This window comes from Palleronia pelagia, assembly GCF_900110115.1.
Taxonomy (GTDB): Bacteria; Pseudomonadota; Alphaproteobacteria; order Rhodobacterales; family Rhodobacteraceae; genus Palleronia; species Palleronia pelagia.
In genome coordinates, this window is the sequence record NZ_FOCM01000001.1 from 1 (window position 1) to 55,841 (window position 55,841).

56 protein-coding genes, 1 tRNA gene and 1 pseudogene (1 of these 58 running past the window's edge) are annotated in these 55,841 nt (G+C 67.9%); 45 read left to right on the forward strand and 13 right to left on the reverse strand.

Annotation, left to right across the window (positions count from 1 at the left end; translation table 11 throughout):
• Positions 1-47 precede the first annotated feature (47 nt).
• Positions 48-131, reverse strand: a tRNA-Tyr gene (locus BMX96_RS19485).
• An 86-nt stretch (positions 132-217) separates the two neighbouring features.
• Here BMX96_RS19485 and BMX96_RS00005 point away from each other — a divergent pair.
• Entirely contained in the window at positions 218-1,000 is a 783-nt protein-coding gene (locus tag BMX96_RS00005; RefSeq protein WP_091842820.1) for a TrmH family RNA methyltransferase, read from the forward strand.
• A gap of 160 nt (positions 1,001-1,160) precedes the next feature.
• Positions 1,161-1,625, forward strand: a complete 465-nt coding sequence (locus BMX96_RS00010) for a CoA-binding protein (protein ID WP_091842823.1) — start codon at positions 1,161-1,163, stop codon at positions 1,623-1,625.
• Between the two features lie 138 nt (positions 1,626-1,763).
• Here the strand turns inward: BMX96_RS00010 and BMX96_RS00015 are convergent, their stop codons facing one another.
• Together BMX96_RS00015 and hisF are read right to left on the reverse strand one after the other, a co-directional pair.
• The gene (locus BMX96_RS00015; RefSeq protein ID WP_091842825.1) at positions 1,764-2,072 is read right to left on the reverse strand and encodes a phosphoribosyl-ATP diphosphatase; all 309 of its coding nucleotides are present in this window, start codon (positions 2,070-2,072) and stop codon (positions 1,764-1,766) included.
• On the reverse strand, positions 2,069-2,830 hold the full coding sequence (gene hisF / locus BMX96_RS00020; RefSeq protein WP_091842828.1) for an imidazole glycerol phosphate synthase subunit HisF: 762 nt from the start codon (positions 2,828-2,830) through the stop codon (positions 2,069-2,071). Before hisF ends, BMX96_RS00015 begins: the two co-directional genes overlap by 4 nt.
• A gap of 100 nt (positions 2,831-2,930) precedes the next feature.
• On the opposite strand from hisF, the gene BMX96_RS00025 reads away from it, so the two are divergent.
• Together BMX96_RS00025 and BMX96_RS19490 are read left to right on the forward strand one after the other, a co-directional pair.
• Positions 2,931-3,374 carry a DUF302 domain-containing protein gene (locus tag BMX96_RS00025; protein ID WP_091842830.1) on the forward strand — a complete coding sequence of 148 codons (444 nt, stop codon included), beginning with the start codon at positions 2,931-2,933 and terminating at the stop codon, positions 3,372-3,374.
• Between the two features lie 112 nt (positions 3,375-3,486).
• Complete coding sequence (locus BMX96_RS19490; protein ID WP_175481614.1) at positions 3,487-3,642, forward strand: hypothetical protein; 156 nt, start codon at positions 3,487-3,489, stop codon at positions 3,640-3,642.
• Positions 3,643-3,672: 30 nt separating this feature from the next.
• Here the strand turns inward: BMX96_RS19490 and hisA are convergent, their stop codons facing one another.
• Positions 3,673-4,389: a 1-(5-phosphoribosyl)-5-[(5-phosphoribosylamino)methylideneamino]imidazole-4-carboxamide isomerase gene (gene hisA / locus BMX96_RS00030; RefSeq protein WP_091842833.1), complete on the reverse strand. Its 717-nt coding sequence runs from the start codon at positions 4,387-4,389 to the stop codon at positions 3,673-3,675.
• Between the two features lie 132 nt (positions 4,390-4,521).
• Between hisA and BMX96_RS00035 the strand changes: the two genes are divergently transcribed.
• The 3 genes from BMX96_RS00035 (at position 4,522) to BMX96_RS00045 (ending at position 6,094) form a co-directional block, all read left to right on the forward strand.
• Positions 4,522-4,911 (forward strand): DUF2147 domain-containing protein, encoded by a 390-nt coding sequence (locus BMX96_RS00035; RefSeq protein WP_091842835.1) that lies wholly within the window; start codon positions 4,522-4,524, stop codon positions 4,909-4,911.
• A gap of 79 nt (positions 4,912-4,990) precedes the next feature.
• Positions 4,991-5,806 carry an alpha/beta fold hydrolase gene (locus BMX96_RS00040; RefSeq protein ID WP_091842838.1) on the forward strand — a complete coding sequence of 272 codons (816 nt, stop codon included), beginning with the start codon at positions 4,991-4,993 and terminating at the stop codon, positions 5,804-5,806.
• Between the two features lie 45 nt (positions 5,807-5,851).
• The gene (locus tag BMX96_RS00045) at positions 5,852-6,094 is read left to right on the forward strand and encodes a hypothetical protein (protein WP_091842840.1); all 243 of its coding nucleotides are present in this window, start codon (positions 5,852-5,854) and stop codon (positions 6,092-6,094) included.
• Positions 6,095-6,122: 28 nt separating this feature from the next.
• Here the strand turns inward: BMX96_RS00045 and hisH are convergent, their stop codons facing one another.
• Together hisH and hisB are read right to left on the reverse strand one after the other, a co-directional pair.
• Positions 6,123-6,764 carry an imidazole glycerol phosphate synthase subunit HisH gene (gene hisH, locus BMX96_RS00050; RefSeq protein WP_091842843.1) on the reverse strand — a complete coding sequence of 214 codons (642 nt, stop codon included), beginning with the start codon at positions 6,762-6,764 and terminating at the stop codon, positions 6,123-6,125.
• A 4-nt stretch (positions 6,765-6,768) separates the two neighbouring features.
• Positions 6,769-7,356: an imidazoleglycerol-phosphate dehydratase HisB gene (gene hisB / locus BMX96_RS00055; protein ID WP_091842846.1), complete on the reverse strand. Its 588-nt coding sequence runs from the start codon at positions 7,354-7,356 to the stop codon at positions 6,769-6,771.
• Positions 7,357-7,681: 325 nt separating this feature from the next.
• Here hisB and aceE point away from each other — a divergent pair, with 325 nt between their 5' ends.
• The 5 genes from aceE (at position 7,682) to BMX96_RS00080 (ending at position 15,590) form a co-directional block, all read left to right on the forward strand.
• Positions 7,682-10,336 carry a pyruvate dehydrogenase (acetyl-transferring), homodimeric type gene (gene aceE, locus BMX96_RS00060; protein WP_091842849.1) on the forward strand — a complete coding sequence of 885 codons (2,655 nt, stop codon included), beginning with the start codon at positions 7,682-7,684 and terminating at the stop codon, positions 10,334-10,336.
• Positions 10,337-10,367: 31 nt separating this feature from the next.
• Positions 10,368-11,705: a 2-oxo acid dehydrogenase subunit E2 gene (locus BMX96_RS00065; RefSeq protein WP_091842851.1), complete on the forward strand. Its 1,338-nt coding sequence runs from the start codon at positions 10,368-10,370 to the stop codon at positions 11,703-11,705.
• 15 nt (positions 11,706-11,720) lie between these two features.
• On the forward strand, positions 11,721-13,484 hold the full coding sequence (gene lpdA, locus BMX96_RS00070; RefSeq protein WP_091842854.1) for a dihydrolipoyl dehydrogenase: 1,764 nt from the start codon (positions 11,721-11,723) through the stop codon (positions 13,482-13,484).
• Positions 13,485-13,693: 209 nt separating this feature from the next.
• On the forward strand, positions 13,694-14,191 hold the full coding sequence (locus BMX96_RS00075; protein WP_073128838.1) for a phasin family protein: 498 nt from the start codon (positions 13,694-13,696) through the stop codon (positions 14,189-14,191).
• Positions 14,192-14,309: 118 nt separating this feature from the next.
• Complete coding sequence (locus tag BMX96_RS00080; RefSeq protein ID WP_073128839.1) at positions 14,310-15,590, forward strand: DUF3422 family protein; 1,281 nt, start codon at positions 14,310-14,312, stop codon at positions 15,588-15,590.
• A gap of 4 nt (positions 15,591-15,594) precedes the next feature.
• Here BMX96_RS00080 and BMX96_RS00085 read toward each other — a convergent pair whose 3' ends face one another.
• Positions 15,595-16,977, reverse strand: a complete 1,383-nt coding sequence (locus BMX96_RS00085; RefSeq protein WP_236736899.1) for an MATE family efflux transporter — start codon at positions 16,975-16,977, stop codon at positions 15,595-15,597.
• Positions 16,978-17,098: 121 nt separating this feature from the next.
• Here BMX96_RS00085 and BMX96_RS00090 point away from each other — a divergent pair, with 121 nt between their 5' ends.
• A complete protein-coding gene (locus BMX96_RS00090) occupies positions 17,099-18,262 on the forward strand; it encodes a M20 aminoacylase family protein (protein WP_091842860.1) in 1,164 nt (387 codons plus the stop codon).
• Positions 18,259-18,999, forward strand: coding sequence for a glutamine amidotransferase (locus BMX96_RS00095; protein WP_091842863.1), 741 nt, complete (start codon positions 18,259-18,261; stop codon positions 18,997-18,999). The genes BMX96_RS00090 and BMX96_RS00095 overlap by 4 nt, the downstream gene beginning before the upstream one ends.
• A gap of 54 nt (positions 19,000-19,053) precedes the next feature.
• On the opposite strand, the gene BMX96_RS19780 is transcribed toward BMX96_RS00095, so the two are convergent.
• The 3 genes and pseudogenes from BMX96_RS19780 to moaA form a co-directional block, all read right to left on the reverse strand.
• Complete coding sequence (locus BMX96_RS19780) at positions 19,054-20,109, reverse strand: glycosyltransferase family 4 protein (RefSeq protein ID WP_236736949.1); 1,056 nt, start codon at positions 20,107-20,109, stop codon at positions 19,054-19,056.
• Positions 20,110-20,715: 606 nt separating this feature from the next.
• Positions 20,716-21,342, reverse strand: a pseudogene (locus BMX96_RS19785) (3-deoxy-D-manno-octulosonic acid transferase); the annotation flags it as partial.
• Positions 21,339-22,343, reverse strand: coding sequence for a GTP 3',8-cyclase MoaA (gene moaA / locus BMX96_RS00105; RefSeq protein WP_091844356.1), 1,005 nt, complete (start codon positions 22,341-22,343; stop codon positions 21,339-21,341). The pseudogene BMX96_RS19785 and the gene moaA, both read right to left, overlap by 4 nt.
• Before the next feature lie 86 nt (positions 22,344-22,429).
• Between moaA and BMX96_RS00110 the strand changes: the two genes are divergently transcribed.
• On the forward strand, positions 22,430-22,924 hold the full coding sequence (locus BMX96_RS00110; RefSeq protein WP_091842869.1) for a hypothetical protein: 495 nt from the start codon (positions 22,430-22,432) through the stop codon (positions 22,922-22,924).
• Positions 22,924-24,534 carry an AMP-binding protein gene (locus BMX96_RS00115; protein WP_091842872.1) on the forward strand — a complete coding sequence of 537 codons (1,611 nt, stop codon included), beginning with the start codon at positions 22,924-22,926 and terminating at the stop codon, positions 24,532-24,534. Before BMX96_RS00110 ends, BMX96_RS00115 begins: the two co-directional genes overlap by 1 nt.
• 4 nt (positions 24,535-24,538) lie before the next feature.
• Here the strand turns inward: BMX96_RS00115 and glmS are convergent, their stop codons facing one another.
• Positions 24,539-26,350, reverse strand: a complete 1,812-nt coding sequence (gene glmS / locus BMX96_RS00120) for a glutamine--fructose-6-phosphate transaminase (isomerizing) (RefSeq protein WP_091842875.1) — start codon at positions 26,348-26,350, stop codon at positions 24,539-24,541.
• 1 nt (position 26,351) lies between these two features.
• Positions 26,352-27,701 (reverse strand): bifunctional UDP-N-acetylglucosamine diphosphorylase/glucosamine-1-phosphate N-acetyltransferase GlmU, encoded by a 1,350-nt coding sequence (gene glmU, locus BMX96_RS00125; RefSeq protein WP_091842878.1) that lies wholly within the window; start codon positions 27,699-27,701, stop codon positions 26,352-26,354.
• A 99-nt stretch (positions 27,702-27,800) separates the two neighbouring features.
• Here glmU and BMX96_RS00130 point away from each other — a divergent pair, with 99 nt between their 5' ends.
• From BMX96_RS00130 to ndhC, 8 genes are all read left to right on the forward strand, one after another.
• Positions 27,801-28,475, forward strand: coding sequence for an HAD-IA family hydrolase (locus tag BMX96_RS00130; protein ID WP_091842882.1), 675 nt, complete (start codon positions 27,801-27,803; stop codon positions 28,473-28,475).
• Positions 28,476-28,554: 79 nt separating this feature from the next.
• Positions 28,555-29,718, forward strand: coding sequence for an acyl-CoA dehydrogenase family protein (locus tag BMX96_RS00135; protein WP_091842884.1), 1,164 nt, complete (start codon positions 28,555-28,557; stop codon positions 29,716-29,718).
• Positions 29,715-29,999 carry a hypothetical protein gene (locus BMX96_RS00140; protein WP_139209888.1) on the forward strand — a complete coding sequence of 95 codons (285 nt, stop codon included), beginning with the start codon at positions 29,715-29,717 and terminating at the stop codon, positions 29,997-29,999. The genes BMX96_RS00135 and BMX96_RS00140 overlap by 4 nt, the downstream gene beginning before the upstream one ends.
• 244 nt (positions 30,000-30,243) lie before the next feature.
• Positions 30,244-31,848, forward strand: coding sequence for a carboxyl transferase domain-containing protein (locus BMX96_RS00145; RefSeq protein WP_091842890.1), 1,605 nt, complete (start codon positions 30,244-30,246; stop codon positions 31,846-31,848).
• A 139-nt stretch (positions 31,849-31,987) separates the two neighbouring features.
• The gene (locus BMX96_RS00150) at positions 31,988-32,965 is read left to right on the forward strand and encodes an NAD(P)H-dependent flavin oxidoreductase (protein ID WP_091842892.1); all 978 of its coding nucleotides are present in this window, start codon (positions 31,988-31,990) and stop codon (positions 32,963-32,965) included.
• Positions 32,947-34,881, forward strand: coding sequence for an acetyl/propionyl/methylcrotonyl-CoA carboxylase subunit alpha (locus BMX96_RS00155; RefSeq protein ID WP_091842896.1), 1,935 nt, complete (start codon positions 32,947-32,949; stop codon positions 34,879-34,881). The genes BMX96_RS00150 and BMX96_RS00155 overlap by 19 nt, the downstream gene beginning before the upstream one ends.
• Before the next feature lie 69 nt (positions 34,882-34,950).
• The gene (locus tag BMX96_RS00160; RefSeq protein WP_073128853.1) at positions 34,951-35,616 is read left to right on the forward strand and encodes a glutathione S-transferase family protein; all 666 of its coding nucleotides are present in this window, start codon (positions 34,951-34,953) and stop codon (positions 35,614-35,616) included.
• A gap of 112 nt (positions 35,617-35,728) precedes the next feature.
• Positions 35,729-36,097 (forward strand): NADH-quinone oxidoreductase subunit A, encoded by a 369-nt coding sequence (gene ndhC, locus BMX96_RS00165; protein WP_073128967.1) that lies wholly within the window; start codon positions 35,729-35,731, stop codon positions 36,095-36,097.
• Between the two features lie 54 nt (positions 36,098-36,151).
• On the opposite strand, the gene BMX96_RS00170 is transcribed toward ndhC, so the two are convergent.
• Positions 36,152-36,874 (reverse strand): hypothetical protein, encoded by a 723-nt coding sequence (locus BMX96_RS00170; RefSeq protein ID WP_139209890.1) that lies wholly within the window; start codon positions 36,872-36,874, stop codon positions 36,152-36,154.
• Positions 36,875-37,045: 171 nt separating this feature from the next.
• On the opposite strand from BMX96_RS00170, the gene BMX96_RS00175 reads away from it, so the two are divergent.
• From BMX96_RS00175 to BMX96_RS00275, 21 genes are all read left to right on the forward strand, one after another.
• Positions 37,046-37,594 carry a NuoB/complex I 20 kDa subunit family protein gene (locus BMX96_RS00175; RefSeq protein ID WP_073128855.1) on the forward strand — a complete coding sequence of 183 codons (549 nt, stop codon included), beginning with the start codon at positions 37,046-37,048 and terminating at the stop codon, positions 37,592-37,594.
• A 10-nt stretch (positions 37,595-37,604) separates the two neighbouring features.
• Positions 37,605-38,213: an NADH-quinone oxidoreductase subunit C gene (locus tag BMX96_RS00180; protein ID WP_073128856.1), complete on the forward strand. Its 609-nt coding sequence runs from the start codon at positions 37,605-37,607 to the stop codon at positions 38,211-38,213.
• Between the two features lie 79 nt (positions 38,214-38,292).
• On the forward strand, positions 38,293-39,510 hold the full coding sequence (locus tag BMX96_RS00185; RefSeq protein ID WP_091842901.1) for an NADH-quinone oxidoreductase subunit D: 1,218 nt from the start codon (positions 38,293-38,295) through the stop codon (positions 39,508-39,510).
• Positions 39,510-39,992 carry a hypothetical protein gene (locus tag BMX96_RS00190; protein WP_091842904.1) on the forward strand — a complete coding sequence of 161 codons (483 nt, stop codon included), beginning with the start codon at positions 39,510-39,512 and terminating at the stop codon, positions 39,990-39,992. Before BMX96_RS00185 ends, BMX96_RS00190 begins: the two co-directional genes overlap by 1 nt.
• Positions 39,993-40,009: 17 nt before the next feature.
• Complete coding sequence (locus tag BMX96_RS00195) at positions 40,010-41,311, forward strand: NADH-quinone oxidoreductase subunit E (RefSeq protein WP_091842907.1); 1,302 nt, start codon at positions 40,010-40,012, stop codon at positions 41,309-41,311.
• Positions 41,312-41,373: 62 nt separating this feature from the next.
• Complete coding sequence (locus BMX96_RS19790) at positions 41,374-42,147, forward strand: endonuclease (RefSeq protein WP_236736900.1); 774 nt, start codon at positions 41,374-41,376, stop codon at positions 42,145-42,147.
• 48 nt (positions 42,148-42,195) lie between these two features.
• Positions 42,196-42,429, forward strand: coding sequence for a DUF5337 domain-containing protein (locus BMX96_RS00205; RefSeq protein ID WP_091842910.1), 234 nt, complete (start codon positions 42,196-42,198; stop codon positions 42,427-42,429).
• A gap of 79 nt (positions 42,430-42,508) precedes the next feature.
• A complete protein-coding gene (nuoF, locus tag BMX96_RS00210) occupies positions 42,509-43,807 on the forward strand; it encodes an NADH-quinone oxidoreductase subunit NuoF (RefSeq protein WP_091842913.1) in 1,299 nt (432 codons plus the stop codon).
• The gene (locus BMX96_RS00215) at positions 43,804-44,283 is read left to right on the forward strand and encodes an EF-hand domain-containing protein (protein WP_091842915.1); all 480 of its coding nucleotides are present in this window, start codon (positions 43,804-43,806) and stop codon (positions 44,281-44,283) included. The genes nuoF and BMX96_RS00215 overlap by 4 nt, the downstream gene beginning before the upstream one ends.
• 143 nt (positions 44,284-44,426) lie before the next feature.
• A complete protein-coding gene (locus BMX96_RS00220) occupies positions 44,427-44,717 on the forward strand; it encodes a hypothetical protein (RefSeq protein ID WP_091842918.1) in 291 nt (96 codons plus the stop codon).
• A gap of 121 nt (positions 44,718-44,838) precedes the next feature.
• The gene (locus tag BMX96_RS00225) at positions 44,839-45,246 is read left to right on the forward strand and encodes a DUF5333 domain-containing protein (RefSeq protein ID WP_091842921.1); all 408 of its coding nucleotides are present in this window, start codon (positions 44,839-44,841) and stop codon (positions 45,244-45,246) included.
• 181 nt (positions 45,247-45,427) lie between these two features.
• Positions 45,428-47,446 (forward strand): NADH-quinone oxidoreductase subunit NuoG, encoded by a 2,019-nt coding sequence (gene nuoG / locus BMX96_RS00230; protein ID WP_091842924.1) that lies wholly within the window; start codon positions 45,428-45,430, stop codon positions 47,444-47,446.
• A 5-nt stretch (positions 47,447-47,451) separates the two neighbouring features.
• Entirely contained in the window at positions 47,452-47,865 is a 414-nt protein-coding gene (locus BMX96_RS00235) for a hypothetical protein (protein ID WP_073128867.1), read from the forward strand.
• A 21-nt stretch (positions 47,866-47,886) separates the two neighbouring features.
• The gene (gene nuoH, locus BMX96_RS00240) at positions 47,887-48,924 is read left to right on the forward strand and encodes an NADH-quinone oxidoreductase subunit NuoH (protein WP_091842927.1); all 1,038 of its coding nucleotides are present in this window, start codon (positions 47,887-47,889) and stop codon (positions 48,922-48,924) included.
• Between the two features lie 181 nt (positions 48,925-49,105).
• Entirely contained in the window at positions 49,106-49,606 is a 501-nt protein-coding gene (gene nuoI / locus BMX96_RS00245; RefSeq protein WP_073128869.1) for an NADH-quinone oxidoreductase subunit NuoI, read from the forward strand.
• Positions 49,607-49,637: 31 nt separating this feature from the next.
• Positions 49,638-50,252 carry an NADH-quinone oxidoreductase subunit J gene (locus BMX96_RS00250; protein ID WP_091842931.1) on the forward strand — a complete coding sequence of 205 codons (615 nt, stop codon included), beginning with the start codon at positions 49,638-49,640 and terminating at the stop codon, positions 50,250-50,252.
• Between the two features lie 82 nt (positions 50,253-50,334).
• Complete coding sequence (gene nuoK / locus BMX96_RS00255) at positions 50,335-50,640, forward strand: NADH-quinone oxidoreductase subunit NuoK (protein WP_073128871.1); 306 nt, start codon at positions 50,335-50,337, stop codon at positions 50,638-50,640.
• A 4-nt stretch (positions 50,641-50,644) separates the two neighbouring features.
• Positions 50,645-52,828, forward strand: coding sequence for an NADH-quinone oxidoreductase subunit L (gene nuoL / locus BMX96_RS00260; RefSeq protein ID WP_091842934.1), 2,184 nt, complete (start codon positions 50,645-50,647; stop codon positions 52,826-52,828).
• Positions 52,828-54,381, forward strand: a complete 1,554-nt coding sequence (locus BMX96_RS00265; protein ID WP_091842937.1) for an NADH-quinone oxidoreductase subunit M — start codon at positions 52,828-52,830, stop codon at positions 54,379-54,381. The genes nuoL and BMX96_RS00265 overlap by 1 nt, the downstream gene beginning before the upstream one ends.
• Positions 54,382-54,393: 12 nt before the next feature.
• A complete protein-coding gene (gene nuoN, locus BMX96_RS00270) occupies positions 54,394-55,833 on the forward strand; it encodes an NADH-quinone oxidoreductase subunit NuoN (protein WP_073128874.1) in 1,440 nt (479 codons plus the stop codon).
• Positions 55,823-55,841 carry the beginning of a biotin--[acetyl-CoA-carboxylase] ligase gene (locus BMX96_RS00275; RefSeq protein ID WP_091842940.1) on the forward strand. Its footprint extends 719 nt past the window's final position, so the window shows 19 of its 738 coding nt (coding positions 1-19); its start codon is at positions 55,823-55,825; its stop codon lies beyond the right edge, outside the window. Before nuoN ends, BMX96_RS00275 begins: the two co-directional genes overlap by 11 nt.

The following is a 55,841-nucleotide window of genomic DNA, read 5'->3' on the forward strand; positions in this document are numbered from 1 at the left end:
GCAAGCGGACAGGCTCGGTGCGGCGGTTGATCGTGTAAGGGGGAGGTTGGTGGGCGACCCTGGAATCGAACCAGGCGTGCGTCTCCGCGAGGGAGTTACAGTCCCCTGCCACACCTTGCGGCCTGTCGCCCAACGTGCGCCGAGGTATCGCCGCGCCGCGGGAGGGTCAAGACGAAATTCTCTTGTCATCGCTGCGATTGGCCCGCATCACCGCGCCATGGCCAGGAAACCCCAACGCATCATCGAGAAGGAGCGGGCGCGGCGCGACGCGGCACGCTCCACCCTGTGGCTTTTCGGGCTGCACGCGGTGCGCGACGCGCTGCTGAACCCCGCGCGGCAGAAGCTGCGGCTGGTGGTCACGCGCAACGCCGAGGACCGGCTGGCCGACGCCATCGCCGCGTCGGAAATGACGCCCGAGATCGCGGATCCGCGCAAGTTCCCCGCGCCGCTCGATCCCGGATCGGTGCACCAGGGCGCGGCGCTCGAGGTGCGTCCGCTGGACTGGGGGCCGCTCGACGATCTGCTGGCGCGGGCCGGGGGGCCGCCGCGCCTAGTGCTGCTGGACCGGGTGAGCGACCCGCACAACGTGGGCGCCATCCTGCGCTCGGCCGAAGTGTTTGGGGCGACGGCGGTGATCGCACCCGCCCGCCACGCGGCGCCGGAAACCGGGGCGCTGGCCAAGACGGCGTCGGGCGCGTTGGAGCGCCAGCCCTACCTGCGTGTGGGCAACCTGGGCAACACCATGACCGCGTTGGCGAAATCCGGCGTGATCCTTTTGGGGCTGGACGGGGAGGCCGAGACCTCAATCGCCGATGCGGCGGCGCAGTATCACGACCGGCCGCTGGGCCTGGTGATGGGGGCCGAGGGGCCCGGGCTGCGCGCACGCACGCGCGAGCTGTGCCATGGGCTGGTGCGGATCGACGCGGCCGGAGGCTTCGGCTCGCTGAACGTGTCGAACGCGGCGGCCGTGGCGCTCTATGCCACGCGAATCGCGCGGTGATCACACTCGCGCGACCGGATCTGGTGCAACCAGGCGGTGATTCCCAAGTTTATTCCCGTGGCACCCGATCCGGAACTTCGGGTGACCTGTCACTGTCCCTCGTTCCGAAACTCGCGCCCGGGCCTTGCGCCACGGGCGCTTTTTTGTCGAAGGTGCGGCCATGGATGACAGCGACCTAAAACGGATCCTGACCGGCACGAAGACCGTCGCCTGCCTCGGCGTCTCGCCCAACCCGGTGCGCCCCAGCTATTTCGTGGCCCGCTACCTGAGCTTGCGCGGCTTCACCGTGCATCCGGTGAACCCGGTGGCCGCGGGGCAGCGGATCTTCGGGCGCGAGGTCCTGTCGAGCCTGTCGGACCTGCCCGCGGGGGTGCAGATGCTCGACGTCTTCCGCCGCTCGGAATTCGTGCCCGAGATCGTCGACGAGGCGCTGGAGGTCATGCCCGATCTCAGCGTGATCTGGATGCAGATCGGCGTGCAGAACGAAGAGGCCGCCGCGAAGGCGCGGGCGCGGGGGATCGAGGTGGTGATGAACCGCTGCCCCAAGATCGAGTACCAGCGCCTGTTCGGCGAGTTGCGCATGGGCGGCTTCGCGACCGGGGTGATCTCGTCCAAGCGGCGGTAGGGTGCCGGACCGGTCACGGGGGCGCCGCCCCCGTCCGCTGCGCGGACTCCCCCGAGGTGTTTCGGGAAAGATGAAGTCGGGGTTGTTCCTGGCTTTGCGACATGGGCAGTTGCTGGCGCCGCGGTCCTGATCCGGCGTTCAGCGCGCGGCTTTTTCGGCGAGTCCGGATTGCGACTGGCGCCGGGCGAGTTCGGCCTCGATATCGGCCAAGCTCACGTCGCGGGCGGCGCACATGACCAGCAGGTGATAGAGCGCGTCGGCGGCCTCGGATGCCAGGCGGTCGCGGTCGCCCTTGACGGCCTCGATGATCGCCTCGACCGCTTCCTCGCCGAACTTTTCGGCGCATTTCTCGGGACCCTTCGACAGGAGCCGCGCGGTCCACGAGCTGTCGGGATCGGCCTCCTTGCGGGCGGCGATGGTGGCGGCGAGATCGTGCAGCGCGCTCATGTCAGCCTCATGGGGATGCCGGCGGCGGCCATGTGGGCCTTGGCCTCGGCGATGGAATAGTCGCCGAAATGGAAGATCGAGGCGGCCAGCACCGCCGACGCGCCCCCCTTGGTCACCCCTTCGACCAGGTGGTCGAGCGTGCCCACCCCGCCCGAGGCGATGACCGGCACCGAGACCGCGTCGCTGATCGCGCGGGTCATGGGCAGGTTGAACCCGGCCCGCGTGCCGTCGCGATCCATCGAGGTCAACAGGATCTCGCCCGCGCCCTTGGCCACAACGGTGCAGGCGAATTCCACCGCGTCGATGCCGGTGGGGCGGCGGCCGCCATGGGTGAAGATCTCCCACCGGTCCTCGGACACCGCCTTGGCGTCGATGGCCACGACGATGCATTGCGAGCCGAAGCGGTCGGCGGCTTCGGACACCACGTCGGGGTTCGCCACGGCGGCCGAGTTGAAGCTGACCTTGTCGGCGCCCGACAGCAGCAGGTTGCGCACGTCGTCGGCGGTGCGCACGCCGCCGCCGATGGTCAGCGGCATGAAGCAGTGCTCGGCCGTCCGGGTGACCAGGTCGAACATCGTGCCGCGGTTCTCGTGCGTGGCGTGGATGTCGAGGAAACACAGCTCGTCCGCGCCGGCCGCGTCATAGGCGATGGCCGCGTCCACCGGGTCGCCCGCGTCGCGCAGGTCGACGAAGTTCACGCCCTTGACCACGCGGCCATCGGCGACATCGAGACAGGGGATGATCCGGGTCTTGAGCATGGCCCGCTTCTAGCGCGGGCATCACGTTTGTGCCAGTGGCCGATCGACGGGCCGGGCGCGGGCTATGTTCCGGGCAATACAGCAATCCGGAGGAGCAATCATGCGCAGACTTATCCCGGTCCTTGGGGCCCTGCTGGCCGCGACGCCCGCCCTGGCCGACTACCAGCGGATGCAGGCGGAGGGCTCGGTCCCGGACGCCATGGCGCGCCTGACCGCCGCTGTGGAAGAGGCGGGGGCGACCGTGTTCGCCACCATCGACCACGGCGCGGGCGCGGCGTCGGTGGACATGGAGTTGCCCGACAGCCAGCTTTTGATCTTCGGCAACCCGATGCTGGGCACGCCCGCCATGCAGGCCGACCCGCTGGCGGGGCTGCATCTGCCGCTTAAGATCCTGGTCTATTCCGATGGCGACGGTCAGACCTGGGTCGCCTACGAGGAGGTCGACGACACGTTCGATGAGCTGGACGCCGTGGAAGACCTGGAGGTTCTCGAGCAGATGGAAGGCGCGCTCGGCAAGTTTTCGTCGGCCGCGGCGGGCGAATAGGCGCCTCTGTGCCGATGGCGTGGCGGGGGCCTCGTCCGCCGGGATCGATGCCCCACCTGAACGTCAGACCGCGCCATTTCCGGCGCGGCGCATGACCGGAAAGGATGCCGCCATGACTCTGCGCACGATTCCCCTGATCCCCACGATGGCGCTTGCCGCCTTCCTCGGGCTGGCCGCCTGCCAGGAAGAAGAGGCCGAAACCGAAGACACCGGGGCCGAGACCGGCCAGATGGAAGAGACCGGAGAGGGTGAGGCCGAGACCGAATAGGTCCGGCCGGCCTGTCGCGGCGTGGGGCCCTCAGCCCAGCGCCGCGATGGCCTGCGACAGGTCCAGCGCGCCGTCGTAAAGCGCGCGGCCCGAGATCGCGCCCGCGATGACGCCCGTGTCGCGCAGGGCCAGAAGATCGTCCATGGACGACACCCCGCCCGAGGCGATGACCGGCATCTCGACCGCGCGCGCCAGCGCCGCAGTGGCGGCCACGTTCGGCCCCTGCATGGCGCCGTCACGGTCGATATCGGTGTAGATGATCGCGGCGACGCCCGCGTCTTCGAAGGATTTCGCCAGGTCGGTCACCTGCATGTCAGTCTCGGTCGCCCAGCCCCGCGTGGCGACGCGGCCATTGCGCGCGTCGAGCCCCACGGCGACCTTGCCCGGGAAGGCGCGCGCCGCCTCGCGCACAAGGTCGGGGTTCTCGACCGCCACGGTCCCGAGGATCACGCGCGCCAGGCCGCGGTCGAGCCACGCCTCGATGGTCGCCATGTCGCGGATGCCGCCGCCCAGCTGCGCGGGGATGTCGACGGCGGCGAGGATCGATTCGACCGCCGCGGCGTTCACCGGCCGGCCCTCGAACGCGCCGTTCAGGTCGACGAGGTGAAGCCATTCGCAACCGGCGGCCACGAAGCTTTGGGCCTGCGCGGCCGGATCCTCGCCGAAGACGGTCGCCGCCTCCATGTCGCCGCGCAGAAGCCTTACGCAGGCGCCGTCCTTCAGGTCGATGGCGGGGTAGAGGATCATGGCGCGGGCTCCTGTGGCGATTTCACCGCGCTTTTGCCCGCAGCGGCGAAGGCATGCAACAGACCCAACGTCAGTGTTGCGTGGCGCGCGGGTGCTGCGCATCGTCGGCGCAGTCTTTCGGGAGGAGATACCATGAAAAAGACCATTCTCGCCGCCATCGCCACGCTGGGCCTGGCCGGGGCCGCGCATGCCCAGGATGTCAGCGGCCAGTGGCGCACGCAGGCCGACGACAACGGCAACTTCGCGGTCGTGACGATTTCGCCCTGCGGTGGCGATTATTGCGGCGTGATCTCGGCGGCCTACGGCCCCGACGGCCGCCAGATCCAGTCGCCGAACGTGGGCCGGCGCATCGTCTGGGACATGACGCCCCAGGGCGGCGGGTCCTTCACCGGCGGCAAGATCTGGGCCCCGGACCGCGACAAGACCTACAACTCTAAGATGCAGCTTTCGGGCAATTCGCTGAAGGTCGAGGGCTGCGTCCTGGTGGTCTGCCGCGGACAGACCTGGGCCCGGGCGAACTGAGCAAGGCTGGCTGAGACCCGGCACGGGGCTAGGTCGTTCTTCAAGCGCGACACAGCGAAGGAGGACGCCACCCGTGCCGATGATCCAGACTGCCGACAAGATCGACCTTTACGTCAAGGACTGGGGGTCGGGCCGCCCGGTCATCCTGATCCACGGCTGGCCGCTGAACGCTGACGCGTGGGAGGCACAGGCACTGGCCCTGCTCGAGGCCGGCTTCCGCGTCATCAGCTACGACCGGCGCGGGTTCGGCCGGTCGGGCCAGGCCTGCAAGGGCTACGACTACGACACCATGGCCGATGACCTGGCGTCGATCATCCGCACGCTCGACCTGCGCGACGTCACCATCGTGGGCTTTTCCATGGGGGGCGGCGAGGTCGCCCGCTACATGACCCGCCACGGTACCGCGCGCCTGCGCAGCGCCGCGCTGATCGCGTCCATCGTCCCATACATGGCCAAGACCGGAGACAACCCCAAGGGCGTTCCGGCCGACGCGTTCCAGGGGATGAAGGACGGCGTGCGCGCAGACCGCCCGCAGTTCATGCGCGACTTCTTTCCCAACTTCTTCGGCAACGGGACCGATGCGGGCGGGGTCAGCGACGGCATGCTCGACTGGACCTTCAACATGGCGATGATGGCCAGCCCCAAGGCCACGATCGACTGCATCGACGCGTTCGGGACCACGGACCTGCGCGAGGACGCGCGCAAGATCGACGTGCCCGTGCTGATCGTCCACGGAACGGGGGACGAGATCGTGCCCATCGACGTGTCGGCTCGACAGGCGGCCGAACTGATCGAGCAGTCCACCCTGAAGGAATACGAGGGCGCGCCCCACGGCCTGACGGCGACGCATGCCGAGCAGCTGAACGCCGACCTGCTGGAGTTCCTGAAGGACTGAGGTCGCGTTCACCCATCGTAAGGGATCGCGGGGCAGGATGGGGTCATGCGATGCGCCCGTTCTGCCCTGCTGCCGTTGATCATTCTTGCCGCCTGCGGGTCCGGTGACGGCACCGAGGCGGGTAACACGGTGATGGTCGACACCTACCTGTCCACGCCGGATCCGGGATCGGCCAGCCGGGACGCGGCTGCGCGCAGGTGCCGGGCGCGGGGGCAGGGCGGTGCGACCCATATCGCGACGCGGGACACCGCACGCAGGACCGTGCGCCACGTCTTTCGCTGCGGCTGAGGGTCTGGGGACCAGCCCCGCGCGGGGGTCAGGGGGTCCAGGCCAGGAAATTCGCGATCAGGCGCAGCCCGGCCGATTGGCTTTTCTCTGGGTGGAACTGCGTGCCGACCCGGGTGCCATGGGCGACCACGGCGGTAATGTCGGTGCCGTAATCGCAGTGGGCCAGCCGCTGCGCCGGGTCGCGCATGGCCATGTGATAGGAGTGCACGAAATAGGCGTGATCGCCGGTCTCCAGCCCGTCCAGTACGGGGTGGGGCCGGTCGATGACCAGGTCGTTCCAGCCCATATGCGGCACCTTCAGCGCGGCGTCGCCGGGATCGATCGCGACGACGTCCGCGTCGATCCAGCCCAGGCCCTCGGTCTCGCGGTACTCGAACCCGCGCTGCGCCATCAGCTGCATGCCCACGCAGATGCCCAGGAACGGGCGGCCGCGCCCTTCGACGGTTTCCAGCAGCGCCTCGTGCAGGGCGGAGCGGTCGCGCACCAGCGCGGCGCGGCAGGCCGGGAAGGCGCCGTCGCCCGGCAGCACCACGCGGTCGGCGCGGGCCACGTCCTCGGGTCGCGACGACACCAGCACCCGGCCGCCATCGGTTTCGCGCGCCATGCGCTGGAAGGCCTTCTCGGCCGAATGCAGGTTGCCGCTGTCGGTGTCGATCAGGACGGTGAGCATGGGGTCAGAGCGCGCCCTTGGTCGAGGGCACGGCATTGGCCTTGCGCGGATCGGCCTCGACCGCCTGGCGCAGGGCGCGGGCGGTGGCCTTGAACGCGGCCTCGGCGATGTGGTGGCTGTTGATGCCACGCACCATGTCCAGGTGCAGCGTTATGCCGCCGTGGGTGCTGAACGCCTGGAAGAATTCGCGCACCAGCTCGGTGTCGAAACCGCCGATCTTCTGGGTCGGGAAGGCGACGTTCCAGCCCAGCCAGGCCCGGCCCGACAGGTCCAGCGCGCACATGACCTGCGCGTCGTCCATGGGCAGCGCGCACTGGCCGTAGCGCGCGATGCCGCGCTTGTCGCCCAGCGCCTTGGCCAGCGCCTGGCCCAGCGCGATGCCCACGTCCTCGACCGTGTGGTGGTCGTCGATATGCAGGTCCCCGCTCGCCTTGATCTTCATGTCGATCAGCGAATGGCGCGCCAGCTGGTCCAGCATGTGGTCGAAGAAGCCCACCCCGGTCTCCATGTCGTAGGATCCGGTGCCATCGAGGTCGACCATCACGGTGATGTCCGTCTCGGAGGTCTTACGGGTGATCGAAGCGCTGCGCATGTTGCGGCCTTTCGCCAGGGTCGGGTCTCAGCCCGGCTATAGGCGCGATGGCGCCGGCTGAAAAGCCTCGCCGCGCCGCGCGGAAAAAACCGGCGCAATTAGATGACATCCGCCCGGTGTTCGGGTTTACCTAGTGACATGACGGGGTTGCACAAACCCTCGGTGTCGCGTTGGACTGCTCCGGACTAAGGTCTAGCTAGCCACTAGGCGACATTACCAGGCCGACGGGAGGCGTCCTGGCGTCGGGAGAGCAAGCTGCCATAGCGCCGCCTGCCACCCACAGCGCCCGATCTCTCCCACGGTACGAACGCGAAGGGATGAGACTATGAAAGACGGCCAATCGGATATCGACCCCGTAGAATCCCAGGAGTGGCAGGAGGCGATCGAGGACGTCATCGCCCGCGACGGCCCCGACCGTGCGCATTTCCTTCTGGACAAGGCCGTGTCACAGGCCCGCGCCCACGGCGCGCAGCTGCCCTTCTCGTCGACCACGCCCTACCAGAACACCATTCCCGCCGACGAGCTGCTGGAAATCCCCGGCGACGCCGAGATGGAAAAGCGCATCCGCTCCATCAACCGCTGGAACGCCATGGCGACCGTGGTGCGTCGCAACAAGGAATCGTCGGAATACGGCGGTCACATCGCCAGCTTCGCGTCCTCGGCGGCCATGTACGACATCGGGCTCAACCACTTCTGGCGCGCCAAGTCGTCCATCCACGGCGGGGATCTCGTCTTCTTCCAGGGCCACATCATCCCCGGCATCTATGCCCGGTCCTTCATGGAAGGCCGCATCTCGGAAGACGAGCTGATCAATTTCCGCTCGGAGGTCGCGGGCAACGGGCTGTCGTCCTACCCGCACCCCTGGCTGATGCCGGATTACTGGCAGTTCCCAACCGTCTCCATGGGCCTCGGCCCGCTCATGGCGATCTACCAGGCGCGGTTCATGAAATACATGCACAACCGCGGCCTGATCGATGCCGCGGACCGCAAGGTCTGGTGCTTCCTCGGCGACGGCGAGATGGACGAACCCGAAAGCCTTGGCGCCATCAACCTCGCCGCGCGCGAGAAGCTGGACAACCTGATCTTCGTCATCAACTGCAACCTGCAGCGGCTCGACGGCCCGGTGCGCGGCAACCACAAGATCGTGCAGGAGCTCGAGGGCAGTTTCCGCGGCGCCGGCTGGGAGGTCATCAAGACCCTCTGGGGCCGTGGCTGGGACGATCTGCTGGAGCGTGATACCTCGGGCAAGCTGCGCCAGCTCATGGACGAGACGCTGGACGGCGACTACCAGACCTTCCGCTCGAAGGATGGCGCCTATATCCGCGAGCACTTCTTCGGCAAGTATCCCGAGACGGCGGAACTGGTCGAGGACTGGACCGACGAACAGATCTGGAACCTGCGCCGCGGCGGGCACGACCCGCAGAAGGTCTATACCGCCTACAAGCGCGCGACCGAGGTCAAGGACCGCCCCACCTGCCTGCTGATCAAGACGGTCAAGGGCTATGGCATGGGCAAGGCCGGCGAGGGGCAGAACACCACCCACCAGCAGAAGAAGCTGGACGAGGAACAGCTTCTGGCCTTCCGCGACCGCTTCAAGATCGACCTGAGCGACGAGGACGCCAAGAAGGCGCCGTTCATCACGCTCAACAACGCGCAGAAGGCCTACCTGGCCGACCGCCGCAAGGATCTGGGCGGTCCGTTTCCCGCGCGCTTCACCGACAGCCCGTCGCTCGAGGTGCCGTCGCTCGACGCTTTCTCGCGCGAGCTGAAGGACAGCGGTGACCGCGAATTCAGCTCGACCATGGCCTTCGTGCGCGTGCTGACCACGCTGCTGCGCGACAAGAAGATCGGCGAACGCGTCGTGCCCATCGTGCCCGACGAATCCCGCACCTTCGGGATGGAGGGTCTGTTCCGCTCGGTCGGCATCTACAACCCGCTGGGGCAGAACTACACGCCCGAGGACCGGGACCAGATGTCCTACTACAAGGAGGCTCTGGAAGGTCAGGTGCTCCAGGAAGGCATCAACGAAGCAGGTGCCATGGCCGACTGGATCGCGGCGGCCACGTCGTATTCGACCCACGGCGTGCCGATGATCCCGTTCTACATCTACTACTCGATGTTCGGCTTCCAGCGGATCGGCGACCTGGCCTGGGCCGCCGGCGACAGCCGCGCGCGTGGCTTCATGCTGGGCGGCACGGCCGGACGGACCACCCTGAACGGCGAGGGTCTTCAGCACGAGGACGGGCACAGCCACATCCTGAGCTCCACGGTGCCGAACTGCATCAGCTACGACCCCACCTTCAGCTATGAGGTGGCGACCATCGTGCAGTCGGGCCTGAAGCGGATGTTCGCGGACCAGGAGGATGTCTACTTCTACATCACCCTGATGAACGAGAACTATCACCACCCCGAGATGCCCATGGGCAGCGAGGAGGGGATCCTCAAGGGGCTCTACCGCTTCCGCAAGACCGACAAGCCCGGCAAGAAGCACGTGAACCTGATGGGGTCGGGCACGATCCTGGTGCAGGTGATAAAGGCGGCCGAGATGCTGAAGGAGGATTTCGGCGTCACCAGCGACATCTGGTCGGCCACGTCCTTCAACGAGCTGGCCCGCGACGGGCAGGACTGCGCCCGCCACAACCGCCTGAACCCCTTCGCCGAGCCCAAGGTGCCGTATGTCACCCAGACGCTCACCAACGCCAAGGGGCCGATCGTGGCGGCGACCGACTACATGAAGAACTTCGCGGAACAGATCCGCGGCTTCGTCGAGCAGCCCTACACGGTGCTGGGCACCGACGGGTTCGGCCGGTCCGACAGCCGCGTGAACCTGCGCCGCTTCTTCGAGGTCGACGCGAACCACATCGCGGCGGCGGCCATGCACGAGCTGTTCAAGCAGGGCACGGTCACCAAGGCCGACATGGAAAAAGCGTTGAAGAAATACGAGATCGACGGCGGCAAGCCCAACCCGCGGCTGGCCTGAAGTCGACCGATAACGAGGAGACAGAAGAACAATGGCAACAGAAGTTAAAGTTCCCGATATCGGCGATTTCGATGACGTTCCCGTCGTGGCCGTTCTGGTCAGCGTCGGCGATACCGTCGCGAAGGAAGACCCGCTGATCGAGCTGGAGTCCGACAAGGCCACCATGGAAGTGCCCAGCTCGCACGCGGGCAAGGTCGTCGAGATGAAGCTCAGCGAGGGCGACAGCGCCTCCGAGGGCACCGTGATCCTTCTGCTCGAGGAAGAGGGTGCCGGCGGCGGTGACGACTCCGGTGGCGACGACGACAAAGCCGGGGCCGACAGCGGCGGAAAGGACAAGCCCGCCGAGGCCTCGGGCGGTGGCCAGGAGGGCTATGGCGACGGCGACCAGAAGGGCCAGAGCGCCGCGCCCGCGTCGAACGCCCAGTCGTCCAACACCGTGGTCGACACCGGTAGCTCGAAATTTCACGCCTCGCCCAGCGTGCGCGCCTTCGCCCGCCGGGTGGACGTGGACCTGCGGCAGGTGAACGGGTCCGGCCGCAAGGGCCGCATCCTGCGCGAGGATGTCGAGAAGGCGCTGAAATCCCAGGCCGCGCCGTCGGGCGCCAGCGCCGGGCAGGCCGCGCAGGGGGGCATGGGCATCCCGCCGATCCCGGCGCAGGACTTCTCGAAGTTCGGCGAGGTCGAGAATGTCGAGATGACCCGGATCCAGAAGATCTCGGGCCCCGCGCTGCACCGGTCGTGGCTGAACATCCCGCATGTCACCCACAACGAGGACGCGGATATCTCGGTCACCGACGATTACCGCAAGGAGCTGGACACCCAGGCCAAGAACGAGGGCTACCGCGTCACGCTGCTGTCCTTCGTGGTGAAGGCCAGCGTCAGCGCGCTGAAGACGCATTGGCAGTTCAACAGCTCGCTCCACCCCGATGGCGACAAGCTGATCCGCAAGCATTACTACAATATCGGCTTCGCCGCGGACACGCCGAACGGGCTGATGGTGCCGGTCATCAAGGATGCCGACAAGAAGGGCATCGTCGAGATCTCGAAAGAGCTCGGCAGCCTCAGCGCCGCCGCGCGCGACGGCAAGCTGAAGGGCGACGACATGAAGGGCGCGACCTTCACGATCTCGTCCCTGGGCGGCATCGGCGGCACCAGCTTCACCCCCATCGTCAACGCGCCCGAGGTCGCGATCCTGGGCCTGACCAAGTACTGGATGAAGCCCATCTGGGACGGCGAGACGTTCGTGCCGCAGAAGACCCTGCCCATGAGCCTCAGCTACGACCACCGCGCCATCGACGGGGCGCTGGCCGCCAAGTTCGCGGCGCGCCTGGCCTATCTCATGGCGGACCCCCGCCGGTTGATGCTGTAAAGAGGGAAGCGAGACATGGCTGATATCAAACTTCCCGACATCGGGGATTTCACCGATGTGCCCATCGTTGCCGTGCTGGTCAGCGTGGGCGACAAGGTCGAGGCCGAGGACCCGCTGATCGAGCTGGAATCCGACAAGGCCACGATGGAGGTGCCGAGCCCGCAGGCCGGCGTCGTGAAAGAGATCAAGGTCAAGGAAGGTGACACCGTTTCCGAAGGCGACCTGATCATGGTGTTCGAGGGCGCCGACGAAGGGTCCGGCGGCGGCGGGGGCGGCGACGACAAGCCCGCCGAGAAGGCCGAGGCGCCCAAGCAGGACGACACGCCCGCGCCCAAGGCCGCGTCGGGCACCAAGGCCGGGTCGGGCGACATGCACGCCGACCTGGTCGTCCTTGGCTCGGGGCCGGGCGGCTACACGGCCGCTTTCCGCGCCGCGGACCTGGGCAAGTCGGTGATCCTGATCGAGCGTTATTCCACCATCGGCGGCGTCTGCCTGAACGTGGGCTGTATCCCGTCGAAGGCGCTGCTGCACGCCGCCAAGGTCATCACCGAGACCGAGGAGATGTCGTCGCACGGCCTGGCCTTCAATCGTCCCGAGATCGAGCTGGACAACCTGCGGTCCTGGAAGGACGGCGTGGTCAAGCAGCTGACCGGCGGCCTTGCGGGGCTGTCGAAGCAGCGCAAGGTCCAGATCGTGAACGGCTGGGGCGAATTCTCGGGCGCGAACTCGATCAGCGTGTCGACCGATGACGGCCAGAAGACCGTGACCTTCGACCAGTGCATCATCGCCGTGGGCTCCACCCCGGTCGAGCTGCCGTTCATTCCGCACGATGACGAACGCATCGTCGACAGCACCGGCGCGCTGGAACTGTCCAACATTCCCAAGAAGATGTGCGTCCTCGGCGGCGGCATCATCGGGTTCGAGATGGCGACCGTCTACGAGGCCCTGGGCTCCGAGGTGACCGTGGTCGAGATGATGGACCAGATCCTGCCCGGCGCCGACAAGGACATCGTTAAGCCCTTGTCCAAGCGCATGGAGAAGCGGCTGAAATCCATCAAGCTGAAGACCAAGGTCACGGACGTGAAGGCCCAGAAGAACGGGCTGAAGGTCACCTTCGAGGACGAGAAGGGCGAGTCGAGCAGCGAGATGTTCGACAAGATGCTGGTCGCCGTGGGCCGTCGCCCGCTGGGCGCGTCCTGCGCCGCCGACAAGGCCGGCGTGAAGGTCAGCGACCGCGGCTTCATCAACGTGGACCACCAGCAGCGCACCAACGTGGATCATATCTTCGCCATCGGCGACGTGGTCGGCCAGCCCATGCTGGCGCACAAGGCGGTGCACGAGGGCAAGGTCGCGGCCGAGGTCGTCTGCGGCGAGAAACGCGCCTTCGACGCCCGCATCATCCCCTCGGTGGCCTATACCGACCCCGAGGTGGCGTGGTGCGGCGTGACCGAGGAGCAGGCCAAGAAGGAAGGTCGCAAGATCCACAAGGGCGTGTTCCCCTGGGCCGCCTCCGGCCGCGCGCTGGCCAATGGCCGGTCCGAGGGGATGACCAAGCTGATCTTCGACCCCGAGGATGACCGGGTGATCGGCGGCGCCATCGTCGGCACCAACGCGGGCGACCTGATCTCGGAGGTGGCGCTGGCCATCGAGATGGGGTCCGACGCGGTGGACCTGGGCCACACCATCCACCCGCACCCGACACTGTCCGAGACGGTGAACTTCGCGGCCGAGATGTTCGAGGGCACCATCACGGACCTCATGCCGCCGAAGAAGAAATGAGACTCGAGACGGCCGCGGATCCCTTCCGCGGCCGTTTCGCTTCGGGGTGTCCGTGTTGCCCGTTCAGCCCGGATGTTCCTGAAAACAAAGGGTTTCGAAATAGCGTGCCGATTGAAACCGGACCGGTTCACGCTAGGTAAGCCCATAAGATACAGTGAGGGGGCGTGCCGCCCGGTGCGCCCCGACCCCGCAACGAGAGGAGACGCCCCATGGCACAGAACAATCCCTTCGACATGAATCCCTGGATGAAAGCCTTTGATCCCGAGGAGATGCGCAAGATGTGGGATCCGCAGAACATGATGAGCATGTTCCAGCAGCAGCCCAAGGGCCAGATGTTCGACATGGAAGACGTCATCAAGGCCAACCAGCGCAACTTCGACGCCATGGCCGAGGCCAACAAGTCGGCCGCCGAGGCCTATAAGGGCCTGCTGGATAAGCAGATGGAAATCTTCGACAAGATGACCGATGCCGCCCGCCAGCAATACGAGTGGATCGAGGCGAATACCGGCCCCGAGCAGATGAAGGCCAAGACCGCCGCCATGAACGACGCGGTGGAAGAAGCGCTGAAGATGATGCGCAAGATGGCCGAGGACGCCCGCAACGCCAACGAAGAAGCCTTCAAACAGGCGCAGGGCCAGATGAAAGAAGCAGTCAGCAAGGTCGAGGAAACGGCCAAGAAGGCGGCGGCGCAAGCCAAGAAATCCTGAGGCTTCCGCGTCGGCAGTATACCGACGTATTCCGCTAAATATCGGGAAACGCTGCACATTCAGCGTTTCCCTTTTGCGTTCCAAGGGCTAGCGTGGCGCAAATCCGCGCGAGGTTCCCATGGCGTCCATCAACGATCATCCGCTGCGTTACGCGCTGGCCAACGAACTTCACGCGCGGCCTTTCCCGTCGCTCAGCGCGCCTTGTTTCGCTGCCTATCTCGCGATCAAGGCGCCCGAGAATGCCGCCGGTCGCGACCGCACCGCCGACCGCGACCACCTGGTCGCGCTGCTCGACCGCTTCGGCGCGCAGCACCCCAAGGCCGACGCCACCCACTGGTTCGGACAGATCGGCCGGTACGAGCTGAAATGGGAGCAACATACCGAGTTCGTGACCTACACGATCTTCGGGGACGGCGTGGCCGAGAAACCGTTCGACAGCGGCATTTTCGACGTCTTTCCGAACGACTGGCTGGCCGACGCGCCGGGGGCGCGCATCACCTCGGCGCTGATCCGGGTCGAGGAACGGCCCGACGACGACACGGTGCGTGATCGGCTGGCCAAGTGGTTCGTGCCCGAAAGCCTGGCCGCCTCCGAGGTTCTGGACCGCAGCGCCCTGATCGCCAGCGACTTCCGCATCGACACGACGGGGCATATGCGGATGGCGGTCTTCACCAAGCCCGATATCGGCAACCGCCGCGTGGGTCGCATCGTGCAGCGCCTGTGCGAGATCGAGACCTACAAGACCATGTCCATGCTGGGCCTCGCCCGCGTGCGCAGCCTGTCGGCCAAGCTGGGGCAGCTCGACCGGGACCTGACGCGGCTGATGGACGACATGACCGGCGACAACGCCCGCCCCGAGGCGACGCTGAAGGCGCTGCTGGGCGTCTCGGCCGAGCTCGAAACCATCCTCGCCCAGACCTCGTTCCGGTTCGGCGCCACCGGCGCTTACGAGGCGCTGGTGAACCAGCGGGTAAAGGTCCTGCGCGAAGAGGCTTTCGAGGGCCGCCAGACCATCGGCGAATTCATGATGCGCCGGTTCGACCCGGCCATGCGCACCGTCACCGCGACGCGCGGGCGGTTGCAGGAAATGTCCGAACGCGCTCTGCGCGCGGGTGAATTGCTGCGCACCCGGGTCGATGTCGAACGCTCGGCCCAGAACCAGGACCTATTGGAAAGCATGGATCGCCGGGCCGACCTGCAACTGCGGCTGCAACGCACGGTCGAAGGCCTGTCGGTGGTGGCGATCAGCTATTACGCGCTGAACCTGGTGCTGTACGTCGCGGCGCCTATCTTCGCCGCGATCGGCGTGTCCAAGGCGATCGGCACGGCAATCCTGGTCCCGCTGGTGGTGCTGGCCGTGTGGGCGCTGGTCCGCCGCATTCGCAACGCGATCGAGTAGGCGCTCACTCGGCCGGGCGCGCGCTGGGGACGGGGACGCCGGGCAGGTCCAGCGACAGGATGCCGGTCCAGCGGGCCGCCACCAGCGCGGCCAGCGACGCCGCCACGTTGGCCACCGCGGCCGCGACGGCGATGCCGGTGAACCCCATGACCCCCACCAGCGCCCAGGCCAGCGGGATATAGACCAGCAGGATCCGCCCGAGGCTCAGCCCCATGGAGACCGTGGCCCGCGACCGGGCGTTCATCGCAGCGTTTGCCGTGACCATCATGCCGTAGCCGAACAGCGACAGCCCGGCGATATGCAGGTAGGTCGTGGCGATCTGCGCGTCTTCCTCGCCCGAGGCGATCGCCCCGGCGAAGACATCGCCGAACAGCAGCAACAACGCCGCCAGCGCCGCGCCGTAGAGAATGCACAGCAGGAAGGTGAAGCGCATGGCGCCGCCCGCGCGATCCTGCCGGTCGCCACCCCAGTTCTGGCCGATCACCGGCCCGATCCCCGAACTCAGCGCCAGCATCGGCACCAGCGCCAACGTCTGGATCCGGGTGGCCGCGCCGAACCCCGCCACCGCCGCGTCGCCCAGCGTCGCAACGGCCGCCGTGACCGCGGCCATGCCCATAGGATTGATCGCGTTCGAGAATGCGGCCGGCAGCCCTACACCCAGGATCTGGCGCGCGCTGTTCCACAGGTTCTTCAGCGGATCGGCGCACAGCGTCAGGTGCCCGCTGCGCAGTGCCCACGCCAATCCGAACAGGACGGCCAGCAGCCGCGCGAGGAACGTGGCCAGCCCCGCGCCGCCGGTGCCCATCTCGGGCAGGCCCCACATCCCGAAGATCAGCAGCGGATCGATCGCGATGTTGAAGACGGATTGCCCCGACATGATGATCGACGCCGTGACCGCGTTCCCGTGCGCCCGGAATATGGCCCCCAGCTGCATCGAGATCACCAGCAGCGGGAAGGACATCAGCCACCACCCCATGTAGGCGCGGATCTCGGGCAGGGTGCGGTCCGTTGCGCCCAGCAGGGAAAAGATCGGGTTCAGCAGAAGCCACAGGACAAGGGCCGTGATCACGCCGATCGCGATGCCCAGTCCCAGGGCGTGGAAGGCCACGCGGTTGACGGCGCCGTCGCCATCGGCGCGGCCGATCCCCTGGCTCAGCGCCGCGTTGCTGCCCGCCGACAGCCCGATGGACAATGACGTGATCGCCGTGGCGACGGGGAAGAAGAAGCCGACGGCGGCCAGCTGCGCCTGGCCGACCTTCCCCAGGAAGAACGCGTCGGCCAGCCCCACGGCGATCACGCCGAAAATGCCCACGACCATGGGGGCCGAAGTGCCCACCACAGCCCATCGCACCGATCCTGCCGTAAGATCCCTGTCGCCCTTCGCCATGCCGTATCCCGTGCCGCGTGTTCTTGCGGAGCTAGCGGCGGCGCCGTCGCAGGCAAGCCGCGGGTCTTGTGGCCCGGCCGCGCCTGTCCCATCCTGCGCGCCAAGCCGACAGGAGCCCCCCATGCCCATCAAGAACCGTTTCGCCGAAATGCTGCCCGAAATCACCGCCTGGCGGCAGGATCTGCACGCCAATCCCGAGATCCTGTTCGATACGCACCGCACCGCCGCGCTGGTGGCCGAGCGGCTTCAGGCCTTCGGGTGCGACGAAGTGGCCACCGGCCTGGGTCGCACCGGCGTCGTCGGCATCATCGAAGGCAAGACCAACAACTCGGGCCGCACGATCGGGTTACGCGCGGACATGGACGCGCTTCCGATCCGCGAGGCGACGGGCAAGCCCTATGCCTCGACCACCGACGGCGCGATGCATGCCTGCGGCCACGACGGTCACACCGCCATGCTGCTGGGCGCCGCGAAATACCTGGCCGAGACGCGCAATTTCGACGGCCGCGTCGCGGTGATCTTCCAGCCCGCCGAAGAGGGCGGTGGCGGCGGCCGCGAGATGTGCCGCGACGGCATCATGGAACGCTGGAACATCGAAGAGGTCTACGGCATGCACAACTGGCCCGGCATCCCCGTGGGCCAGTTCGCGATCCGCCCCGGGCCCTTCTTCGCCGCCACGGACGTGTTCGACATCGTGGTGGACGGGCAGGGCGGTCACGCCGCCAAGCCGCACGAAACGGTCGATCCCATCGTCTGTGCCGCGCAGATCGTCTCGGCGATCCAGTCCATTGCATCGCGCAACGCCGACCCGGTGGAACAGATCGTGGTATCGGTCACCTCGGTCGAGTCCTCGTCCAGGGCCTTCAACGTGATCCCCGGATCGGTGGCGATGAAGGGCACCGTGCGCACGCTGAGCCCCGCCATGCGCGACCTGGCGCAGACCCGGCTGAGCCAGCTGGCCGAAAGCGTGGCGGCGGGCTTCGGCGCCGTGGCGCGGGTGGATTATGATCGGAACTACCCGGTGATGGTGAACCATCCCGACCAGACCGATTTCGCGGCGCAGGTCGCCGCCTCGGTGGCCGGAGACTGCGCGCATGCGCCGCTGGTCATGGGGGGCGAGGATTTCGCCTTCATGCTGGAGGAGCGGCCGGGCGCCTACATCCTTGTGGGCAACGGCGATACCGCGCCGGTCCACCACCCCGAATACGATTTCACCGATGACGCGATCCCTGCCGGCTGCTCGTGGTGGGCCGGCATCGTGGAACAGCGACTGCCGGCGGCGTGAAGCCGGTCCTGATCCTCCAGGGCCGCCCCGAGGACGTGGCGGCCGACGAGGAATACGAGGCGATCCTGCGCCGCGGCGGTTTGACCGGGGACGACACGCTGCGCGTGCGGCTGGAGCGCGACGGCCTGCCGGACGGCCTGTCGCTGGACGATGTCGGCGCGATCATCATGGGCGGTGGGCCCGCCTGCGTCTCCGATGACCCCTCGACCCGCAGCGCGCCCGAGACCCGCATCGTCGAAGGGCTGCGCGCACTGCTGGTCGATATCTGCGCGCGCGACCTGCCGTTTCTCGGCTGTTGCTACGGGATCGGGGCGCTGGCCGATTTCCTGGGCGGCCCGGTCTCGAAGGAGCGTTGGGGCGAGGGCGTATCGGTGACCGATTGCCGTGTGACCGATGCGGGCCGCGCCGATCCGCTGCTGGAAGGTGTGCCCGACCGTTTCGGCGCGCTGGTGGCCCACAAGGAGGCGGTGCAGGCCCTGCCGCCGGGCTGCGCGCATCTGGTCGAGGGGCCGGACTGCCCGTTCCAGATGATCCGCCACGGGCGCAACGTCTATGCCACGCAGTTCCACCCCGAGGCCGACGCCGCCAGCTTTGCCCTGCGCATCGATGTCTATGCCGACCGCGGCTATTTCGAGCCGTCCGAGGCCGAGCGGCTGAAGGCCCTTGCCGCCGCCGGGCCGGTGGACGCGTCGCACCGGATCCTCGCCAACTTCGTCCGGCGGTATCGCGGGGCGTGAGGCGTGGGATATGAGTATTTGTAGACCAGTGATGAGGCTGGGGCGCGCCCTGCCTCAGGCGCGGCGCAGCAGGTCGCGGTAGATCGCGATCAGCGCGTCCGCCTCGGATTGCAGGGTGAAATGCGCGCGGACATGTGCGCGGGCGGCGGCGCCCAGCTGCGCCAGCCGGTCGCGGTCGGACAGGGCCGTGCGCACGGCGTCGGCGATGACCGACGCCTCCCCAGGCGGCACCAGCGCGCCAGTCTCGCCGTCCACCACGAGTTCGTCGAAGGCGCCGACCGTGGTGGCGATCACCGGCACGCCGCAGGCCATGGCCTCGAGCGGGGTCAGGCCGAAGCCTTCCCACCGCTGGGGCGCGACGTAGAGGTCGAGCGCGGCGTAATGGTCGGCGATCTCGTGCACCGGAACTTCGGGCGGGAAGAGGATGCGCCCGGACAGGCCAGCGGCCTCCACGCGCGCCTTCAGGTCCTGCAGGAAGGCGCGGTCCTTCTCGGTCGCGCGGCCCATGATCAGCGCGGTGGCGTCGGGATGCGCGGGCAGGACCGCGAGCATCGCGTCGACGAACAGGTCCGTGCCCTTTGAGCTTCGGATGCGCCCGAAGCAGCCGATCAGCAGCCCGTCCGGCAGGCCCAGCCGATGCCGCAGCGCGGCGCGGTCCGGGGCAGGGGTGAAGGCGTCCGTGTCGATCCCGTGGCGGATGACGGTGGCGGGCCGGTCGAGATAGGCGGCGGTCTTGTCCGACGTCGCCACCACGGCATCCATGCGCGCGATCAGCCACTTGGTCAGCCCGGTGTGCCGCCGCTGCGAGGCCGAGGTGAACAGCAACGCCATCCGCTTGCGCAGCAGGTGGCGCAAGGCGAGGCCTCCGATCATCTCGACATTGCGGCGCGCGTGCCAGACGCGGCGCACCCGCCGGGGCAGAAGCGGCAACCGCCAGAGCGGGATCTGCGGAACGTGGTCGGGCAGGGCGGGGGCGGTGGCGCGGATGGCGATCTGGCGGGCCTGAAGCGGCACCAGTCGCACCACCGTGGCGGTCACGCCCGAGAGCCGGCGCTTGAAATTCGGGGCCAGGACGACGGGCGGCGCGGTCTCGGGCGGGTGGGCCGCCAGCGCGCGGAGCTCGTCCGCCACCGCGTCGAGGTCCGGGGCCTGCAATTCGGCGGCACCGGCGCGGTCGCCATCCAGGAAGGGCGCAATCGCGGCAGGCAACTGCGCCGGATCGTCTATCACGGTCGCGGCGCCCTGATCGACCAGGGCCGCGTAGATGTCGGCGGCGTTGGTGATATGCGGCCCCGTCACCGCGTGGCAGCCGAGTTGCGCGGGCTCCACCGGGTTGTGGCCGCCCATGTCGGTGAACGAGCCGCCGACGAAGGCCACGGGGGCGCGCGAGAACCACAGCCCGAGCTCGCCCAGCGTGTCGGCCAGGTAGACCTGGCAGCGCGCGTCGGGCAGCGCGGCGGTCGAGCGTTGGGTCACCCAGAACCCCCGGTCCTGCAGCTCGGCCGCGATGGCGTCCCCACGCTCGGGGTGGCGGGGGACGAGGATCAGCAGGAGGTCGGGGCGGTCGTTCAGGAGGGCGCGATGCGCCTCGGCGGCAATGACCTCTTCCCCCGGGTGGGTCGAGGCCGCGACCCAGACGGGCCGACCCGCCAGCGCGCCCCGCATTTCGTCCAGCCGGGCGGTGTCCACGGGCAGCGGATCGGCGGCCGTCTTCAGCGCGCCAATCACGCGCAGCCGGTCGTCCCGCGCACCGAGGTGCCGCAGGCCCAGCGCCGTCCGCTCGTCCTGGGCGAGGATCAGGCCGATCCGTTCCAGCATGTGGCGGGCCAGGGGGCGCAGCTTCTGCCAGCGGCGCAGCGACCGGTCCGACAGGCGCGCGCCCACCAGCGCGACGGGAATGGCGCGGTCGTGCGCTTCGGTGATCTGCCGTGGCCAGAGCTCGGATTCCGTGAGCACCAGCAGGTCCGGGCGCCAGTGGTCCAGGAACCGCCGCACGGCGCGCCCGGTGTCGAGCGGCGCGAAGCGGTGGACCAGGTCGGGTGCGCGGGCGGCCACCATCCGGGCCGACGTGGCGGTGGCGGTGGTCAGGACCACGGTGGCATCTCGCGACAGGCGCTGGGCGAGGGGGAGGATCGACATCGCCTCGCCCACCGACACGGCGTGGACCCAGATGACCCGTCCCGCCGGGCGATCGCCGGACGGCATCCCCCGGCGTTCGGGCAACCGATCCCCGGGCACGCCTTGCGAAGTCAGCTTGTCGGCATCCCGGCGATAGGCGACGGGCGCGATCCCCGCCGCCAGCACCCGGTACAGTGCGTAGAGCGCCCGGCCGGGCAGGCTCATCCGCCCGTGTGGCTCATGTGCCGGGTCATCTGCCCATCCGCGCGCTGGCGCGAATAGTCGAAATCATGGCCCTTCGGCTTCAGCGAGATCGCGGCACGGATCGCCTGTTCCAGCACCCGGTCGTCCTCGGAGGCGCGCAGCGGGGCGCGCAGGTCGGCCATGTCTTCCTGGCCGAGGCACATATAAAGTTCGCCCGTGCAGGTCAGCCGCACGCGGTTGCAGCTTTCGCAGAAATTATGCGTCAGCGGCGTGATGAAGCCGATATCCTGGCCCGTCTCCTCGATCTTGGCGTAGCGTGCCGGACCTCCAGTGCGCTTGGGGATATCGGACAGGGTATAGCGCTCGGCCAGTTGCCCGCGCAGGTCCTTCAGCGACCAGTACTGGCCGACACGGTCCTCGTTGCCCAGGTCGCCCATGGGCATGACCTCGATGAAGGTCAGGTCCATGCAGCGATCGGCGCACCACTCGGTCAGCGCGAACAATTCGTCCTCGTTGAAACCCTTGAGCGCGACGGTGTTGATCTTGACCTTCAGCCCGGCGGCCAGCGCGGCGTCGATCCCCTTCAGCACCTGCGGCAGGCGGCCCCAGCGGGTCACGCGGGCGAACTTGTCCTCGTCCAGCGTGTCGAGCGACACGTTCACCCGGCGCACGCCGGCGGCATACAGGTCCTCGGCGAAGCGATGCAGCTGCGATCCGTTGGTGGTGAGCGTCAGCTCGTGCAGGTCGCCGCTGTCCAGGTGCCGCGACATGGAGCGGAAGAAGGTCATGATATCGCGGCGCACCAGGGGCTCGCCGCCGGTGATGCGCAGCTTCTTCACCCCCAGCCGGACGAAGGTCGAGCACATGCGGTCGAGCTCTTCGAGCGTCAGCAATTCCTTCTTGGGCAGGAACTGCATGTTCTCGGCCATGCAATAGACGCAGCGAAAATCGCAGCGGTCGGTGACGGAGACGCGCAGGTACGAGATCGCGCGCTGGAACGGGTCGATGAGGGGTGCAGTCATGGTGGGGAAGCTAAGGGTCGCGCCGTCGGCCCGCAAGCCTCCTTTGGTCGTTGGCAAGGCGCGCCGCAGGACCTAGCTTGGAGCACATGAAAGTATTCTTGATCCTGGGCGCGGTCGCCCTTTCGTTGTCGGGCTGCGCCCGCGTGTCCTCGGTTTTCCAGGGCGGTGGGTCGTCTTCACCGGCGCCCCAGGCCGAGGCGGCACCACCCCCGCCCGAGGAAATCGCCGAGATCGTCAGCGCCCCGCCACCGGCCAGCGGGTCACGCACCGCCGACGATTTCGACACCGTTACGGACGAGCAGCGGACCGCCGCCAGCGCCGCGCCCAGCGGGGGCGAGCAGCGCCTGGGCGAGGTCGTCGCGTCGCTGGGCGATCCGACGCAGCCCGGTCTTTGGATCAAGACATCGCTGGTGGATGCGCAGCAGTCGGGCCGGCTGGAATACCCGGTTCGCGGCACCTCGGCCGTTGTCGAGCTGCGGCCGCTGGACGGTAACGGCGGCAGCCAGGTATCGCTGGCGGCCATGCGCCTGCTCGAGGCGCCGCTGACCGATCTGCCGACGCTGGTCGTCTACGCCAACTGATGGACGGCGCGGGGCGCGACCGGCGTATTCTGCCGCCCGATCGCGCCGCCTTCGCCTGGGATATTCCCGGCCGGCTGAACATCGCCGAGCGCTGTTGCGACAGTTGGGCCGCGCTGGCGCCCGACCGCGTGGCCTTGCGTCGCGTGGGCGCGAACGGCGCGGTGACGGACTGGACCTATGCCGCCCTGAAGGACGCCTCGGACCGGCTGGCGGCGGCGCTGGCGGCACGGGGCGTGGGCCGCGGCGAGCGGGTGGCGCTGCTGCTGAGCCAGGGCCCCGAAGTCATGCTGGGGCATTTCGCGGCGATGAAGCTGGGCGCCGTCTCGCTGCCGCTGTTCACGCTGTTCGGCCCCGAGGCCCTTCGGTTCCGGCTGGCCGACAGCGCGGCGAAGGTCGCGATCACCGATGGCGCGAACCTGCCAAAGCTCACCGGCCTGCGCGACGACTTGCCCGACCTCGAACACCTGCTCTGCACCGATCCGGGGCAGGGCGTGCCGGCGCTGGACGCGCTGGTCGCGGCGACCGATCCGATTGCCCGGTCGGTCGATACCGCCGCCGACGACCCGGCCATGATGATCTACACGTCCGGCACCACCGGGCCGCCCAAGGGTGTCCTCCACGCCCATCGCTTCCTGCTCGGGCATCTGCCCTGCATGGAGGTCAACCACGCCGACCTGCCGTTGCCGGACGACGTGGGCTGGACGCCCGCCGACTGGGCGTGGATCGGCGGCCTCATGGACCTGGCCATGCCGTCCCTTTACTACGGCGTGCGCCTGATCAGCCACCGGATGCGCAAATTCGACGCCGGGGCCGCGTGGGACCTGATCGCGCGCGAGCGCGTCACGCGCCTGTTCCTGCCGCCCGCCGCGCTTCGGGCCATGCGGACGGTGCCGGTGCCGCAGGGCGTCGCCGTGCGGTCCATCGGGTCGGGGGGCGAGGCGCTGGGCGCCGACCTGATCGACTGGGGGCGCGAGACGCTCGGCGCGGAGATCAACGAGCTTTACGGCCAGACCGAGTGCAACCTCGTCGTCGCCTCGGACGCCGCGCGGGGGGTGCAAAAGCAGGGCTACATGGGCCGCGCGGTGCCCGGCCACGACGTCGCGGTGATCGACGCGGGCGGCACCCCGGTGCTGGACCAGTTGGGCGAGATCGCGGTGGGGCGGCCCGATCCCGGCATGTTCCTGCGGTATTGGAACCGGCCCGAGAAGACAGCCGAGAAGTTCGCCGGCGATTGGATGCGCACAGGCGACCTGGGGCGGATGGACCGGGACGGCTACGTCGCCTTCGTGTCGCGCGACGACGATGTGATCAATTCCAGCGGCTACCGCATCGGCCCGTCCGAGATCGAGGGTTGCCTTTGCGCGCACCCGGCCGTGGCGGCGGCCGCCGTCGTGGGCCTGCCCGACCCCCAGCGGGGCGAGGCGGTGACCGCCTTCGTGGTGTTGGCGGACGGAATCGACCCTGCCGACATCGAAGCCACGCTCATCGCCCACGTGCGCACGGCCCTGAGCCCGCACATGGCGCCCAGGGCCGTGCATCTGCGCGACAGCCTGCCGGTCACGGCCACGGGCAAGATCATGCGCCGCGCGCTGCGGGACGAGAACGCCTAGTGGATCACTCCACCGTCACCGATTTCGCCAGGTTGCGCGGCTGGTCCACGTCCGTGCCCTTGGCGATGGCGGTGTGATAGGCCAGCAGCTGCGCGGGCACGGCATAGAGAATGGGCGCCCACAGCTCGGCCACGTCGGGCATCTGCGCGGTGTGCCAGGTAGCGCGCTGCGATGACAGCCCCTGGGTATCGCTGACCAGCACGACCTTGCCGCCGCGGGCCATCACCTCCTGCATGTTGCTGACGGTCTTGCCGAACAGCGGGTCGGTGGGGGCGAAGACGATCACCGGCACGCTGTCGTCCACTAGCGCGATTGGCCCGTGTTTCAGTTCGCCCGACGCATAACCTTCGGCGTGTATATAGCTGATTTCCTTGAGTTTCAGCGCACCTTCCAGCGCCAGTGGATACATCGCGCCGCGCCCCAGGAACAGGATGTCGCGCGCTTCGGACAGGTCGCGGGCGATATCGCGCAGCTCGTCCTCGATGTTCAGGGCCTGGGCGATCAGCGCCGGGATCCGGGTCAGCGTGTCGAGATGCGCGTCCATCTGCTCGCCCGTCAGCGTGCCACGATCGCGCGCCGCCTTCAGGGCGAGGACCGCGAGCACGGCCAGCTGGCAGGTGAAGGCCTTGGTCGACGCGACCCCGATCTCGCGGCCCGCGAGGATGGGCAGCACCACGTCCGCCGCGCGCGCGATCGAAGATCCCTCGACATTCACTACCGCGACGATGGGGCATTTGCCCTTGCAATAGTTCAGGGCGGCCAGGGTATCGGCCGTCTCGCCCGACTGGCTGACGAAGACGGCCAGCGTGCCCTCGGGGATCGGCGGCTCGCGATAGCGGAATTCCGAGGCCACATCGACCTCGACCGGCAGGTTGGCCAGCCGTTCGATCCAGTATTTCGCCACGTGGCAGGCATAGTACGCCGTGCCACAGGCGACCATCACCACGCGGTTGACCTTGGCGAAATCGACGGCGTCGTTGGGCATCACCAGGTCGGCGTCGCGGATGTAGTGCTGTAGCGCCTGGTCCAGCACCGCCGGTTGCTCGGCGATTTCCTTGGCCATCCAGTGGCGGTGGCCGCCTTTCTCCACGCGGCCCGCCTCGGGGGTGATCGGCTCGCTGGGGCGCTCCACCGGCTGGTTGTGGGCGTCGTAGATCTGGACCGAGTTGCGGGTCAGAACCGCCCAGTCGCCTTCCTCGAGATAGGTCAGGTGATCGGTCATGGGCGCCAGCGCGATGGCGTCCGACCCCACATAGGCCTCGCCATCATCCAGGCTGATGGCCAGCGGGCTGCCGCGCCGCGCCGCGATCATCAGGTCGTCGTACCCGTCGAACAGAAAGGCGAGCGCGAACGCGCCTTCCAGCCGCTGTAGGGTCTGTGCCACGGCCTCGTCGGGGGTTGCGCCGTCCTCGAGATAGCTTTGCGCCAGCAGCGCGATGGTCTCGGTATCGGTATCCGTCTCGGCGCCGAAGTTCTGAGCCTTCAGCTCGGCCCTAAGCGTCTCGAAATTCTCGATGATCCCGTTGTGCACCACCGCCACCGGGCCCGCGCGATGCGGGTGGGCGTTGACCTCGGTCGGCGCGCCGTGGGTGGCCCAGCGGGTATGGCCGATGCCGGACTTGCCGGGCAGCGGATCGCGCACCAGCGTGTCGCTGAGATTGATGAGCTTGCCCACGGCGCGGCGCCGGTCGAGATGACCGTCATCCACAGTTGCGATGCCGGCGCTGTCGTAGCCGCGGTATTCCAGCCGCTTCAGCGCCTCGACCAGAAGGGGCGAGACCTCGTGCTTGCCCAGAACGCCGACGATGCCGCACATGCTAGTTGGTCCTCTTGCTTTTCGCGGCCTTCAGCCGCGCCATCAGCTTGCGGGCGAAGCCGTCCTTGTTCAACTGACGCGCCCGGCCAAGGGCCAGCGCGCCGTCGGGCACGTCCGACGTGATGACCGAGCCCGAGCCGGTCATCGCCTCGTCGCCGACCTTGACCGGGGCGACCAGCATGGTGTTCGACCCGATGAAGGCCCGTTCCCCGATCGTGGTCTGGTGCTTGAAGACCCCGTCGTAGTTGCAGGTGATGGTACCCGCCCCGATATTCGCGGCCGCGCCCACGCGGGCGTCGCCGATATAGCTGAGATGGTTGACCTTTGCGCCTTCGCCCAGCTCGGCCGACTTGATCTCGACGAAATTGCCGACCTTCGCGCCATTGCCCAGCTCGGCGCCGGGGCGCAGGCGGGCGTAGGGGCCGACCACCGCGTCGGCGCCCACGTGGCAGCCCTCCAGGTGGCTGAAGGCGCGGATGGTCGCGCCCGACTCGACCGTCACGCCGGGGCCGAAGACCACGTGCGGCTCGACCACCGCATCGCGGCCCAGCTCGGTATCGTGGGCGAAGTAGACGGTGTCCGGCGCGGTCAGCGTGACGCCGTTCTCCAGCGCCGCGTCGCGCTTGCGGGACTGGAACAGCGCCTCGGCCCGGGCAAGCTCGGCGCGGGTGTTGATGCCCATCGTCTCGGCCTCGGGGCAGGTCACGGCGGTGGCGTGCATGCCCTGCGCGCGGGCGATGGCGACGATGTCGGTCAGGTAGTATTCGCCGCTGGCGTTGTCGTTGCCCACCGCGTCGATCAGGTCGAACAGCACGGCCGCATCGGCGCAGATGACGCCCGAGTTGCAAAGCGTGATGGCCCGCTCGTCCTCGGTCGCGTCCTTGAACTCGACGATGGCCTCAAGCCGGTCGCCCGCCATCTTCAGCCGGCCATAGCGGCCCGGGTCGGCGGCCTCGAAGCCCAGCACGACGACGGCGGCGCCGTCGCGGCGGGCCTCGGCCATCCGGGTCAGCGTTTCGGGACGGATGAAGGGCGTGTCGCCGTAAAGCACGAAGACATCGCCCTCGGCCCCCTCCAGCGCCGCGCGCGCCTGCGCCACGGCATGGCCGGTGCCCAGTTGTTCGGATTGCAGAACCACCTGGAGGTCGGGATCGGTCTCGGCGGCGGCCTTGCGCACCGCGTCCGCGCCGTGTCCCGCGACCAGCACCCGGCGTCCCGGCTCGAGCGTGACGGCCGAGGCCAGTGCATGGGCGAAGAGCGGCGCGTGGCCGATCTGGTGCAGGACCTTCGGCAGGTCCGATTGCATCCGCGTGCCCGCGCCCGCGGCCAGAACGACAAGATGAGACGGCATCGGCACCCTTTCCCGTGGATCTTGCGGTTGTGTGCCGCAGGCCGCGCCGGGGTGCAATCCCGCTTGCCATCACAACCCGTTTCGCCGAGTTACCTTGGCATGAGCGCATCGCGACAGACCGTGATCTTCGACCTCGACGGCACGCTGGTCGACACCGGCGCCGACCTGATCGCCGCCGCGAACGCGTCGTTCCGCGACATGGGGCTGGGCGACCTGCTGGACCCGGAGGCCGACAAGGCCACCGCCTTCCGCGGTGCGCGCGCCATGCTGCGGCTGGGCCTGGGGCGGACCGGTGCGGTGGACGAGACGGTGGTCGATCGCGAGTACCCGGGCCTGCTGGCCCATTACGACCGGGCGGTGTGCGTGCATTCCCGCCTCTATCCCGGCGCGGTCGAGGCCGCCGAGGCCCTGCGCGGGCGCGGCGTCGCGCTGGGCATCGCCACCAACAAGCCCTTCGGGCTGGCCGACAAGCTGCTGCGCGCGCTGGGTGTGCGCGACCATTTCGGCCCGCTGGTGGGCGCCGACAGCCTGCCGGTGCGCAAGCCGGATCCCGCGCATTTGTGGGAGGCGGTGGACCTGGCCGGCGGCGCGCGAGAACGCACGCTTTTGGTGGGCGATACCGAGACCGACCGCACCACGTCGCGCAACGCGGGCGTGCCGTCGGTGCTGGTCACCTTCGGCCCCGAGGGCCGCGACATCGCGCGCCTTGCGCCCGAGGCGCTGCTGGATCATTTCGACGACCTGCCCGACCTCGTGGACCGCCTTCTGGGCTGAGCGGCCAAATTTTCGGATCGAAAATTTGCGCCCGGCGGCGCCGGCGATACTGTGGCGGAAACCAAAGGGAGGAGCGGGCATGTTCACGGGCTCGATGACGTTCGATCTGGGCGAGGACATCAACGCCATGCGCGACATGGTGCACGCCTGGGCGCAGGAGCGGGTGAAACCCATGGCGGCCGAGATCGACCGCTCGAACAGCTTCCCGCCCGAGCTCTGGCCCGAGATGGGCGAGCTGGGCCTGCTGGGTATCACCGTCCCCGAGGCCGAGGGTGGCGCGGGGATGGGATACCTGGCCCACGTGATCGCGGTGGAGGAAATCGCGCGCGCCAGCGCCTCGGTCAGCCTGAGCTATGGCGCGCATTCAAACCTCTGCGTGAACCAGATCGCGCTGAACGGCACGGCCGAGCAGAAGGCGCGGTATCTGCCCGCGCTGATCTCGGGGCAGAACGTGGGCGCTTTGGCCATGTCCGAGGCGGGGGCGGGGTCGGACGTGGTGTCGATGTCGCTGAAGGCCGAGAAGCGCAACGATCACTACCGCCTGTCGGGCACGAAGTACTGGATCACCAACGGCCCCGACGCCGACACGCTGGTGGTCTATGCCAAGACCGACCCCGAGGCGAAATCGCGCGGGATCACGGCCTTCCTGATCGAGAAGACCATGACCGGCTTCACCACCTCGTCGCATTTCGACAAGCTGGGGATGCGTGGGTCGAACACGGCCGAGCTGATCTTCGACGCGGTCGAGGTGCCGTTCGAGAACGTCCTGGGCGAAGAGGGGGGCGGCGTCGCCGTGCTGATGTCGGGGCTGGATTACGAACGGGTCGTGCTGTCGGGGATCGGCACCGGCATCATGGCCGCCTGCCTGGACGAGGTGATGCCCTACATGGCCGAGCGCAAGCAATTCGGTCAGCGGATCGGGGATTTCCAGCTGATGCAGGGCAAGATCGCGGACATGTATACCGCCATGAACAGCGCGCGGGCCTATGTCTACGAGGTTGCGCGCGCCTGCGACGCGGGCCGCGTCACCCGGCAGGACGCGGCGGCTTGTGTGCTTTACGCCAGCGAGGAGGCGATGAAGGTCGCCCACCAGGCGGTGCAGGCGCTGGGCGGCGCAGGATTCCTCGCCGACGCCCCCGTGGCCCGCATCTTCCGCGATGCCAAGCTCATGGAGATCGGCGCCGGCACCTCCGAGATCCGGCGCATGCTGGTGGGCCGCGAACTCATGGCCCGGATGGGATGAGGCGCGGACCGGTGGTCGTGGTGCTGGTCGCGCTGGCCGCCACGGCGCTTGGCCTCGGTCTGGTGCTGGGACTGCGCGCGGTCCGCCTGGACGAGGGCGCGGTGATCGCCCTCCACGCCGAGCGCTGGGCGGAAGAGACCGGGGGGCGGGTCGCGCAATGTGTCGCCGTGCCGGGCCAGGGGAGGGTCTGGCTGCGCATCACCTGCGACGGCCCCGAGCGGCGGGTGATCGGCGTGTCGCGCCTGGGCTTCGAGATCGACCTGCCCGAGGCGGGGATCTGAGCCGGGCGGCTGGACCGGATGAGTAAAAGAAGACCGGCGATGATGAAAGAAGCGCGCCCCGCTTCGCACGCGCTTTGGCTCGGAGGGAGCGCCGAGGTATTTGCGGACCAGTGATGCGGCAGGAGCCGCTGACCGTTTGCAGGGCCGGGACGGGCGGACACGGCGTCGGACCGGCCCGCGGGGCCTTGCCGCTGTCGGCGCCCCCGCCTAACCTGCGGCTCGCCGGGCTTTGGGAGGAATTCGGTTGCAGATCAGATCGAAGATCCTGACCGGATCGGCCGCGTTTCGCGAGAACGAAGCGCACCACCTGGGCTTGCTCGAGCAGGTCCGCGCGGCTGCCGACACGGCCATGGCGGGCGGCGGCGAACGCGCGCGCGCGCGCCACGTGGCGCGGGGCAAGATGGCGCCGCGCGACCGGGTCGCGGGGATGCTGGACCCCGGGTCGCCGTTCCTCGAGGTCGGCCTGACCGCGGCCCACGGCATGTATGACGGTGCGGCCCCTGCGGCGGGCGCCATCGCCGGGGTGGGACGGGTCGCCGGGCGGCAATGCATGGTGCTGGCCAACGACGCCACCGTGAAGGGCGGGACCTACACCCCCATGACGGTGAAGAAGCACCTGCGCGCCCAGGAAATCGCCGAGCAGAATGCACTGCCCTGCATCTACCTCGTGGATTCGGGCGGCGCGAACCTGACGTTGCAGGACGACGTGTTCCCCGACCGGGATCATTTCGGGCGCATCTTCTACAACCAGGCGCGGATGAGCGCGGCGGGTATCGCCCAGATTGCAGTGGTCATGGGGTCCTGCACCGCCGGGGGCGCCTACGTGCCGGCCATGTCGGACGTGACCATCATCGTGCGCGATCAGGGCACCATCTTCCTGGCCGGCCCGCCGCTGGTGAAGATGGCCACCGGCGAGGTCGTGGATGCCGAAGCCCTGGGCGGCGGCGACGTGCACACGCGGCTGTCGGGCGTTGCCGACGCGCTGGCCGAGGACGATGCCCACGCGCTGGCGCTGGCGCGGCAGGCGGTGGCGAGCCTCGGGGCCGCGCCGCAGGTCACGGTGGCGCGGCAAACGCCGGAGGCCCCGGCCTATGATCCCGCCGAGTTGCTGGGGGTCGTGCCGAAGGCGCTGACCACGCCCTACGACGTGCACGAGGTCATCGCGCGGCTGGTGGACGGCTCGCGCTTCGATCCGTTCAAGGCGCGGTTCGGCGACACGCTGGTCTGCGGTTTTGCCCATGTGGACGGCTGGCCGGTGGGCATCGTCGCCAATAACGGCGTGCTGTTCTCCGAGGCCGCGCAGAAGGGCGCGCATTTCGTCGAGCTGTGTTCTCAACGGCGCATCCCCCTGGTTTTCCTGCAGAACATCACCGGCTTCATGGTCGGCCAGCGCTACGAGAACGAGGGCATCGCCCGGCATGGCGCGAAGCTGGTGACCGCCGTGAGCACCACGTCGGTTCCGAAAATCACCATGCTGATCGGCGGCAGCTTCGGGGCGGGCAATTACGGTATGGCCGGCCGGGCCTATTCGCCGCGGTTCCTGTGGACGTGGCCGAACAGCCGGATCTCGACCATGGGCGGTCCGCAGGCCGCGGGCGTGCTGGCGACCGTGACGCGCGCCCAGAAGGAGGCGCGCGGCGAGAGCTGGTCGGCCGAGGACGAGGCCGCGTTCAAGGCGCCCATCGAGGACCAGTTCGAGCGGCAGTCGCATCCGCTTTATGCCAGTGCCCGGCTCTGGGACGATGGCGTGATCGATCCGCGCCGCGCGCGCGACGTGCTGTCGCTGAGCCTTGCGGCCGCGTGCAACGCGCCGATCCCCGAGACGCGCTTCGGCGTGTTCCGGATGTGAGGATGGATTGCGGGCGGCAGGACATCGCGGTGATGCCGCGCTGCTTCCGGGCGGTGCGCCGTGAGTATTTGAAGACCAGTGATGCCGCGGGCGGGCGGGACGGATCGGCTGTTCGGCGCAGGGCCCGCGGGGTGTGGGCATGATCCGGTCCCGGCTGTCGGAGTTGTTCGGGCTTGAGGTACCTGTGGTTCTGGCGCCCATGGCGGGCGTGTCCGGCGGCGCGCTGGCCGCGGCGGTCAGCCGGGCGGGGGGGCTCGGGCTTGTCGGCGGGGGCTACGGTGACCCGGATGCCGTCGTGCGCGAGATGGCGCTGGCCGATGCGCCGGTGGGCGTGGGGTTCATCACCTGGTCGCTGACGCCACAAGCGCTGGAGAGGGCCCTGGACTTGCGGCCGCGCGCGCTGTTGCTGTCCTTCGGCGACCCGATGCCGTTCGCGGACGCGATCCACGCGGCGGACGTGCCGCTGATCTGCCAGGTGCAAGGCGTGGCCCACGCCCGCCGGGCCATCGCGGCGGGGGCGGCCGTGCTCGTCGCGCAGGGCGGCGAGGCGGGCGGCCACGGCGCGGCGCGAGGGACCATGGCGCTGGTGCCAGAGATCGCCGACCTGCTGGCCGCCGAGGCGCCGAATGTCGTGCTCGTGGCCGCGGGCGGCATCGCGGACGGGCGCGGGATGGCCGCCGCGCTGATGCTGGGGGCCGATGGCGTGATGCTGGGCAGCCGGTTCTGGGCGGCGTCCGAGGCGCTGGTGGCCCCCGGCCTGGTGGACGCCGCGCTGGCGGCCGATGGCGACCGCACCGTCAAGGGCGACCTGCCCGATGCCGCGCGGGGGCTGAACTGGCCGGGCGCCTACGCCATCCGCACGTTGCGCACGGCGTTCACCGATCGCTGGGCCGGTCGTGGCGCCGCGCTGCGCGACGACGCGGATGCCCGTGCGGGCTGGGTCCGGGCCATGCAATCCGGCGACGCCGAAGCCACCAGCCCCGTGGTGGGCGAGGCCGTGGGCCTGATCGGCGACCGTTTGCCCGCAGCCGACATATTGGCCCGCGTCGTGGCCGAGGCCGAAGAATTGCTGCGGGACGCCCCGCGAAGGAGTGAGACGTGTTCCGCACCATCCTGATCGCCAATCGCGGCGAGATCGCCTGCCGCGTCATCGACACCTGCCGCCGGCTGGGCATCGCGACCGTTGCCGTCTATTCCGACGCCGACGCGGGCGCGCGCCACGTCTGCATGGCCGACCGCGCGGTGCATATCGGCGGCGCGGCGCCGGCCGAAAGCTACCTGCGCGGCGACGCCATCATCGCGGCGGCGCTGGCGACGGGGGCCGAGGCAATCCATCCCGGCTACGGCTTCCTGAGCGAGAACCCGGATTTCGTCGATGCCGTCGAGGCCGCCGGGCTGGTCTTCATCGGCCCGTCGGCGGACGCGATCCGCGCGATGGGCCTCAAGGACGCCGCCAAGGCGTTGATGGTCGAGGCGGGCGTGCCTGTCGTGCCGGGATACCATGGATCAAACCAGGAGGCCGATACCCTGGCCAAGGCGGCGGACGAGATCGGATACCCCGTGCTGATCAAGGCCGTGGCGGGCGGCGGCGGCAAGGGGATGCGCCGCGTCGACCGGGCGGCGGACTTCGCCGCCGCGCTGGAAAGCGCCCGGTCCGAGGCGCGGAATGCCTTCGGCAACGACGCCGTGCTGGTCGAGAAGTTCGTGTCCCGCCCGCGCCATATCGAGGTGCAGGTCTTCGGCGACGGCATCCACGCGCTGCACCTGTTCGAACGTGACTGCTCGCTTCAGCGGCGCCACCAGAAGGTGGTGGAAGAAGCGCCCGCGCCGGGCATGTCCGAGAGCGTGCGCGCTGCCATGGGCGCGGCGGCCGTGCGGGCCGCCGAGGCCATCGGCTATGCTGGCGCCGGAACCGTCGAGTTCATCGTCGATGGCGGCACGCTGGACGAGGACAGCTTCTATTTCATGGAAATGAACACCCGCCTTCAGGTCGAGCACCCTGTGACCGAGGCGATCACCGGCCATGACCTGGTGGAATGGCAGCTGCGCGTCGCGGCGGGCGAGGGGCTGCCGGTGGCGCAGGATGCCCTCGCGATCCGGGGCCACGCGGTCGAGGTGCGGCTTTATGCCGAGGATGTCGCCGCGGGCTTCCTGCCGGCGACCGGGACACTGGCCGCCCTGCGCTTCCCCGAGGGGCTGAGGGTCGAGACCGGCGTGCGCGAAGGCGACACGATCAGCCCCCATTACGACCCGATGATCGCCAAGCTGATCGCCCACGGCGACACCCGTGACGCCGCGCTTGGTCGCATGGCCCGGGGGCTGGAAAGCCTGGTGGTGGGCGGCACGGTGACCAACAAGGCCTTCCTCCAGGCGTTGGTGGACCACGAAGGCTTTTCCGCGGGGCAGGTCGATACCGGGCTGATCGACCGCGACCTCGCGGCGTTGACGCAAACGCCCGCGCCCGGCGGCGCCGAGATCGCGATGGCCGCCCTAGCCGCGCTTGGGCTGGGGACGACGGGTGATCGTCTACAGGGCTTTGCGTTGTGGAAGGGGGTCGGCCAACCGGTGGTGCTGGCCCATGGCGACGACAGCCTGATGCTGACAGTGCTTTGCGAGGCCGGGCAGTCGCGCGTGGTTTCCGGGATGCCGGACGGCCCGGTGCGTCTACTGTGGCAAGGCGACGCGTGGTGGGTCGACGGGCGGCGCATGCCTGCTGCGCTGCGGTCCGGCGCGCTGGTCGTGGTGCCGTCCGGCCCCGGCCATGCCTTCCGCGTGATCGACCCTCTCGACCGCGACGCGGCGGCGGGGCCGGGGGCCGACGTCGTCCAGGCCCCCATGCCGGGCCTCTTGCGCGCCGTTCACGTGGCCGAGGGCGCCGATGTGGCCATAGGCGACGCGCTGGCCGTGCTCGAAGCGATGAAGATGGAGCACGTGCTGCGGGCCGAACGCGCGGGGAAGATTGCCGAAATTCTGGTCAATCAGGGCAGCCAGGTGGCAGCCGGTGACGCGCTGATCCGGCTCGCCGAGATATGAGCCGCTGTGCGGTGGCATCCCGCGCGGGGCGCTGGTAGCGTCCGCGCGAGTGCCGCGACGGAGCCCGAGATGATCACCCTGCACCATTGCCACCAGACCCGGTCCATGCGGATCCTGTGGCTGCTGCACGAGCTGGATGTCGAGTTCCAGCTGCGCGTGCGGCCTTTCGACCAGTCCCTGCGTGATCCCGAATACCTGTCACTGAACCCTGCCGGCCGCGTGCCCGCTCTGGAACTGGACGGCGACGTGATCTGGGAAAGCGGCGCCATCACCGAGGTTCTGTGCGAACGCTTTCCGGAACACGGGCTGGGCCGTCCGCCGGGCGATATCGACCGGCCGGAATTCCTGACCTGGGTGCATTTCGCCGAGACCATCAGCCAGCATGCCGCGGCGCTGACCCAGCAGCACGTGATCCTCTACGAGGACTCCATGCGCTCGCCCACGGTGATGAAGATCGAGGCCGCGCGGCTGAAGAAATGCTACGCGGCGATCGAGGGCCGGCTGTCGACCCCGGTCGAGAATCGGGACTACCTGCTGACCAGCGGGTTTTCGGCCGCCGACATCTCGGTGGGGCAGGCGGTCTACATGGCGCGGCACTTTGCCCCGCTCGACGGCTTCCCCGAGGTCAAACGCTGGTACGACCAGATCACCGAGCGTGAAACCTTCCAGAGCGCCTTGCCGCCGGAGGGGGCCGAGCTGCTGTTCGAGCGTGACTTCTACCCCCCCTGGGAGTGAGCCTTGCGCCGGGCGCGCGCGCCCCTGCCACGTTGACGCCCGGCCGCCTGGAGGCTAGGCAAAAGACAACCGCGCCGGGTCCGGCGCCGCAACCCAGAAGGTGTCCGATCCCATGGATGTCGTCCTGTCCCGCGAATACCTGCCCATCATGATCCTGCTGGGCCTGGCTGTCGCCCTTGGCCTTATCCTGATCCTGGCGGCCGCCATCCTGGCCGTGCGCAACCCCGATGCCGAGAAGGTCAGCGCCTACGAATGCGGCTTCAACGCCTTCGACGACGCGCGGATGAAGTTCGACGTGCGGTTCTACCTCGTGTCGATCCTGTTCATCATCTTCGACCTCGAGATCGCCTTCCTGTTCCCGTGGGCGGTCAGCTTCAACGTGATGACCGACGCGGCCTTCTGGTCGATGATGGTCTTCCTGGGTGTGCTGACCGTGGGCTTTGCTTACGAATGGAAGAAGGGCGCGCTCGAGTGGGAGTGATCCTGCCCTATCGAATTGATCGAGACGCCGTCCCCCGGGGCGGCGTTTTTCGTTTCAGGACAGCCCCAGATAGGCCGACACGGCCGCGTTCAACGGCGGGATCACTCCGGCGGCCGCCGCCAGGCCCGACAGCACGAAGATGACCGTGAAAGCTGCAAGCGTGGCGCGGTGCAGCCGGCCCCGCGTGGCGAGGTCGTAGATCGCGGGCAGCGCAAGGACCAGCCCCAGGTGCAGCCCCGCCGCCATGCCGTTGGGCAGCCCGAGCGTCTGGGTCACCCGGCTGATCGGCGGCGACAGGATGGCCAGCGCGGCCAGCAGCATCATTCGGCGGTGGATGTCGATGCGGTGCCGGATTGCGGCCACGACCCCGGCAGCCCAGAAGATCGCGAGGCCGGACAGGTGGACCAGATTCGCCAGGAACACCTCGATCATATCGGCCTCGCCCGAGAACTCGCGGCTGACGATGAACCCGGTCCAGACCGCGACCCCGACGAGCAGCGTGCTGAAGATGCCGAGGGTCTTGTGCCAGCCCATGCGCCCGTGCGCTTGCAATTCGGCCTGCAGGGTGAACAGTCCCAGCCAGCCCAGCATCACCGCGCCGTGCAGCGTGACCAGCGGCGTGTATCTTTCGATCCGATCGGGCACGACGACCAGTTTCTGTGCGAAGGCGAACAGGCTGAAGGCCAGCAAAATCCATCCAATGTCGCGAAAAAGCACGGCTTCGCGCCGGGCGATGGTGGCCAGCAGCGGCGAAAGGGTGTCGGTCAGGCTGTTCATGCGCGGCATCTGGCCCCTTTGCCTTGCCCGGCAAGGCGGCGTGGCGCCGCGGGTCCGGCGGGATTGACGCAGCGGGGGCGCGTTGACGCTATGGTCCTTTGCGACTACCTAGATTTGCAATGACAGGGCAGTCACCGACGCCCGCAAAAGATCAGCAACCGGAGATGTCACATGGGTGTTGCCACCCCCGCCAATCCTTACGGAGCCAATACAGCCGGGGCCGACCGCGAGGTTGCGACCCAGACGCTGAACCGGGAACTGCAGGACAAGGGCTTTCTCGTCACCACGTCCGAGGACATCATCAACTGGGCGCGCACCGGCTCGCTTCACTGGATGACCTTCGGGCTGGCCTGCTGCGCGGTCGAGATGATGCACACCTCGATGCCGCGCTACGACGCCGAACGCTTCGGGGTCGCGCCGCGCGCCTCTCCGCGCCAGTCGGACGTCATGATCGTCGCGGGCACGCTGACCAACAAGATGGCGCCCGCGCTGCGCAAGGTCTACGACCAGATGCCCGAGCCGCGTTACGTGATCTCCATGGGCAGCTGCGCCAATGGCGGTGGCTACTATCACTACAGCTACTCGGTGGTGCGCGGCTGCGACCGCGTCATTCCCGTCGACATCTACGTGCCCGGCTGCCCGCCGACGGCCGAGGCGCTGCTATACGGAATCCTGCAATTGCAGCGCAAGATCCGCCGCACCGGCACGATCAGCCGCTAAGGGGGGCAACATGGCCGAGAACCTGGAAAACCTGGGCGAGCACATCAAGTCAAAGCGCCCCGATTGCGTACTAGATTACGAAATCGCGCTGGGCGAGCTGACGGTGCACGTGGCGCTGTCGAGCCTTGTCAGCATGGTCGAGTTCCTGAAGACCGACCGCACCTGCCAGTTCTCCACGCTGGTCGACCTGACCGCCGTGGACTACCCCTCGCGCGAGGCGCGGTTCGACCTCGTCTACCACTTCCTGTCGATGTACCAGAACCACCGCATCCGCCTGAAGGCCGAGGTGCGCGAGGACGAGATCGCGCCGTCGATCATCAACGTGCACCCCTCGGCCAACTGGTTCGAGCGCGAGGTCTTCGACATGTTCGGCGTGCTCTTCGCGGGCCATCCCGACCTGCGCCGCCTGCTGACCGATTACGGCTTCCGCGGGCACCCGCTGCGCAAGGATTTCCCCACCACCGGCTATACCGAGGTGCGGTATGACGAGGTGACCAAGCGCGTGGTCTACGAGCCGGTGAGTCTTGTCCAGGAATACCGCCAGTTCGATTTCATGAGCCCGTGGGAGGGCGCCAATTACGTTCTGCCCGGCGACGACAAGGCCGAGGCACAGGGCTGACGCGGTGCGCGCGTCGCCTTTGACACATGCTGCGCCCGAGGCCCGATAGGGCCCGCGCACCCGCTGGAGGTCGAGGATCATGAAAGACCAGAAATTCGAAGATGCCCTGACGGGCGAGCAGAAAATCCGCAACTTCAACATCAACTTCGGCCCGCAACACCCTGCGGCGCATGGTGTTTTGCGGCTGGTGCTCGAGCTGGACGGCGAAATCGTCGAGCGCTGCGACCCGCATATCGGCCTGCTGCACCGCGGGACCGAGAAATTGATGGAAAGCCGCACGTATCTTCAGAACCTGCCCTACCTGGACCGGCTGGACTACGTATCGCCCATGAACCAGGAGCACGCCTGGTGCCTGGCGATCGAGAAGCTGACCGGCACCGAGGTGCCGCGCCGCGCGTCGCTGATCCGCGTGCTTTACTCGGAAATCGGCCGCATCCTGTCGCACCTGCTGAACGTCACGACGCAGGCCATGGACGTGGGCGCGTTGACCCCGCCGCTCTGGGGCTTCGAGGAGCGTGAGAAGCTCATGGTCTTCTACGAACGCGCCTGCGGGGCCCGGCTGCACGCCGCGTATTTCCGTCCCGGCGGCGTCCACCAGGACCTGCCGCCCGAGCTGATCGACGACATCGAGGCGTGGTGCGACCCGTTCCTAAAGGTCATGGACGATATCGACGAGCTGCTGACCGAGAACCGCATCTTCAAGCAGCGCAACGCCGATATCGGGATCGTCAACGAACAGGAAATCCAGGACTGGGGCTTCTCGGGCGTCATGGTGCGCGGGTCGGGATTGGCCTGGGACCTGCGTCGCGCCCAGCCCTACGAGTGCTACGACGAGTTCGACTTCCAGATCCCCGTGGGCAAGAACGGCGACTGCTACGACCGGTACCTCGTCCGCATGGCCGAGATGCGCGAAAGCGTGAAGATCATCCGCCAGGCCTGCGAGAAGCTTCGCGCCGAGGACGGGCAGGGCCCGATCATGCATCGTGGCAAGCTCAGCCCGCCGACGCGCGGCGACATGAAAACCTCGATGGAAGCGCTGATCCACCACTTCAAGCTGTACACCGAGGGCTTCCACGTGCCCGCGGGGCAGGCCTATGCCGCGGTCGAGGCGCCGAAGGGCGAGTTCGGCGTCTACATGGTGGCCGACGGCACGAACCGGCCCTATCGCGCCAAGCTGCGCGCGCCCGGGTATCTGCACCTGCAGGCCATGGATCATATCTCGAAAGGGCACCAGCTGGCCGATGTCTCGGCGATCATCGGGACGCTGGACGTGGTCTTCGGCGAAATCGACCGTTGATGCGCGGAATATGCATCGCGGCCCTGGCTTGCGGCCTGCCCATGGCGGCCGCGGCCGAGCAGACCGAAGAGGCGCTGTTCGCCGTCTTGGCCGAGCGTGGATGTTCGGTCGGCCCGCAGGAGGTGGCGGACACGTTCGGTCCCGAAGGTTTCACCCCTGAATTCGTACGTGAGACGCTGACTGGCCTGCTTCTGGACGGCACCGCGACCGAGGATGCCATGGGCCGTCTGAGCGTGCCTCCGTCGCTGTGTCCGCCCGAAGGAACTGCGATGACGCCCAAGGATCAGCTGGTCGCCGAATTCGCACGCAACGACTGCACGTTGGACGCACGCCAGGTCCCCGACATCACGGCGAAAACCGGTCTGGCCGAGGCGCAGTTGCAAGCCATCATCCAACCGTTATACGACAGCGGCGCCGTTTCAGTGGTCGGCCGCCGGGCGATCCTGACGGATCGGCTGTGCCGCGCCGCCGCCATCAACTGAGCTGACAGGACACCGTAATGCTTCGCCGCCTTCACCCCGACCAGCCCGAAAGCTTTGCCTTCACGCCCGCCAACCAGGAATGGGCCGAGGCGCAGATCACCAAGTATCCCGATGGCCGCCAGGCCAGCGCGGTGATTCCGCTTCTGTGGCGCGCGCAGGAGCAGGAGGGCTGGCTGACCCGCCCGGCGATGGAAGAGGTCGCCCGGATGCTCGACATGGCCTATATCCGCGTGCTCGAGGTGGCGACCTTCTACTTCATGTTCCAGCTGCAACCCGTTGGTTCCGTTGCGCATATCCAGGTCTGCGGCACCACGTCCTGCATGATCTGCGGGGCCGAGGACCTGATCGCGGTCTGCAAGGACAAAATCGCGAAGAAGCCCCATCAGCTGAGCGCGGACGGCAAGTTTTCGTGGGAAGAGGTCGAATGCCTCGGGGCCTGTTCGAACGCGCCCATGGCCCAAATCGGCAAGGACTATTACGAGGACCTGACGACCGAGAGCTTCGCGACTCTCATCGATCGGATGGCCGCGGGCGAGGTGCCGACCCCCGGACCGCAATCCGGCCGCCGCGCGTCGGAACCCGCCTCGGGCCTGACCAGCCTGGGCGGTGAGCCCGACCACGACAGCAATGCCAGCGTCGCGCTTGCGACCGAGATCGGCGACACGCTGAAACGGATCGACGGCACCGAGGTGCCGCTGCGCGCCCCCTGGCGCGACCTGAAACAGCCGGGCGCGGCGACCCCGCCCAAGGTGCGCGACGACATGCTGGGCCCCAAGGGCGGGATCGACGAACCCACGCCGGGCAAGCAGCCCGCCGCCAACACGCCGGTCAGCGACGAAGGCATGACCAAGCAGGAAACCGACGAGAAGAATCTCGGCCGCCCCGAGGAGGGCAGCGTCGCCGACGCGCCCGAGCGGGCCGAGAAGGACGGCATGAAGCCCGCCGGATCGGCTGCGGGCGAGCCGGGCGAGGGGCGCGAGCGGATGGGCGAGGGCACGGGCCCGCTGTCGGCAGATAGTGGCGCCGACAACGCCGCTGCCGAGAACGTGGCCGAGGGCGACGAGCAGCGTCCCGCCGGCATGGATGCCCCGCGCGACGGTGGCGCGGATGACCTGAAGCGGATCAAGGGCGTGGGACCCAAGCTGGAAGAGCTTCTGCACGAGATGGGATTCCACCATTTCGACCAGGTCGCGGCCTGGACGCCGGCCGAAATCGCCTGGGTCGATCGCAACCTCGACGGCTTCAAGGGCCGCGTGATCCGCGATGACTGGGTGGGCCAGGCACGCATTCTCGCGGCAGGTGGGGCGACAGACGACTGATTTCGCGCTAGATACTGATCCCAGGGTCGAAAAGCGGCCACGCAAAGAGGGATGGAGTGAAGATGAGCAAGCAATCACAGGGATCCATGCTGCTGGTTGGGGCAATCTCCGGCGGTATCGGATTCGTCGCAGCCGTTGCACTTGTGGTGGTGGGGGGCTTCACGCTGTCCCCGGCGATTTTCATGGCGATCGTGATCGCGGGGGCCGCGGCGGTTTTCCTGTTCTCGGGCTTCCACGGCAAGGACGCTTCACCGGTCGAGGCGGCTCCCAAAACCGCCGCGTTGACGCCGTCACCCGACGGCAAGCTGGGCGACGTGACCCGCCCGGCCGGAACCGCTGGGGTCGAGCCCGGCAGCGCGGGCCACAAGGTCAAGACCGGCACGCTTCTGAAGGGGGAAGAGGAGCTGGCCGCGCGCAAGGGCGACTGGCGCTACGAAAAGCCCGGGGCGGCTGCGGGCGCGGCGGAGAACGTTTCGAATGCCCACGGCGTCGACCAGTCGGGCACGCCCTTCAACGATGGGGACACCAAGACCGATACCGACAGCTCGCCCGGGACCGAGCCCACGCGCCTCGACGCGCCGCGCGGCGACGGCCCCGACGACCTGAAGAAGATCAAGGGTGTCGGACCCAAGCTCGAGGCGATGCTGCACGACATGGGCATCTATCATTTCGACCAGATCGCGAACTGGTCGGACCCCGAGCTGGCCTGGGTCGATGACAACCTCGAAGGTTTCAAGGGCCGCGCCAGCCGCGACGAATGGGTGAGCCAGGCAAGGATCCTTGCCGCGGGCGGCGAGACCGAGTTCTCGAAGAAGTCCGAGAACGGGTCGGCATGACGGGTCGGGCGGCAGATGGTCCCATCGCGGCCGCCCGGTATTCGTGCCATGTCTGACGGCAAGCGGCCGAAGGACCTGGCCCTGGGGCGCAGGGCGCGCAACGTGGGCATCGTCATGGCGGTGACCATGGTGCTGTGGATGGGCGCACAGTTCATCGGCGGCCGGCTGGGATTGCCCGCGCGCTTCGTCTTCCTGTTCGACCTGGCGGCGCTTGCGGCTTTCGTCTGGGCGCTGGTGGTCACATACCAGATCTGGCGCCGCAGCCAGGAACACGACGGGTAGCCCGCAGCGCGCACCCGGCACCGAATTGCAACGACGGGTGGCCCGGACCGGGCCGCCGAGGATCGAGGATCGAGAGACCATGCTGGACGACAAGGACCGCATCTTCACCAATATCTACGGCCGCAAGGACCGTAGCCTGGCGGGCGCGAAGTCGCGCGGGCACTGGGACGGCACGGCCGACCTGATCAAGAAGGGCCGCGACTGGATCGTGCAGGAGATGAAGGACAGCGGCCTGCGCGGTCGCGGCGGCGCGGGCTTCCCCACCGGGCTGAAGTGGTCGTTCATGCCCAAGGAATCCGACGGGCGCCCGTCCTACCTGGTCGTCAATGCCGACGAATCCGAGCCGGGCACCTGCAAGGACCGCGAGATCATGCGCCACGATCCGCATACCCTGATCGAGGGATGCCTGATCGCCAGCTTCGCGATGAACGCGCATGCCTGCTACATCTACATCCGGGGCGAATACATCCGCGAGAAAGAGGCGCTGCAAAACGCCATCGACGCGGCCTACGACGACGGGCTGCTGGGCAAGAACGCCGCCGGGTCGGGCTGGGATTTCGACCTGTACCTCGTCCACGGCGCGGGCGCCTATATCTGCGGCGAGGAGACGGCCCTCCTGGAAAGCCTCGAGGGCAAGAAGGGCATGCCCCGCATGAAGCCGCCGTTCCCGGCGGGGGCGGGCCTTTACGGCTGCCCGACCACGGTGAACAACGTGGAATCCATCGCGGTCGTGCCCACCATCCTGCGCCGCGGCGCATCGTGGTTCAGCTCGTTCGGGCGCGACAACAACAAGGGCACCAAGCTTTTCGCCATCTCGGGCCACGTCAATAACCCGTGCGTGGTCGAAGAGGCCATGTCGATCACCTTCGAAGAGCTGATCGAGAAGCATTGCGGCGGCATCCGCGGCGGCTGGGACAACCTTAAGGCTGTCGTGCCGGGTGGGTCCTCGGTGCCGTGCCTGCCCGCCAAGATCATGCGGGAAGAGGCGATCATGGATTTCGACTGGCTGCGCGAGCAGCGGTCGGGCCTCGGCACCGCGGCGGTCATCGTGATGGATCAGTCGGTGGACATGATCAAGGCGATCTGGCGGTTCTCGGCCTTCTACAAGCACGAGAGCTGCGGCCAGTGCACGCCCTGCCGCGAAGGCACGGGCTGGATGATGCGGGTCATGGACCGGCTGGTGAAGGGCGAGGCGGACCCCTCCGAGATCGACATGCTGCTGGACGTGACCAAGCAGGTCGAAGGCCACACGATCTGCGCCCTGGGCGATGCGGCCGCCTGGCCGATCCAGGGCCTGATCCGTCACTTCCGGCACGAGATCGAGGACCGCATCACGCACAAGCGCGGCGGGGCCCGTCCAGCCGTGGCGGCGGAATGATCCGCTGCAGTCTGGCGCTTGCCACCGCGATCCTGCTGGGCCTGCCCGCCGTGGCGCAGGCACCGGCGGACGCGGCGCAGGCGCAGATCGAGCTTATCGGTTTCGCGATCGACACGAACCACGACCAGGCCATCAGCCCGGACGAACTGGCGGCCTATGGTGACGTCGTGTTCGAGACGCTGGACCGGGACGGCGATGAACGGTTGGTGCTGGACGAGATCGCGTCGTTCCGGCTTGGCATGACCGAGATCGCCGAGTTTCGTGGCCGCCAGCAGGCCTATGACACCGCGCAGGCGATCATCTTCGACATTTTCGACCGCGACAGCGATGGCGTGATCGCGCCCGACGAACACAAAAACGGCTTTGACCGGGCCTTCGATTTCGCCGATCTGGACGGCGACGGTACGCTGACCATGGATGAATACAGCCGCGGATTCATTTACAACATCGCGATGCGCGCGGCCCTCGCGGGCTAGTCCGCGCTGCGGAATTGCGCTTTGATCCAAGCCGCGCTAGTGCAGGGGAGTGCGGCGGGCAGCCGCGTAAGGGGAGTGATCTTGTGACGCCACGGCTGTCCATAATCTTGCTGCTATGCGCAGGGCTGGCCGGGTGCGGCACGGTGCAACGGCTCAACCCGTTCTCAACATGGCAGCCCGAGACGCCGCTTCCCTATGGCGCGAATCTCAACGGCGACAGGCGATCGCCCGAATTCACGGTTTCTGTCGCAACGCGCGGCGCGCCGATCGAGGCCTGGCGCGAGTCGGCGCGCTTTCCGGCCACGCGCCACTGCCTGCGCCGCTTCGGGTCTTCGGTGATCGACTGGCGCACCGATGGCGGGCCCGAGGACTGGGTCGTTCGCTACGATTCCGACGGCACGGCCGTCGTCTCGGGACGCTGCGCGGCGCGCTGATCCGCAAGCTATCGCACAGGTCACGAATGCGTCGTCTGTATTGCGGGCGCAGCATCCCCCCTTTATCTGATCGGGTGCTGATGTGTGCGGACCCTTGATTCTGTTGCCGCCGGAGACGACCATGAAAATTACGAGATCCCTTTTCCTTGCCGCTGCGCTTGCCCTGGGCGGGCAGGCCGCGACCGCCCAGCAGGTTCCGCTCGAGCAGAACCAGGTGGTGCGGGATGGCTTCTATGCGATTGGCCTCGCGGACGAGATCCGCAAGAACTGCCCGCAGATTTCCCCCCGGCTGATCCGGGCCTACTCGGCCCTGAAGGACCTCGAGCAATACGCCCGCGAGCAGGGCTACACCGAGGCCGACGTGAAGGCGCTGGAAGACAACGACGCCGCCAAGGACGCCCTGCGCGCCGAGGTCAACGCCGAGCTGCAGGCCCGCGGCGCCGTACCCGGCCAGACCTCGGGCTACTGCAAGATCGGGCGCGAGGAAATCGCGCGCGGCACCCCGGCGGGGCGCCTGCTCAGGGATTGATCCCGACCGCCGCGCTGCGGCCAATCGGCGGGCGCGGTGTGGAAAATGCGCGCGACAAATGGGATCATCGCATGATTGCGCGGTTTTCCCTGCCGCCGATGTCCTCTACATTGCGCCCCGACGGGCGGCCGTGCATCCGGCGCGGCCCACGCCCCCTTGCGACCCTTTGGAGACGAGCGGCATGAGCGATCTTCGCAAAATCATCATCGACGGGCGAGAGATCGAGGTCGATCCGGCGATGACCCTGATCCAGGCCTGCGAACAGGCCGGGATCGAGATCCCGCGGTTCTGCTACCACGAACGCCTGTCCATCGCCGGCAACTGCCGCATGTGCCTGGTCGAGGTCGTGGGCGGCCCGCCCAAGCCCGCCGCCAGCTGTGCCATGCAGGTGCGCGACCTGCGCCCCGGCCCCGAAGGCGCGCCGCCGCAGGTCAAGACGAACAGCCCCATGGTCAAGAAGGCCCGCGAAGGGGTGATGGAGTTCCTGCTCATCAACCACCCGCTGGACTGCCCGATCTGTGACCAGGGCGGCGAATGCGACCTGCAGGACCAGGCCATGGCCTATGGCGTCGACTTCTCGCGCTTCCGCGAACCGAAGCGGTCGGTCACCAACATGGACCTGGGCCCGCTGGTCGGCACCCACATGACGCGCTGCATCTCGTGCACCCGCTGCGTGCGCTTCATCACCGAGGTCGCGGGCATGCCCGAGCTGGGCCAGACCGGCCGGGGCGAGGATGCCGAGATCACCAGCTACCTGGGCCAGACCCTCGACTCCGAGATGCAGGGCAACATCGTGGACCTGTGCCCGGTGGGCGCGCTGACCTCTAAGCCCTATGCGTTCACCGCCCGCCCGTGGGAGCTGCAGAAGACCGAGACCATCGACGTGATGGATGCGCTCGGCTCGAACATCCGCGTGGACACCAAGGGGCGCGAAGTCATGCGCATCCTGCCGCGCAACAATGACGGCATCAACGAGGAGTGGCTCGCCGACCGGTCGCGCTACGTGTGGGACGGCCTGCGCCGGCAACGGCTCGACAAGCCCTATATCCGCGAGAACGGCAAGCTGCGCCCGGCCACCTGGCCCGAGGCCCTGTCGGCCGCGGCCGAGGCCATGAAGGGCAAGAAGATCGCCGGGCTCGTCGGGGACCTTGCGCCGACCGAGGCGATCCATGCGCTGAAGCAACTGGTCGAAGGGCAGGGCGGCAAGGTCGAGTGTCGTCTCGACGGCGCCAAGCTGCCCCAGGGCAACCGCGCCGCCTATGCCGGCACCGCCGCGATCGAGGATATCGACCACGCGAAGGCCGTCATGCTGATCGGCACCAACCCCCGGCTCGAAGCGCCGGTGCTGAACAGCCGGATCCGCAAGGCCTGGCTGCGCGGCGCCGATGTGGGCCTGGTGGGCGAGGCCGTGGACCTGACCTATTCCTACGACCACCTGGGCGACGGCCCGGGCACGCTGGACGACCTGCTGTCGCGCGACCATTCCGACGTGCGCGAGAAGCCGTCGGTCATCATCGTGGGCCAGGCCGCCCTCCGCCGCGACGACGGCGCGGCCGTCCTGGCCGCCGCGCAGGCGCTGGCCGAGGCGACGGGCTCGGGCCTGCTGATCCTGCACACCGCCGCGTCGCGCGTGGGTGCGATGGACGTGGGCGCGGTTACCGAGGGCGGCCTGGACGCTGCCATGGACGGGGCCGAGGTGATTTTCTCGCTGGGCGCCGACGAGGTCGAGGTCGCCCAGGGGCCCACAGTGATCTACCAGGGCAGTCATGGTGACCGGGGCGCGCACCGGGCCGACATCATCCTGCCCGCCGCCGCCTGGACCGAGGAGCAGGGCCTGTTCGTCAATACCGAAGGTCGTCCGCAGCTGGCGCTGCGCGCCAACTTCGCCCCCGGTGAAGCCAAGGAAAACTGGGCCATCCTGCGCGCCCTGTCGGCCGAGATGGGCGCGACGCTGCCCTTCGATTCCATCGCCGAGCTGCGGCGCGGCATGGTCGACGCGGTGCCGCATCTGGGCCTGCTGGACGAGCTGGCCGAGAACGAGGGGGAAACCCTTGCCCGCGGCGACGTGGCCAAGACGCCCTTCGGGCAGGCGCTTCAGGACCATTACCTGGTGAACCCGATTGCCCGGGCGAGCCAGCTCATGGCCGAGCTCAGCGCGGGCGCCAAGGCGCGCGCGGGTGCCGCGCTTGCGGCCGAGTGACCGGAATGCGCCCGGCCTCCATCGCGGTGGTGGCTCTTGCGCTCGGGGGCTGCTCGGGGGCCGTCGATGATGGCCCCGACCTGCCGGTGACCCGGGTGATCCCGCCCGAGAACGCCAGCTATGCAGGTGTCCAGACGCGCCTGCTGGAGCCTGACCTGGTGAATTTCCTGGTCGAGATGCGCGGCGCGCGCGCCCCGGCGGACGTGGATGCCTATGCCCGCTGCGCTGCCGCGCAATACGCCCTGATCCGCGGCTTCGGTTTCGCGCGGCACATCCGCACGAATGTCGAGGAAGAGGGTGGCGTTTGGCGCGGAGATGCGGTTTACACGGTGTCGCCCGCGCTGCCACCGGGGGCCCGAAATATTGACGCCGAAGTCGTCGTGGCGACCTGCCAGCAGGACGGCATTCCAACGGTCTGACAGTGACGGAGCCAAGCCATCATGTCTGAATTCCTGACCACCCCAGCGGGCATCGTCCTGATCGTCGCGGCGCAGGCCGGTCTGATCGTGACCTTCGTCATGGTGAGCCTGCTGTTCATGGTCTACGGCGACCGCAAGATCTGGGCCGCCGTGCAGATGCGGCGCGGCCCGAACGTGGTCGGCATCTTCGGCCTGCTGCAGACGGTGGCCGACGCGCTGAAATACGTTCTGAAGGAAATCGTGGTGCCCGCCGGCGCGGACCGAACGGTGTTCCTGATGGCGCCGCTCATGTCCTTCGTGCTGGCGATGCTGGCCTGGGCCGTGATCCCGTTCAACGACACATGGGTGCTGGCCGACATCAACGTGGCCGTACTGTTCATCTTCGCGATCTCGTCGCTGGAAGTGTACGGCGTCATCATGGGCGGCTGGGCGTCGAACTCGAAATATCCGTTCCTCGGGTCGCTGCGCTCGGCGGCGCAGATGATCTCGTACGAGGTGTCGCTGGGCCTGATCATCATCGGTGTCATCATCACCACCGGCAGCCTGAACTTCGGCGACATCGTGCGCGCGCAGGACGGCAACCTGGGCCTGTTCAACTGGTACTGGCTGCCGCACTTCCCGATGGTATTCCTGTTCTTCATCTCGTGCCTGGCCGAGACCAACCGCCCGCCCTTCGACCTGCCCGAGGCCGAGTCCGAGCTCGTCGCCGGCTACCAGGTGGAATACAGCTCGACCCCGTTCCTGCTGTTCATGGCCGGCGAATACATCGCGATCTTCCTGCTCTGCGCCGTGACCACGCTGCTGTTCTTCGGCGGCTGGCTGTCGCCCATCCCGTTCCTGCCTGACGGGGCGTTCTGGATGGTGCTGAAGATGGCATTCTTCTTCTTCCTCTTCGCGATGGTGAAGGCCGTCGTGCCCCGCTATCGCTACGACCAGCTGATGCGACTGGGCTGGAAGGTGTTCCTGCCGTTCAGCCTGTTCTGGGTCGTGCTGGTGTCGTTCTTCGCCCATTTCGAGCTGTTCGGCGGCGCCTACGCCCGTTGGACGGTGGGGGGCTGATCGTTGGGCGTCGGTGCTGTCACGCGTCTGCACGGGGCCGGAACGCCCGCGCTCGCTCGCCTGACGCGGCGCTGCGGCGCAGGTCCATATCAAGGCGGCGCCCGTCGCGCCGCATCCGTCCGGGGTGGCCGTCGCGCCGCCCGGACGCCCGAAATTGCTACCGCCACCAAGGAGGCGACCCATGGCTGACACCGGTTTCGACTATGCCCGCGCGGGCCGTTACTGGCTGCTGTTCGACATGTTCAAGGGCCTGAAGCTGGGGCTGAAGTACTTCTTCGCCCCCAAGGCCACCCTGAACTATCCGCACGAGAAGGGCCCGATCAGCCCACGGTTCCGTGGCGAACACGCGCTGCGCCGCTATCCCAACGGGGAAGAGCGCTGCATCGCCTGCAAGCTGTGCGAGGCGATCTGCCCCGCGCAGGCCATCACCATCGATGCCGAACCGCGCGAGGACGGCAGCCGCCGTACCACGCGTTATGACATCGACATGACAAAATGCATCTATTGCGGTTTCTGCCAGGAAGCCTGCCCGGTCGATGCCATCGTCGAGGGGCCGAATTTCGAGTTCTCGACCGAAACCCGGGAAGAGCTGTACTACGACAAGCAGAAGCTTCTGGAAAACGGCGAGCGCTGGGAAGCCGAGATCGCCCGCAACCTGGAAATCGACGCGCCCTACCGCTGAGCCGCGTCCCGCCGGACCCGAGGATTCATCCATGACCCCAGCCGATTTCGCCTTCTACCTGTTCGCGACCGCCGTGGTCGCGGCGGGGCTGTTCACCGTTATCGCCCGCAACCCGGTGCACTCGGTCCTGTGGCTGATCCTGGCCTTCCTGTCGTCGGCGGGCCTGTTCGTCCTGTTGGGCGCCGAGTTCGTGGCCATGCTGCTGATCATCGTATACGTGGGCGCGGTCGCGGTGCTGTTCCTGTTCGTGGTGATGATGCTCGACGTGGATTTCGCCGAGCTGAAGGCCGAGATGGCCAAGTACATGCCATTGGCGTTGCTGATCGGGGTCGTGATCCTCATGCAGCTGGGCATCGCCTTCGGCGTCTGGCAATCCAGCCCCATCGCCGAACAGAACCTGGCCGCCCGGCCCGAGGATTTCACCAACGCCGCCAACACCAACCTGCTGGGTCAGCTGATCTACGACGACTACCTGCTGCTGTTCCAGCTGGCGGGGCTGATCCTGCTGGTGGCGATGATCGGGGCCATCGTGCTGACGCTGCGCCATCGCTCGGACGTGAAACGTCAGAACGTGGTCGCCCAGATGATGCGCGATCCGGCCAAGGCGATGGAATTGAAGGACGTGAAGCCGGGGCAGGGGCTTTAACCTCGGGGGCCGATGGCCTATCCGGCAATCGGGCGCGGGGCCGGTCCCCGATGCCCCCAGAAGACCAAGAAGGACGAGGGACATGATCGGAATTGAGCATTACCTGACCGTCGCGGCCGCGTTGTTCGTGATCGGGATTTTCGGCCTGTTCCTGAACCGCAAGAACGTCATCATCATCCTGATGAGCGTCGAGCTGATGCTGCTGGCCGTGAACATCAACCTGGTCGCCTTCTCGGCCTACCTGGGTGATCTGGTCGGTCAGGTCTTTACCCTGTTCGTGCTGACCGTCGCCGCGGCCGAGGCGGCCATCGGCCTCGCGATCCTCGTCTGTTTCTTCCGCAACCGCGGCACCATCGACGTCGAAGACGTCAACGTGATGAAGGGCTGAGCGCATGACGACGATCATCCTGTTCGCGCCGCTGGTCGGCGCGCTGATCTGCGGCTTCGGCTGGCGCTTCATCGGTGAGAAGCCGGCGCAGTGGACCGCCACGGGCCTGCTGTTCCTCGCGGCCGTGCTGTCGTGGATCGTGTTCCTGGGCTTCGACGGCGAGATGCGCCAGGTCCAGATCCTGCGCTGGATCGAGTCCGGCTCGCTCGCTACCGACTGGGCGATCCGTCTGGATCGGCTGACCGCGATCATGCTGGTGGTGGTGACGACGGTCTCGGCGCTCGTCCATCTCTACAGCTTCGGCTACATGGCCCATGACGAGAACTTCAAGGAAGGCGAAAGCTACCGCCCCCGGTTCTTCGCCTACCTGTCCTTCTTCACCTTCGCGATGCTGACGCTGGTGACGGCCGACAACCTCGTCCAGATGTTCTTCGGCTGGGAAGGCGTGGGCGTCGCGTCCTACCTGCTGATCGGCTTCTACTACCGCAAGCCCAGCGCCAACGCCGCCGCGATCAAGGCCTTCGTTGTCAACCGCGTGGGCGATTTCGGGTACGCGCTGGGGATCTTCGCGCTGTTCTTCCTGGTCGACAGCGTCCAGTTCAACGACATCTTCGCCGCCGGGCCCGAGCTTGCGCAGACCGAGCTCAGCTTCCTCTGGACCACCTGGAACGCGGCCGAGCTGGTGGCCTTCCTGCTGTTCGTGGGCGCCATGGGCAAATCGGCACAGCTGATCCTGCACACGTGGCTGCCCGACGCCATGGAAGGCCCGACGCCCGTGTCCGCCCTGATCCACGCGGCGACGATGGTGACCGCGGGCGTCTTCCTGGTCTGCCGCATGTCGCCGATCATGGAATACGCGCCCAACGCCACGGCCTTCATCACCTTCCTCGGCGCCTCGACCGCGTTCTTCGCGGCGACGGTGGGCCTGGTGCAGAACGACATCAAGCGCGTGATCGCCTATTCGACCTGTTCGCAGCTGGGCTACATGTTCGTGGCCGCGGGCGTGGGCGTCTATTCGGTCGCCATGTTCCACCTGTTCACGCACGCCTTCTTCAAGGCGATGCTGTTCCTCGGTGCCGGTTCGGTCATCCACGGGATGCACCACGAGCAGGACATGCGGAACTACGGCGGGCTGAAGGACAAGCTGCCCTACACCTTCTACGCCATGCTGATCGGCACGCTGGCCATCACCGGCGTCGGCATCCCGCTGACCCATATCGGCTTCGCCGGGTTCCTGTCGAAGGACGCGGTGATCGAGTCGGCCTGGGGCGCCCAATCCGGCGTCGGCACCTATGCCTTCTGGATGCTGGTGATCGCGGCCGCCATGACCAGCTTCTACAGCTGGCGGCTGATGTTCCTGACCTTCTGGGGCAAGGCGCGCGGCGACAAGCACACGCACGAGCACGCGCACGAGTCGCCCAACATCATGCTGATCCCGCTAGGCGTCCTGGCGGTCGGGTCGGTCCTGGCGGGCATGATCTGGTACGGGTCGTTCTTCGGCGACCAGGCGCAGGTGAACCGCTATTTCGGCATCCCGGCCCATGCCGAGGCCGAGGCCGCCGATGACCACGGCGCCGAAACCGCCGCCGGCGACGACACCGGCGAGGGCGTGGGCGAAGCCGCGCAGGAACTGGCGCAGGGCGACGTGGCCGAAGCCGTGGACGACGCGACCGAGCCGACCGAGGACAGCCACGGCGGCGAGGGCACCCACGGCGATGTGATGGCAGGCGGTTGGGAGGCCGGGGCCATCTACATGGCGCCCGACAACCATGTCATGGACGATGCGCACCATGCGCCGACGCTGGTGAAGATCAGCCCGTTCATCGCGATGATCCTCGGGCTGTCCCTGGCCTGGCTCATGTATATCCGCCGGCCCGAGCTGCCTGGCCGCCTGGCCGGCGCCAACCCGGTGCTCTACCGCTTCCTGCTCAACAAGTGGTACGTGGACGAGATCTACGACGCGGTCTTCGTGCGCCCGGCCAAATCGCTTGGCAGCTTCCTGTGGCGGCGCGGCGACGGCAACGTCATCGACGGCGGCATCAACGGCCTGGCCATGGGGATCATCCCGATGCTCACCCGGCTCGCCGGCCGCGCGCAAAGCGGATACCTGTTTCACTATGCCTTCGCGATGGTTCTGGGCATCGCGCTCCTCATCACCCTGATGACGCTCGGCGGAGGGGCGGACTGATGGACAATTTGCTTTCGATCATCTGCTTCGTGCCGCTTCTGGCCGCGGCCATCCTGGCGCTGTTCCTTCGCGGCGACGACGCGGCCGCGCAGAAGAACGCCAAGTGGCTGGCGCTGATCGCCACCGTGGTCAGCTTCCTCCTGTCGCTGTTCGTGCTGGCCGGGTTCGATCCCGGGGCGGGCTTCCAGTTCGTGGAAGAGGGCGAGTGGATCCTCGGCCTGAACTACAAGATGGGCGTCGACGGGATCAGCGTGCTGTTCGTCATGCTGACCACCTTCCTCATGCCGCTGGTCATCATCAGCTGCTGGCAGGTCGAGACGCGCGTGAAGGAATACATGATCGCCTTCCTCGTGCTCGAGACGCTCATGCTGGGCGTGTTCATGGCGCTGGACATGGTACTGTTCTACCTGTTCTTCGAGGCCGGCCTGATCCCTATGTTCCTGATCATCGGCATCTGGGGCGGGGCGAACCGGATCTATGCCGCGTTCAAGTTCTTCCTCTACACCTTCCTCGGCTCGGTGCTGATGCTGGTGGCGATGATCGCCATGTTCAACGACGCGGGAACGACCGACATCCCCGCGCTGCTCGAGCACGAGTTCAGCTTCGGCACCTTCAGCGTCCTCGGCATCCAGGTCGTGGGCGGGCTGCAGACCATGCTGTGGCTGGCCTTCTTCGCCAGCTTCGCGGTCAAGATGCCCATGTGGCCGGTGCACACCTGGCTGCCCGACGCGCACGTGCAGGCGCCCACGGCCGGGTCGGTCGTGCTGGCCGCGATCCTGCTGAAGCTGGGCGGCTACGGCTTCCTGCGCTTCTCGCTGCCCATGTTCCCGGTCGCGTCCGAGATCCTGGCGCCCTTCGTGCTGTGGCTGAGCGCCATCGCCATCGTCTACACCTCGCTGGTCGCGTTGGCGCAGACCGACATGAAGAAGCTCATCGCCTATTCGTCGGTCGCCCACATGGGCTATGTCACCGCCGGTATCTTCAGTGCGAACCAGCAGGGGCTCGATGGCGCCATCTTCCAGATGATCAGCCACGGCTTCATCTCGGGCGCGCTGTTCCTGTGCGTCGGCGTGATCTACGACCGGATGCACACGCGCGAGATCGACGCCTATGGCGGGCTGGTGAACCGGATGCCGGCCTATGCGCTGATCTTCATGCTGTTCACCATGGCCAATGTGGGCCTTCCGGGCACCAGCGGCTTCGTCGGTGAATTCCTGACGCTCATGGGCATGTTCCAGGCCAACACCTGGGTGGCGGCGGTGGCGACCACGGGGGTGATCCTGTCGGCGGCCTACGCTCTGTGGCTCTATCGCCGGGTGGTCATGGGCGCGCTGATCAAGGAAAGCCTGAAGACCATCCAGGACCTGACCCCGCGCGAGAAATGGACCTTCGCCCCGCTGGCGGCCATGACCATCCTGCTGGGCGTCTACCCCGCGCTGGTGACCGACCGGATCGGGCCCGCGGTGGCGGATCTTCTGACGAATTACGACGACGCGGTCGCCGCGGCCGATCTCGGCCACGCGGACGGCACCGCCGTCGCCGAAGCACATTAAGGGAGCGGCGCCATGAGCTCTGCCGATTTTGCCATCCTCGCGCCCGAGATCCTGCTGGCCGTCTACGCCATGCTGGCGCTGCTGGGCGCGGTCTACACCCGCAAGGACGGGCTGGCGCCCGCGCTGGTGTGGATCACCGCCATCCTGTTCGTGCTGGTGGCGGCGTGGATCGGGCTGGGCGGCGGCGGCACCGATGTCGCCTTCAACGGGCTGTTCATCGACGATGCGTTCTCGCGCTTCGGCAAGGTCGTGGTGCTGCTGTCGGCCGCGTCGATCCTGGTGATGAGCCAGGAATACATGGCCCGCCGCGGGCTGCTGCGGTTCGAATACCCCGTCCTCGTCACCCTGGCGGCCATCGGCATGATGGTCATGGTCAGCGCGGGCGACCTGATCGCGCTCTACATGGGGCTCGAGCTTCAGTCGCTGGCGCTCTACGTGGTCGCCGCCCTGCGCCGCGACAGCGTGAAATCGACCGAGGCCGGGCTGAAATACTTCGTCCTCGGCGCGCTCAGCTCGGGCCTGCTGCTCTATGGCGCGTCGCTGACCTATGGCTTCGCGGGCACCACGCTGTTCTCCGGCATCATCGAGGCGGCGGGCGAGGGCACGGCGTCGCTGGGCCTACTGTTCGGCCTGGTGTTCATCGCGGCCGGCCTGGCCTTCAAGGTCAGCGCGGCACCCTTCCACATGTGGACACCCGACGTCTACGAGGGCTCGCCCACGCCGATCACCGCCTTCTTCGCCACGGCCCCCAAGGTCGCGGCCATGGGGCTGTTCGCCCGCGTGGTGCATGATGCGTTCGGTGGCGTGGTGTCGGACTGGACCCAGATCGTGGCGCTCCTGTCGGTCGCGTCCATGTTCCTGGGCGCCGTTGCCGCCATTGGGCAGACCGACATCAAGCGGCTGATGGCCTATTCCTCGATCAACCACATGGGCTTCGCGCTGATGGGCCTGGCCAGCGGGACGGCTTTCGGCGTGCAGGCCATGCTGGTCTACATGGCCATCTACGTCACCATGAACGTGGGCACATTCGCCTTCATCCTGACCATGGAGAAGGACGGCGTGCCGGTGGTGAGGATCGACGCACTGAACTCCTACGCCTCGCGCGAGCCGACCAAGGCGCTGGCGGTGCTGGTGCTCATGTTCTCGATGGCCGGCGTGCCGCCGCTGGTGGGTTTCTTCGGCAAGTTCTACGTGCTCAGCGCGGCGGTGCAGGCCGACATGGCGTGGCTGGCGGTGCTGGGCGTGATCGCCTCGGCCATCGCGGCGTATTACTACCTGCGGATCGTCTACTACATGTATTTCGGCGAGCCGTCGGATGCGCTGAACGGCGGACGGTCGCCGGTGCTCTGGGGGTTCCTCATGGCGTCCGCCGCCGCGATGGTGCTGGGCGTCGTGAACCTCTTCGGTGTCGAGGGCGCGGCGGCCCTGGCGGCGCAAACCCTTGTCAACTGAGCCGTCCT

Coding starts and splice junctions, on each gene's coding strand:
- BMX96_RS00005 (WP_091842820.1), top strand. CDS start 218: ATGGCCAGGAAACCCCAACGCATCATCGAGAAGGAGCGGGCGCGGCGC.
- BMX96_RS00010 (WP_091842823.1), top strand. CDS start 1,161: ATGGATGACAGCGACCTAAAACGGATCCTGACCGGCACGAAGACCGTC.
- BMX96_RS00015 (WP_091842825.1), bottom strand. CDS start 2,072: ATGAGCGCGCTGCACGATCTCGCCGCCACCATCGCCGCCCGCAAGGAG.
- hisF (WP_091842828.1), bottom strand. CDS start 2,830: ATGCTCAAGACCCGGATCATCCCCTGTCTCGATGTCGCCGATGGCCGC.
- BMX96_RS00025 (WP_091842830.1), top strand. CDS start 2,931: ATGCGCAGACTTATCCCGGTCCTTGGGGCCCTGCTGGCCGCGACGCCC.
- BMX96_RS19490 (WP_175481614.1), top strand. CDS start 3,487: ATGACTCTGCGCACGATTCCCCTGATCCCCACGATGGCGCTTGCCGCC.
- hisA (WP_091842833.1), bottom strand. CDS start 4,389: ATGATCCTCTACCCCGCCATCGACCTGAAGGACGGCGCCTGCGTAAGG.
- BMX96_RS00035 (WP_091842835.1), top strand. CDS start 4,522: ATGAAAAAGACCATTCTCGCCGCCATCGCCACGCTGGGCCTGGCCGGG.
- BMX96_RS00040 (WP_091842838.1), top strand. CDS start 4,991: ATGATCCAGACTGCCGACAAGATCGACCTTTACGTCAAGGACTGGGGG.
- BMX96_RS00045 (WP_091842840.1), top strand. CDS start 5,852: ATGCGATGCGCCCGTTCTGCCCTGCTGCCGTTGATCATTCTTGCCGCC.
- hisH (WP_091842843.1), bottom strand. CDS start 6,764: ATGCTCACCGTCCTGATCGACACCGACAGCGGCAACCTGCATTCGGCC.
- hisB (WP_091842846.1), bottom strand. CDS start 7,356: ATGCGCAGCGCTTCGATCACCCGTAAGACCTCCGAGACGGACATCACC.
- aceE (WP_091842849.1), top strand. CDS start 7,682: ATGAAAGACGGCCAATCGGATATCGACCCCGTAGAATCCCAGGAGTGG.
- BMX96_RS00065 (WP_091842851.1), top strand. CDS start 10,368: ATGGCAACAGAAGTTAAAGTTCCCGATATCGGCGATTTCGATGACGTT.
- lpdA (WP_091842854.1), top strand. CDS start 11,721: ATGGCTGATATCAAACTTCCCGACATCGGGGATTTCACCGATGTGCCC.
- BMX96_RS00075 (WP_073128838.1), top strand. CDS start 13,694: ATGGCACAGAACAATCCCTTCGACATGAATCCCTGGATGAAAGCCTTT.
- BMX96_RS00080 (WP_073128839.1), top strand. CDS start 14,310: ATGGCGTCCATCAACGATCATCCGCTGCGTTACGCGCTGGCCAACGAA.
- BMX96_RS00085 (WP_236736899.1), bottom strand. CDS start 16,977: ATGGCGAAGGGCGACAGGGATCTTACGGCAGGATCGGTGCGATGGGCT.
- BMX96_RS00090 (WP_091842860.1), top strand. CDS start 17,099: ATGCCCATCAAGAACCGTTTCGCCGAAATGCTGCCCGAAATCACCGCC.
- moaA (WP_091844356.1), bottom strand. CDS start 22,343: ATGACTGCACCCCTCATCGACCCGTTCCAGCGCGCGATCTCGTACCTG.
- BMX96_RS00110 (WP_091842869.1), top strand. CDS start 22,430: ATGAAAGTATTCTTGATCCTGGGCGCGGTCGCCCTTTCGTTGTCGGGC.
- BMX96_RS00115 (WP_091842872.1), top strand. CDS start 22,924: ATGGACGGCGCGGGGCGCGACCGGCGTATTCTGCCGCCCGATCGCGCC.
- glmS (WP_091842875.1), bottom strand. CDS start 26,350: ATGTGCGGCATCGTCGGCGTTCTGGGCAAGCACGAGGTCTCGCCCCTT.
- glmU (WP_091842878.1), bottom strand. CDS start 27,701: ATGCCGTCTCATCTTGTCGTTCTGGCCGCGGGCGCGGGCACGCGGATG.
- BMX96_RS00130 (WP_091842882.1), top strand. CDS start 27,801: ATGAGCGCATCGCGACAGACCGTGATCTTCGACCTCGACGGCACGCTG.
- BMX96_RS00135 (WP_091842884.1), top strand. CDS start 28,555: ATGTTCACGGGCTCGATGACGTTCGATCTGGGCGAGGACATCAACGCC.
- BMX96_RS00140 (WP_139209888.1), top strand. CDS start 29,715: ATGAGGCGCGGACCGGTGGTCGTGGTGCTGGTCGCGCTGGCCGCCACG.
- BMX96_RS00150 (WP_091842892.1), top strand. CDS start 31,988: ATGATCCGGTCCCGGCTGTCGGAGTTGTTCGGGCTTGAGGTACCTGTG.
- BMX96_RS00160 (WP_073128853.1), top strand. CDS start 34,951: ATGATCACCCTGCACCATTGCCACCAGACCCGGTCCATGCGGATCCTG.
- ndhC (WP_073128967.1), top strand. CDS start 35,729: ATGGATGTCGTCCTGTCCCGCGAATACCTGCCCATCATGATCCTGCTG.
- BMX96_RS00170 (WP_139209890.1), bottom strand. CDS start 36,874: ATGAACAGCCTGACCGACACCCTTTCGCCGCTGCTGGCCACCATCGCC.
- BMX96_RS00175 (WP_073128855.1), top strand. CDS start 37,046: ATGGGTGTTGCCACCCCCGCCAATCCTTACGGAGCCAATACAGCCGGG.
- BMX96_RS00180 (WP_073128856.1), top strand. CDS start 37,605: ATGGCCGAGAACCTGGAAAACCTGGGCGAGCACATCAAGTCAAAGCGC.
- BMX96_RS00185 (WP_091842901.1), top strand. CDS start 38,293: ATGAAAGACCAGAAATTCGAAGATGCCCTGACGGGCGAGCAGAAAATC.
- BMX96_RS00190 (WP_091842904.1), top strand. CDS start 39,510: ATGCGCGGAATATGCATCGCGGCCCTGGCTTGCGGCCTGCCCATGGCG.
- BMX96_RS00195 (WP_091842907.1), top strand. CDS start 40,010: ATGCTTCGCCGCCTTCACCCCGACCAGCCCGAAAGCTTTGCCTTCACG.
- BMX96_RS19790 (WP_236736900.1), top strand. CDS start 41,374: ATGAGCAAGCAATCACAGGGATCCATGCTGCTGGTTGGGGCAATCTCC.
- BMX96_RS00205 (WP_091842910.1), top strand. CDS start 42,196: ATGTCTGACGGCAAGCGGCCGAAGGACCTGGCCCTGGGGCGCAGGGCG.
- nuoF (WP_091842913.1), top strand. CDS start 42,509: ATGCTGGACGACAAGGACCGCATCTTCACCAATATCTACGGCCGCAAG.
- BMX96_RS00215 (WP_091842915.1), top strand. CDS start 43,804: ATGATCCGCTGCAGTCTGGCGCTTGCCACCGCGATCCTGCTGGGCCTG.
- BMX96_RS00225 (WP_091842921.1), top strand. CDS start 44,839: ATGAAAATTACGAGATCCCTTTTCCTTGCCGCTGCGCTTGCCCTGGGC.
- nuoG (WP_091842924.1), top strand. CDS start 45,428: ATGAGCGATCTTCGCAAAATCATCATCGACGGGCGAGAGATCGAGGTC.
- BMX96_RS00235 (WP_073128867.1), top strand. CDS start 47,452: ATGCGCCCGGCCTCCATCGCGGTGGTGGCTCTTGCGCTCGGGGGCTGC.
- nuoH (WP_091842927.1), top strand. CDS start 47,887: ATGTCTGAATTCCTGACCACCCCAGCGGGCATCGTCCTGATCGTCGCG.
- nuoI (WP_073128869.1), top strand. CDS start 49,106: ATGGCTGACACCGGTTTCGACTATGCCCGCGCGGGCCGTTACTGGCTG.
- BMX96_RS00250 (WP_091842931.1), top strand. CDS start 49,638: ATGACCCCAGCCGATTTCGCCTTCTACCTGTTCGCGACCGCCGTGGTC.
- nuoK (WP_073128871.1), top strand. CDS start 50,335: ATGATCGGAATTGAGCATTACCTGACCGTCGCGGCCGCGTTGTTCGTG.
- nuoL (WP_091842934.1), top strand. CDS start 50,645: ATGACGACGATCATCCTGTTCGCGCCGCTGGTCGGCGCGCTGATCTGC.
- BMX96_RS00265 (WP_091842937.1), top strand. CDS start 52,828: ATGGACAATTTGCTTTCGATCATCTGCTTCGTGCCGCTTCTGGCCGCG.
- nuoN (WP_073128874.1), top strand. CDS start 54,394: ATGAGCTCTGCCGATTTTGCCATCCTCGCGCCCGAGATCCTGCTGGCC.